Origin of the sequence: Bradyrhizobium stylosanthis, assembly GCF_001641335.1 — a bacterium.
In the GTDB taxonomy this organism is placed as follows: Bacteria; Pseudomonadota; Alphaproteobacteria; order Rhizobiales; family Xanthobacteraceae; genus Bradyrhizobium; species Bradyrhizobium stylosanthis.
On record NZ_LVEM01000005.1, the window covers coordinates 507,093 to 561,859 of the forward strand.

57 protein-coding genes and 1 tRNA gene (2 of these 58 cut by a window edge) are annotated in these 54,767 nt (G+C 65.4%); 30 read left to right on the top strand and 28 right to left on the bottom strand.

The features are described from left to right. The 5 genes from A7X65_RS33665 to A7X65_RS33685 form a co-directional block, all read left to right on the top strand. A protein-coding gene (locus A7X65_RS33665) for a UPF0262 family protein (RefSeq protein WP_063693493.1) crosses the window boundary here: on the top strand, positions 1 to 336 show its 3' portion. 162 nt of this gene lie to the left of the window's left edge; only the last 336 of its 498 coding nucleotides appear in the window; its start codon lies off the left edge, out of view; the stop codon is at positions 334 to 336. A 6-nt stretch (positions 337 to 342) separates the two neighbouring features. Further along, positions 343 to 810: an arsenate-mycothiol transferase ArsC gene (locus tag A7X65_RS33670; protein WP_063693496.1), complete on the top strand. Its 468-nt coding sequence runs from the start codon at positions 343 to 345 to the stop codon at positions 808 to 810. Positions 811 to 965: 155 nt separating this feature from the next. Next, positions 966 to 1,595 carry a Maf-like protein gene (locus A7X65_RS33675; RefSeq protein ID WP_063693500.1) on the top strand — a complete coding sequence of 210 codons (630 nt, stop codon included), beginning with the start codon at positions 966 to 968 and terminating at the stop codon, positions 1,593 to 1,595. 155 nt (positions 1,596 to 1,750) lie between these two features. Further along, positions 1,751 to 1,933, top strand: a complete 183-nt coding sequence (yacG, locus tag A7X65_RS33680; protein ID WP_063693503.1) for a DNA gyrase inhibitor YacG — start codon at positions 1,751 to 1,753, stop codon at positions 1,931 to 1,933. A 186-nt stretch (positions 1,934 to 2,119) separates the two neighbouring features. Further along, positions 2,120 to 2,195, top strand: a tRNA-Phe gene (locus A7X65_RS33685). Positions 2,196 to 2,262: 67 nt separating this feature from the next. Here the strand turns inward: A7X65_RS33685 and A7X65_RS33690 are convergent. Genes A7X65_RS33690 through A7X65_RS33700 form a run of 3 tightly spaced genes read right to left on the bottom strand, consistent with a single transcriptional unit; the run spans position 2,263 to position 5,590 of the window. Then, complete coding sequence (locus A7X65_RS33690) at positions 2,263 to 3,480, bottom strand: SAM-dependent methyltransferase (protein WP_063693506.1); 1,218 nt, start codon at positions 3,478 to 3,480, stop codon at positions 2,263 to 2,265. A 3-nt stretch (positions 3,481 to 3,483) separates the two neighbouring features. Continuing rightward, positions 3,484 to 4,272, bottom strand: coding sequence for a DUF1365 domain-containing protein (locus tag A7X65_RS33695; protein ID WP_063693509.1), 789 nt, complete (start codon positions 4,270 to 4,272; stop codon positions 3,484 to 3,486). Positions 4,273 to 4,276: 4 nt separating this feature from the next. Beyond that, entirely contained in the window at positions 4,277 to 5,590 is a 1,314-nt protein-coding gene (locus A7X65_RS33700; RefSeq protein WP_063693512.1) for an NAD(P)/FAD-dependent oxidoreductase, read from the bottom strand. Between the two features lie 168 nt (positions 5,591 to 5,758). Here A7X65_RS33700 and A7X65_RS33705 point away from each other — a divergent pair, with 168 nt between their 5' ends. Together A7X65_RS33705 and A7X65_RS33710 are read left to right on the top strand one after the other, a co-directional pair. After that, on the top strand, positions 5,759 to 6,565 hold the full coding sequence (locus A7X65_RS33705) for a DUF1295 domain-containing protein (RefSeq protein ID WP_063693515.1): 807 nt from the start codon (positions 5,759 to 5,761) through the stop codon (positions 6,563 to 6,565). Between the two features lie 150 nt (positions 6,566 to 6,715). Next, complete coding sequence (locus A7X65_RS33710) at positions 6,716 to 7,117, top strand: DUF2177 family protein (protein ID WP_063693517.1); 402 nt, start codon at positions 6,716 to 6,718, stop codon at positions 7,115 to 7,117. A 59-nt stretch (positions 7,118 to 7,176) separates the two neighbouring features. Here A7X65_RS33710 and A7X65_RS33715 read toward each other — a convergent pair whose 3' ends face one another. The 4 genes from A7X65_RS33715 to A7X65_RS33730 form a co-directional block, all read right to left on the bottom strand. Then, entirely contained in the window at positions 7,177 to 7,479 is a 303-nt protein-coding gene (locus tag A7X65_RS33715; protein ID WP_063693519.1) for a hypothetical protein, read from the bottom strand. Positions 7,480 to 7,499: 20 nt separating this feature from the next. Next, positions 7,500 to 8,084 (bottom strand): RNA polymerase sigma factor, encoded by a 585-nt coding sequence (locus A7X65_RS33720; RefSeq protein WP_063693521.1) that lies wholly within the window; start codon positions 8,082 to 8,084, stop codon positions 7,500 to 7,502. A 79-nt stretch (positions 8,085 to 8,163) separates the two neighbouring features. Further along, positions 8,164 to 8,805 (bottom strand): ChrR family anti-sigma-E factor, encoded by a 642-nt coding sequence (locus A7X65_RS33725; protein ID WP_063693522.1) that lies wholly within the window; start codon positions 8,803 to 8,805, stop codon positions 8,164 to 8,166. Then, positions 8,802 to 9,347, bottom strand: coding sequence for a sigma-70 family RNA polymerase sigma factor (locus tag A7X65_RS33730; RefSeq protein ID WP_063693870.1), 546 nt, complete (start codon positions 9,345 to 9,347; stop codon positions 8,802 to 8,804). The genes A7X65_RS33725 and A7X65_RS33730 overlap by 4 nt, the downstream gene beginning before the upstream one ends. A gap of 299 nt (positions 9,348 to 9,646) precedes the next feature. Between A7X65_RS33730 and A7X65_RS33735 the strand changes: the two genes are divergently transcribed. Beyond that, complete coding sequence (locus A7X65_RS33735) at positions 9,647 to 9,895, top strand: hypothetical protein (RefSeq protein ID WP_063693523.1); 249 nt, start codon at positions 9,647 to 9,649, stop codon at positions 9,893 to 9,895. A gap of 71 nt (positions 9,896 to 9,966) precedes the next feature. Here the strand turns inward: A7X65_RS33735 and A7X65_RS33740 are convergent, their stop codons facing one another. The 5 genes from A7X65_RS33740 to A7X65_RS33760 form a co-directional block, all read right to left on the bottom strand. Beyond that, a complete protein-coding gene (locus tag A7X65_RS33740; protein ID WP_063693524.1) occupies positions 9,967 to 10,683 on the bottom strand; it encodes a hypothetical protein in 717 nt (238 codons plus the stop codon). A gap of 31 nt (positions 10,684 to 10,714) precedes the next feature. After that, on the bottom strand, positions 10,715 to 12,562 hold the full coding sequence (locus tag A7X65_RS33745) for a TIGR02594 family protein (protein WP_063693525.1): 1,848 nt from the start codon (positions 12,560 to 12,562) through the stop codon (positions 10,715 to 10,717). A 12-nt stretch (positions 12,563 to 12,574) separates the two neighbouring features. Beyond that, positions 12,575 to 13,978, bottom strand: a complete 1,404-nt coding sequence (locus tag A7X65_RS33750; RefSeq protein ID WP_156528352.1) for a hypothetical protein — start codon at positions 13,976 to 13,978, stop codon at positions 12,575 to 12,577. A 13-nt stretch (positions 13,979 to 13,991) separates the two neighbouring features. Continuing rightward, positions 13,992 to 14,246 carry a hypothetical protein gene (locus tag A7X65_RS33755; protein WP_156528353.1) on the bottom strand — a complete coding sequence of 85 codons (255 nt, stop codon included), beginning with the start codon at positions 14,244 to 14,246 and terminating at the stop codon, positions 13,992 to 13,994. 213 nt (positions 14,247 to 14,459) lie between these two features. Next, positions 14,460 to 15,281, bottom strand: coding sequence for an AfsR/SARP family transcriptional regulator (locus A7X65_RS33760; RefSeq protein WP_156528354.1), 822 nt, complete (start codon positions 15,279 to 15,281; stop codon positions 14,460 to 14,462). A 274-nt stretch (positions 15,282 to 15,555) separates the two neighbouring features. Between A7X65_RS33760 and A7X65_RS33765 the strand changes: the two genes are divergently transcribed. Together A7X65_RS33765 and A7X65_RS33770 are read left to right on the top strand one after the other, a co-directional pair. Beyond that, positions 15,556 to 16,062, top strand: a complete 507-nt coding sequence (locus tag A7X65_RS33765) for a hypothetical protein (protein WP_063693871.1) — start codon at positions 15,556 to 15,558, stop codon at positions 16,060 to 16,062. 137 nt (positions 16,063 to 16,199) lie between these two features. Beyond that, the gene (locus A7X65_RS33770) at positions 16,200 to 16,379 is read left to right on the top strand and encodes a hypothetical protein (RefSeq protein WP_063693532.1); all 180 of its coding nucleotides are present in this window, start codon (positions 16,200 to 16,202) and stop codon (positions 16,377 to 16,379) included. Between the two features lie 87 nt (positions 16,380 to 16,466). On the opposite strand, the gene A7X65_RS33775 is transcribed toward A7X65_RS33770, so the two are convergent. Next, positions 16,467 to 18,587 carry a hybrid sensor histidine kinase/response regulator gene (locus A7X65_RS33775; protein WP_063693533.1) on the bottom strand — a complete coding sequence of 707 codons (2,121 nt, stop codon included), beginning with the start codon at positions 18,585 to 18,587 and terminating at the stop codon, positions 16,467 to 16,469. Between the two features lie 136 nt (positions 18,588 to 18,723). On the opposite strand from A7X65_RS33775, the gene A7X65_RS33780 reads away from it, so the two are divergent. Genes A7X65_RS33780 through A7X65_RS33790 form a run of 3 tightly spaced genes read left to right on the top strand, consistent with a single transcriptional unit; the run spans position 18,724 to position 21,399 of the window. Then, positions 18,724 to 19,386, top strand: a complete 663-nt coding sequence (locus A7X65_RS33780; RefSeq protein WP_063693536.1) for an FABP family protein — start codon at positions 18,724 to 18,726, stop codon at positions 19,384 to 19,386. Between the two features lie 20 nt (positions 19,387 to 19,406). Further along, positions 19,407 to 20,117: a RibD family protein gene (locus A7X65_RS33785; RefSeq protein ID WP_063693538.1), complete on the top strand. Its 711-nt coding sequence runs from the start codon at positions 19,407 to 19,409 to the stop codon at positions 20,115 to 20,117. A 10-nt stretch (positions 20,118 to 20,127) separates the two neighbouring features. Further along, positions 20,128 to 21,399, top strand: coding sequence for a flavin monoamine oxidase family protein (locus tag A7X65_RS33790; protein ID WP_063693540.1), 1,272 nt, complete (start codon positions 20,128 to 20,130; stop codon positions 21,397 to 21,399). 78 nt (positions 21,400 to 21,477) lie between these two features. Here A7X65_RS33790 and A7X65_RS33795 read toward each other — a convergent pair whose 3' ends face one another. The 3 genes from A7X65_RS33795 to A7X65_RS33805 all read right to left on the bottom strand — a co-directional run bounded on the left by A7X65_RS33795 (position 21,478) and on the right by A7X65_RS33805 (position 23,125). Next, the gene (locus A7X65_RS33795) at positions 21,478 to 21,792 is read right to left on the bottom strand and encodes a hypothetical protein (RefSeq protein WP_063693542.1); all 315 of its coding nucleotides are present in this window, start codon (positions 21,790 to 21,792) and stop codon (positions 21,478 to 21,480) included. A 162-nt stretch (positions 21,793 to 21,954) separates the two neighbouring features. Next, positions 21,955 to 22,524: a cysteine hydrolase family protein gene (locus A7X65_RS33800; RefSeq protein WP_063693544.1), complete on the bottom strand. Its 570-nt coding sequence runs from the start codon at positions 22,522 to 22,524 to the stop codon at positions 21,955 to 21,957. A gap of 253 nt (positions 22,525 to 22,777) precedes the next feature. After that, positions 22,778 to 23,125: a DUF3088 domain-containing protein gene (locus A7X65_RS33805; RefSeq protein ID WP_063693546.1), complete on the bottom strand. Its 348-nt coding sequence runs from the start codon at positions 23,123 to 23,125 to the stop codon at positions 22,778 to 22,780. Between the two features lie 112 nt (positions 23,126 to 23,237). Between A7X65_RS33805 and A7X65_RS33810 the strand changes: the two genes are divergently transcribed. Both A7X65_RS33810 and A7X65_RS33815 read left to right on the top strand, forming a co-directional pair. Further along, complete coding sequence (locus A7X65_RS33810; RefSeq protein WP_063693548.1) at positions 23,238 to 25,052, top strand: AMP-dependent synthetase/ligase; 1,815 nt, start codon at positions 23,238 to 23,240, stop codon at positions 25,050 to 25,052. A gap of 81 nt (positions 25,053 to 25,133) precedes the next feature. Continuing rightward, positions 25,134 to 26,717 (top strand): oleate hydratase, encoded by a 1,584-nt coding sequence (locus A7X65_RS33815; RefSeq protein ID WP_283806191.1) that lies wholly within the window; start codon positions 25,134 to 25,136, stop codon positions 26,715 to 26,717. 34 nt (positions 26,718 to 26,751) lie between these two features. Here the strand turns inward: A7X65_RS33815 and A7X65_RS33820 are convergent, their stop codons facing one another. The 7 genes from A7X65_RS33820 to A7X65_RS33850 all read right to left on the bottom strand — a co-directional run bounded on the left by A7X65_RS33820 (position 26,752) and on the right by A7X65_RS33850 (position 34,240). Then, entirely contained in the window at positions 26,752 to 28,608 is a 1,857-nt protein-coding gene (locus A7X65_RS33820) for a sensor histidine kinase (RefSeq protein ID WP_063693550.1), read from the bottom strand. A 142-nt stretch (positions 28,609 to 28,750) separates the two neighbouring features. Continuing rightward, the gene (locus A7X65_RS33825; protein WP_063693873.1) at positions 28,751 to 29,353 is read right to left on the bottom strand and encodes a hypothetical protein; all 603 of its coding nucleotides are present in this window, start codon (positions 29,351 to 29,353) and stop codon (positions 28,751 to 28,753) included. Between the two features lie 214 nt (positions 29,354 to 29,567). Next, the gene (locus tag A7X65_RS33830; protein WP_063693552.1) at positions 29,568 to 30,311 is read right to left on the bottom strand and encodes a CoA transferase; all 744 of its coding nucleotides are present in this window, start codon (positions 30,309 to 30,311) and stop codon (positions 29,568 to 29,570) included. A gap of 4 nt (positions 30,312 to 30,315) precedes the next feature. Then, on the bottom strand, positions 30,316 to 31,134 hold the full coding sequence (locus A7X65_RS33835; RefSeq protein WP_063693554.1) for a CoA transferase subunit A: 819 nt from the start codon (positions 31,132 to 31,134) through the stop codon (positions 30,316 to 30,318). Between the two features lie 31 nt (positions 31,135 to 31,165). Beyond that, positions 31,166 to 32,479, bottom strand: coding sequence for a tetratricopeptide repeat protein (locus tag A7X65_RS33840; RefSeq protein ID WP_063693556.1), 1,314 nt, complete (start codon positions 32,477 to 32,479; stop codon positions 31,166 to 31,168). A gap of 15 nt (positions 32,480 to 32,494) precedes the next feature. Further along, positions 32,495 to 33,505 (bottom strand): aldo/keto reductase, encoded by a 1,011-nt coding sequence (locus tag A7X65_RS33845; protein WP_063693558.1) that lies wholly within the window; start codon positions 33,503 to 33,505, stop codon positions 32,495 to 32,497. Positions 33,506 to 33,814: 309 nt separating this feature from the next. After that, positions 33,815 to 34,240: a PaaI family thioesterase gene (locus tag A7X65_RS33850; protein ID WP_063693874.1), complete on the bottom strand. Its 426-nt coding sequence runs from the start codon at positions 34,238 to 34,240 to the stop codon at positions 33,815 to 33,817. Between the two features lie 67 nt (positions 34,241 to 34,307). Between A7X65_RS33850 and A7X65_RS33855 the strand changes: the two genes are divergently transcribed. Both A7X65_RS33855 and A7X65_RS33860 read left to right on the top strand, forming a co-directional pair. Further along, complete coding sequence (locus A7X65_RS33855; protein ID WP_145666845.1) at positions 34,308 to 34,937, top strand: NUDIX hydrolase; 630 nt, start codon at positions 34,308 to 34,310, stop codon at positions 34,935 to 34,937. A gap of 72 nt (positions 34,938 to 35,009) precedes the next feature. Then, positions 35,010 to 36,224, top strand: coding sequence for a hypothetical protein (locus A7X65_RS33860; RefSeq protein WP_063693562.1), 1,215 nt, complete (start codon positions 35,010 to 35,012; stop codon positions 36,222 to 36,224). A gap of 175 nt (positions 36,225 to 36,399) precedes the next feature. Here the strand turns inward: A7X65_RS33860 and A7X65_RS33865 are convergent, their stop codons facing one another. Further along, entirely contained in the window at positions 36,400 to 36,702 is a 303-nt protein-coding gene (locus tag A7X65_RS33865) for a hypothetical protein (protein WP_063693875.1), read from the bottom strand. Between the two features lie 193 nt (positions 36,703 to 36,895). Here A7X65_RS33865 and A7X65_RS33870 point away from each other — a divergent pair, with 193 nt between their 5' ends. The 5 genes from A7X65_RS33870 to A7X65_RS33890 all read left to right on the top strand — a co-directional run bounded on the left by A7X65_RS33870 (position 36,896) and on the right by A7X65_RS33890 (position 42,104). Next, positions 36,896 to 37,375 (top strand): hypothetical protein, encoded by a 480-nt coding sequence (locus tag A7X65_RS33870; RefSeq protein WP_063693563.1) that lies wholly within the window; start codon positions 36,896 to 36,898, stop codon positions 37,373 to 37,375. Positions 37,376 to 37,640: 265 nt separating this feature from the next. Next, positions 37,641 to 38,588 (top strand): TAXI family TRAP transporter solute-binding subunit, encoded by a 948-nt coding sequence (locus A7X65_RS33875; RefSeq protein WP_063693564.1) that lies wholly within the window; start codon positions 37,641 to 37,643, stop codon positions 38,586 to 38,588. 163 nt (positions 38,589 to 38,751) lie between these two features. Beyond that, positions 38,752 to 40,869, top strand: a complete 2,118-nt coding sequence (locus A7X65_RS33880) for a TRAP transporter permease (protein WP_063693565.1) — start codon at positions 38,752 to 38,754, stop codon at positions 40,867 to 40,869. After that, positions 40,866 to 41,243: a DUF1850 domain-containing protein gene (locus tag A7X65_RS33885; RefSeq protein ID WP_245324018.1), complete on the top strand. Its 378-nt coding sequence runs from the start codon at positions 40,866 to 40,868 to the stop codon at positions 41,241 to 41,243. The genes A7X65_RS33880 and A7X65_RS33885 overlap by 4 nt, the downstream gene beginning before the upstream one ends. A gap of 54 nt (positions 41,244 to 41,297) precedes the next feature. Beyond that, entirely contained in the window at positions 41,298 to 42,104 is an 807-nt protein-coding gene (locus tag A7X65_RS33890; protein ID WP_063693568.1) for an SDR family NAD(P)-dependent oxidoreductase, read from the top strand. Positions 42,105 to 42,236: 132 nt separating this feature from the next. On the opposite strand, the gene A7X65_RS33895 is transcribed toward A7X65_RS33890, so the two are convergent. After that, complete coding sequence (locus A7X65_RS33895) at positions 42,237 to 43,007, bottom strand: hypothetical protein (RefSeq protein ID WP_063693570.1); 771 nt, start codon at positions 43,005 to 43,007, stop codon at positions 42,237 to 42,239. Between the two features lie 87 nt (positions 43,008 to 43,094). Further along, complete coding sequence (locus tag A7X65_RS33900; RefSeq protein WP_082885149.1) at positions 43,095 to 44,672, bottom strand: cation:proton antiporter; 1,578 nt, start codon at positions 44,670 to 44,672, stop codon at positions 43,095 to 43,097. Between the two features lie 70 nt (positions 44,673 to 44,742). Between A7X65_RS33900 and A7X65_RS33905 the strand changes: the two genes are divergently transcribed. The 5 genes from A7X65_RS33905 to A7X65_RS33925 all read left to right on the top strand — a co-directional run bounded on the left by A7X65_RS33905 (position 44,743) and on the right by A7X65_RS33925 (position 50,761). Beyond that, positions 44,743 to 45,507: a tetratricopeptide repeat protein gene (locus A7X65_RS33905; protein ID WP_063693574.1), complete on the top strand. Its 765-nt coding sequence runs from the start codon at positions 44,743 to 44,745 to the stop codon at positions 45,505 to 45,507. Positions 45,508 to 45,693: 186 nt separating this feature from the next. After that, positions 45,694 to 47,079: a tetratricopeptide repeat protein gene (locus tag A7X65_RS33910; RefSeq protein ID WP_063693576.1), complete on the top strand. Its 1,386-nt coding sequence runs from the start codon at positions 45,694 to 45,696 to the stop codon at positions 47,077 to 47,079. Positions 47,080 to 47,414: 335 nt separating this feature from the next. Next, positions 47,415 to 49,337 (top strand): propionyl-CoA synthetase, encoded by a 1,923-nt coding sequence (locus A7X65_RS33915; protein WP_063693580.1) that lies wholly within the window; start codon positions 47,415 to 47,417, stop codon positions 49,335 to 49,337. A gap of 216 nt (positions 49,338 to 49,553) precedes the next feature. Beyond that, positions 49,554 to 49,823 (top strand): hypothetical protein, encoded by a 270-nt coding sequence (locus tag A7X65_RS33920; RefSeq protein ID WP_063693583.1) that lies wholly within the window; start codon positions 49,554 to 49,556, stop codon positions 49,821 to 49,823. A gap of 191 nt (positions 49,824 to 50,014) precedes the next feature. After that, positions 50,015 to 50,761, top strand: coding sequence for an OmpW/AlkL family protein (locus A7X65_RS33925; RefSeq protein WP_063693586.1), 747 nt, complete (start codon positions 50,015 to 50,017; stop codon positions 50,759 to 50,761). Positions 50,762 to 51,008: 247 nt separating this feature from the next. Here the strand turns inward: A7X65_RS33925 and A7X65_RS33930 are convergent, their stop codons facing one another. Beyond that, positions 51,009 to 51,704, bottom strand: coding sequence for a DUF1013 domain-containing protein (locus A7X65_RS33930; RefSeq protein ID WP_063693588.1), 696 nt, complete (start codon positions 51,702 to 51,704; stop codon positions 51,009 to 51,011). 254 nt (positions 51,705 to 51,958) lie between these two features. Here A7X65_RS33930 and ispH point away from each other — a divergent pair, with 254 nt between their 5' ends. Genes ispH through rnhA form a run of 3 tightly spaced genes read left to right on the top strand, consistent with a single transcriptional unit; the run spans position 51,959 to position 54,378 of the window. Further along, a complete protein-coding gene (gene ispH, locus A7X65_RS33935) occupies positions 51,959 to 52,927 on the top strand; it encodes a 4-hydroxy-3-methylbut-2-enyl diphosphate reductase (protein WP_063693590.1) in 969 nt (322 codons plus the stop codon). Between the two features lie 6 nt (positions 52,928 to 52,933). Beyond that, positions 52,934 to 53,917: a homoserine kinase gene (locus A7X65_RS33940; RefSeq protein WP_063693592.1), complete on the top strand. Its 984-nt coding sequence runs from the start codon at positions 52,934 to 52,936 to the stop codon at positions 53,915 to 53,917. After that, entirely contained in the window at positions 53,914 to 54,378 is a 465-nt protein-coding gene (rnhA, locus tag A7X65_RS33945; protein WP_063693594.1) for a ribonuclease HI, read from the top strand. The genes A7X65_RS33940 and rnhA overlap by 4 nt, the downstream gene beginning before the upstream one ends. 273 nt (positions 54,379 to 54,651) lie before the next feature. Here rnhA and A7X65_RS33950 read toward each other — a convergent pair whose 3' ends face one another. Continuing rightward, positions 54,652 to 54,767 carry the 3' end of a peroxiredoxin gene (locus A7X65_RS33950; protein ID WP_008543132.1) on the bottom strand. The gene runs 370 nt beyond the window's last position, so the window shows 116 of its 486 coding nt (coding positions 371–486); the start codon falls outside the window, past its right edge — the gene reads right to left on this strand; the stop codon is at positions 54,652 to 54,654.

The following is a 54,767-nucleotide window of genomic DNA, read 5'->3' on the forward strand; positions in this document are numbered from 1 at the left end:
GGGAAGGGGCCGTTCACGCTGCATATCGGCATCACCGGCAGCCGGCTGATGTTCGACATCCGCCGCGAGGACGGCACGCCCGTGGTCGCGCATCTGTTGTCGCTGACGCCGTTCCGGCGGATCGTGAAGGACTATTTCATGATCTGCGACAGCTACTACCAGGCGATCCGCACCGCGACGCCGGACAAGATCGAGGCCATCGACATGGGCCGCCGCGGCATCCATGACGAGGGATCGCGTACGCTCCAGGAGCGGCTGAAGGGCAAGGTGCGGGTCGACTTCGAGACCTCGCGCCGGCTGTTCACGCTCATCACTGTTCTGCATTGGAAAGGCTAATCGCGGATGGCTGCGCCCCCACGCGCAAGCAATCCGCAGTCGGTGCTGTTCGCTTGCGCGATGAACAGCGTGCGCTCGCCGATGGCCGAGAGCCTGCTGCAGCACATGTTTCCGCAGGGTCTCTATGTGAAGTCCGCCGGCGCCAGGAAGGGCGAGCTCGATCCGTTCGCGATCGCCATCATGGCCGAGCTCGGCCAGGACATCTCCACCCACAAGCCGCAGACCTTCGAGGAGCTGGAGGACTGGGAGGGGCTGAACTTCGATCTCATCATCACCCTCTCGCCCGAGGCGCATCACAAGGCGCTGGAGCTGACGCGCACGCTCGCCGCCGACGTCGAATACTGGCCGACACACGATCCCACCACGATCGAGGGCAGCCGCGACCAGAAACTCGCCGCCTATCGCGACGTCTGCGACCAGCTGCTGATGCGGATCCGACGCCGGTTTGCGAAGGTCGGCGCGGCGAGCGGGTAGCATGAGGCGGGCGTAACACCCGCGTCACAGATCGAGGGCACAGCCATGTCGGAAACCTCGAATCAGCAAAGTCCGGGTTCCCGGGTTGTGAAATCAGCCCCCTTCCGATAGGTTCCGCGCGCAATTCACCCCCTGCCTCATCCCCAAATCACCTGATGCTCGGCCGCCCCAAATTCGTACTCGCCTCCGGTTCGCCGCGACGCCTGTCGCTGCTCAACCAGGCCGGCATCGAGCCGGACGCGCTCCGGCCGGCCGACGTCGACGAGACGCCGAAGCGGGGCGAGCTGCCGCGCGCCTGCGCCAACCGCCTCGCGCGGGCCAAGGCCGATGCGGCGCTCAAATCGGTGCAGCTCGACGACGAGCTGCGCGGCTCCTTCATCCTGTCCGCCGACACGGTGGTGGCGGTCGGCCGCCGCATCCTGCCCAAGGCCAACCTCGTGGACGAGGCCGCGCAGTGCCTGCGGCTGCTGTCGGGGCGCAACCATCGCGTCTACACCGCGATCTGCCTGGTCACGCCGCGCGAGGCCTTCCGCCAGCGTCTGGTCGAGACCCGCGTTCGCTTCAAGCGTCTCTCGGAGGACGACATCCAGGCCTATATCGGCTCCGGCGAATGGCGCGGCAAAGCCGGCGGCTACGCGGTGCAGGGCATCGCCGGCTCGTTCGTGGTGAAGATGGTGGGGTCCTACACCAACGTCGTCGGCTTGCCGCTGTACGAGACCACGACGCTGCTCGGCGGCGAGGGCTTTCCGACCCGCTTCGGTTGGCTCAATTCCACCGCGGTGTGAGCGCCGGGCGGCGCCGACAAAAACTTCGAAAACAACCCCATGCACAGTAGAATGGCCCGGCCGGACCCACGCGGCGGCGCATGTGCCGCCGTTGCGGGAACCCCTTCGCCGACAGGCGCTTGAACGTGCTCACCGTGTAAAGCTGCGCGACACTCATGGACGACCAGGTCAACAGGCCCGCCGGGCCGCTCAAAACCTGCCCGATCTGCGGCAAGCCGCAGGCGCAGGCCACCCGCCCGTTCTGCTCCTCGCGCTGCCGCGACGTCGATCTGAACCGCTGGTTGAAGGGCGGCTACGTCATCCCCGGCCGCGACGACGAAGTCGATGATGTGGAATAATTAAATAATATCAATTGCTTGAGCGGGCGATCGACGCACCCCGCGCGAGTCCCGGCCAGCGCGCCCCAGCTTGTACACAGCCGGGGCGCGCCCGGCGAAACCTCTTGGCAAAGCCGGGTGGACAGGCAGCCCCGAGCCCACTATAAACCGCCCGCTCGATGGGCTTTGGCCCCTCTCTTGGAGCACGCCCAGGTAGCTCAGTTGGTAGAGCATGCGACTGAAAATCGCAGTGTCGGTGGTTCGATTCCGCCCCTGGGCACCATCCTCCCAAGCCCAAAACACGCGATAGCCGTTGACCGCCTTGCGGTCAGGGGAGCGGCAAGATCCGGTCAGCCCCGCCGTGCAAACACCAGCTGTCCGACGTCGATCTTTCCGGCTCTGAACCCTGCCTCGCAGTAGCACAGATAATATTCCCACATCCGGCGGAAGGGTTCGTCGAATCCCATCGAGGTCAGGTCGATCCAGGCCCGGCTGAAATTGTCGCGCCAGAGTGAGATCGTCCTGGCGTAGTCCTGCCCGAACACCCGCTCGCGAATGATAGGCATCTCGAAGCGCTCGCCGAGCGATCGCAGAATGCTGGTCGAAGGCAGCATGCCGCCCGGAAAGATGTATCTCTGGATGAAGTCGACCCGTTGCCGATAGCTGCCGAAGAGCTCGTCGCGAACCGTGATGGCCTGGATGCCAGCCAGGCCGCCGGGCTTGAGCCGCTGCGTCAGCTGATTGAAATAGGCAGGCCAGAATTGCTCGCCGACGGCCTCGATCATCTCGATGGAGGCGATGCGGTCGAAGCGGCCGTCCTGGTCGCGATAATCCTGCAATCGGATCTCGACCTTTTCGGCGAGCCCGGCCTCGTGGATCCGGCGACGGGCAAAATCATGCTGCTCCTTGCTGATCGTGAGTGCCAATACGTTGGCGCCGTAAGTCCTGGCGGCGAATTCAGCGAAGCCGCCCCAACCGCATCCGATCTCGAGCACGCTCTGACCGGGCTGCAATTCGATAGCCTTCGCCAGCTGCGCGTATTTGTGTTGTTGCGCGGCGGGGAGGTCGGCTGTCTCGGCCGGGAACAGAGCCGACGAGTAGGTCATGCTGGAATCGAGCCACGCTGCGAAGAACTCGTTTCCGAGATCGTAGTGCTTGTGGATGTTGTGCCTCGAGCCCTCCCTGGTATTGCGGCGGAGGCGATGAATCGCCCGCCGGCAGAGGCGAACCAGCATGTTCCCGGCGAAGGCGCTGTCGACCAGATCCTCGTTGAGACAGAATACGTAGAGAAGCTGGGCGAGATCGGGCGTGGTCCAGTCGCCCCGGATATAGGCCTCGGCCATGCCGATGTCGCCGCCGATAACGAGGCTGCGCGCGAATTTGTAGTTCTTCAGTTCGATCGAGGCCGACGGTCCCGGAAGCTGGCCACGCAACGTGACCATTCTCTGGTCGGGAAGGCGCACATGAAGGGTGCCGCACCGAAGTTGCGATGCAAGGCGCAAGGCAAGGCGGGCGAAGAACGGGACGCCATCAAATTGAACGGCTTGATGGGTGGCTGCCAGATCCATGGTTCAAATCTCGCGTTGCTTCAAACGAGGTACGTAGGGAACGCCCTTGAGCCAGAGCCGCATCGCTTCCCAGTGAATGGCCGCGATCACCTTGAACGTCAGGAGGGGAAGCCTGAAGAGCGCCGTCAAAAGGGTGTAGCTCGTCAGGGCACGACGTCGTCCGCAGAATGCTGCCGCAAACATCGCGCCCTGCGCGCCGATCTGCACGATCCTGACTTTCACATCCTGCCGAGGTGGAGAAACGCTGAAACGGTAATGCGTTTCCATCTCCATGAAGGGTGAAACGTAGAACGTCTTCGAATGGCGTTGGCGGACGACGCAGCTCGCGCCGTCCTCTTGCACCGGCAGGACGTAGGAATGCATCTCACCGAAGGTGTTGCGCACTTCGTAGATCAACAGCGCAAGATTGCCGGACGCGCCATAGCAGAAATAGATCGAGAGCGGGTTGAACACGTACCCCAGGACCTTGGGGTAACAGAGCAGGAGAACGCGGCCCCCGGCAAGGTCGACGCCGCGTTCGGCCGCGAGCTGCCGGGCGTATTGGCCGAGGCCCGCGCCCTTGCCGTCGCCGTGATCCCGCTCGTGAAAGCTGAAAGGCGCCGCTCGATTGATGCCGAACAGCCAGGACTGGCGATCCGCTTCGTTCAGCCGGTCGAGGTCGATCAGCAGGCTCATCACGCGATAGGTGAACCTGTGCTGCACCGGCCGCCATCGCGCGTGCATCACCTTTCCCCAATAGAGCGCGGCGGGCGCTGTCGCATCATCGGCCCTGGCTGGTTTCGCTCCGGCCATCGCCTTACTCCGCGGCTTCGGCCAGCAGCGGATCCGGCTGACGCCATGGAACCTCGGTGCCAAGTGCCTCGGCAACGGAGATGCCGGCCTGCAAGCCATCCTCGTGAAAGCCGTAGCCGGTCCAGGCGCCGCAGAACCAGGTTCGGTGACGCCCTTGAATCGCAACGAGTCGTCGCTGCGCCGCGAACGCAGCAAGGTCGTACTGCGGATGGGCGAAGGTGAATTTTCCAAACGTCAGATGGGCCGCGGGCTCGAACGGCGGGTTGAGGCTGACGAACAATGGTTTGCTGTCATCGATGCCCTGCAGCCGGTTCATCCAATAGGTCACCGCGACGTCGTTCTCGGCAGGCGTTTGCCGCGGCCAGCGCAGGAAGTTCCAGGATGCCCATGCCTGACGCCGCCGGGGCATGAGGCTGGGATCACGGTGAAGAAAGATGGTGTTCGGGGCATATCGGATCGCCCCAAGGATGGAGCGCTCCTGGACGTCGGCGTCCGACATCGCCGCCAAGGCCTGGTCGCTGTGACAAGCCATCACCACGGCGTCGTAAATCTCGACACCGCCGCGACTGTCGCGCACCGTCACGCCGTGTCCTCCCCGGTCGATCGACGTCACCGCGCAGCCTAGCCGAATGCTGTGCTTGAAAGAAGCGGTCAGCTTGTCGACATAGCGCCGGCTGCCACCCTCGACGGTCCGCCAGCGCGGGCGATCGAGGTGCAGGAGCCGGTGATTGTCGAAGAAGGCGACGAAGTTCTCCGCCGGAAACGACAGGATGTCGTCGGACGAGGACGACCAGATGGCCGCTCCCATCGGACCGAGGTAGTCGGAGAACAGGCGCGGCCCGAACGATTGCCGACGCAAATACTCGCCGAGCGTCAGAGCGTGCAGTTGGCCTGCACGCAAATCGGCCACGCTCTGCCTGTTGAAACGCACGACCTCCGCCAGCATCCGAATGTACGACGGCGATGCGAGGTTACGTGGTTGAGCGAACAGGCCGCAGGCCGTTTGCAGGGCGGTCTCGCCGCCACCGCGCCATTCGAACCGACCATGGTCGGCGGACAGGGCGAAGCTCATGGAAGTCTCGACGGTCTTCACGCCCAGATGCGTGAACAGCGACGTCAGTTGCGGGTAATTCGTCTCATTGAACACGATAAAGCCGACGTCGACGTCAATGGGCTCGCCGTCATAGTCGACGCGAACGGTATGGCTGTGCCCGCCCGGCTGCAACTCGCGCTCGTAAACGGTGACTGCGTAACGTTTCGACAGGAGCCACGCGGCGGCATTGCCGGCGATTCCCGTCCCGATCACGGCCAAACGCATGCTCTTTCGCCCCCACTGCGGTACCGTCAGCTACGGCCCTTGAAGCAACCATCAGGAAACGTCCGGCGAGAGGGCCCGGATCACCTGCTCGTTGGCGGGAACGCGCCGCCGAGGGCGAAACCGCCGCCCGCAGGTGACGTATCGACAGAGGTCAATTCTGGTGAGGGCATGATTATTCTGTACGTTCAGGCGATAGGTTGCATCGCGTTGGCCCTCTGCCTTTTGATGGGATTGGCCTGGGTCGTTCAGCAGCGCACGGGCAATTCCGGCTGGGTGGACGCCATCTGGTCCTACGCCACCGGCCTCGTGGGCGCCGCAGCAGCCCTATGGCCGCTTGACGACGGTTTGCCGGCCCGCCGGGTGCTCGTCGCAGTGCTGGTGCTGGTGTGGTCGGTGAGGCTTGGGACGCACATCGCGCGCCGCTCCGCAGCGGGGATCGACGATCCCCGCTATGCGAATTATGCGCGCGAATGGGGAGCCGCGGCGCCGCGCCGGATGTTCTTCTTCCTCCAATCACAGGCGCTGGTCTCGGTGCCGCTGCCATTCGCCGTGTTCCTCGCAGCGCACGCGCCGGCGCCTGGACTGCGGCCGCAGGACTATATCGGGATCGGCATCATTCTGGTTGCCGTCGCCGGCGAGGCAATGGCAGACCGGCAGCTGCGGCGCTTCAAGCTCCGCCCGTCCAACGCCGGCCGCGTTTGCGATATCGGCCTTTGGCGCTGGTCGCGTCATCCGAACTATTTCTTCGAATGGCTGGGATGGCTGGCTTATCCGGTCATCGCGCTATCGCCCGGATACCCTTGGGGGTGGGCCAGCCTGGCGGCGCCCGCGATCATGTACTGGATCCTCGTCCACGTGACCGGAATCCCGCCGCTCGAGCAGCAGATGCTGCAATCGCGCGGCGAGAGGTATCGCCAGTATCAGGCACGCACCAGCGCGTTTTTCCCCTGGCCGCCGCGACAGGCTCAGCGATGAGCCAGTGTGCCGGCGCGAGGCGCTGCGGGCTGTTGGGGGGACCGCAGAGCCCCATGCGTGCGCCGATGTGATCCGCCATGCCTCGCGGATCGTTAACCCGGCGGACAATTCGACAAATCGGCTACGTGCTGCCCGACGGGAAACGCGGACATGAACCTTCTCCTCACCTATCTGGCGGTGGCCGTCACCTTCGTTGCTGTCGACATGGCCTGGCTCACGACCATGGTCGACAGGCTGTATCGGCCGGTGATGGGCGATATGTTGCGGGCTCAGCCCAACCTGCCGGCCGCGGCCGCGTTCTACGTGTTGTATCCTGTCGGCCTGATCTGGTTTGCCGTGCTGCCTGCGCAGCAAGACGGCGGCGCACTGCGCGCTTTCACGTCCGGCCTGCTGCTCGGATGCTTCACATATGCGACCTACGATCTCACCAATCAGGCAACGCTGCGAAACTGGTCGACCGGACTGACCCTTGCGGACGTTTGCTGGGGATCGTTTCTCGCCGGCGTCAGTGCCTGGACCGGATTTCTTGTCGCTCAAAAGCTGTCGCACTGAACCCGTGCGGGCCGCACTGTTGCAACGGAGCCGAGTTGACCGCGCATCAGCATGTCCATTCAGGTTCGCTTCCGGCCTTCGAGCTGCTCGAATGCTTCCCTGGTTTCCACGATCTTGTCCGACAGGGACTTGAACGCACTCCGAGCCTGCAGCTTTGACTCCTCGTCGAACAAGAGGCAGGCGAGATCGAGCAATTGATCGCTCATGCGCTCCATAGTGGCGAGCAGCCGATCGAAGCCGGCTGCAGGATCGTCGGCCACGATACGTTCGACTTCCTGCACAATCGCCTCGAGCCTTGCGGTCGAGGAGACAAGCCGGTTCTCGCGTCCGCGCGCGGGAAATTCGATGATCTTTGCGTCCATACAGGGCGTTCTCGCCGGCTTCAGGCCGCGGCCGATGCCGCAAGGCAATCCTTGCGCACCGCCAAAATGGTTCGGTGCAGCCAGGTCTTGATGGTGCCGACCGGCACGCCGAAGCGCCGAGACAGGCTCGCGCGGCTCTCGCCCTCGAGATAAGCCAGAGCGACCAGCCTGCGGCGATCTTCCGGCAAGCGGGCCAGTACTCCGCGGGCAATCGGTTCGGCGCTGACGTAATCGAAATCCTCGGTTGGTGACGGCCCGGCCGCTGCCGGGACCGCCAGCGCCTCGTCCAGTTCGACATTCGGTTGTCGTCTGGTCCGCAGATGATCAATTGCGGTGTGCCGAACGATTGCGGACATCCAGGCCATGGCGGGTGCGCGTCCGGAATCGAACCGGGCAGCATTGCGCCAGACCTTCAAGAAAGTTTCCTGGAGGATATCGTCGACGTCGTGCGGTGCGGCCCCGACCGCCAGTGCAATTCTCCGCAGCCTGCCGCGTGTCAGCGTATGAAGCTCCGCGAAGGCACGTGTCTCGCCTTCGGAGACGCGTGCCAGCAGTTCGGACAATTTCTCGATCTGCGCCTGACTTGCCAGGCTTGAACAGGCCATGTCCTGTCTCCCTTGCGCTTCCTACGAAACGCTCCGGGCAACGGCCCGGATCACTCGGGGGGAGAAGGACGATGCAGGATCACAGCCGCACGAACGGCCCGATCAGTCGGCCGAGGAAACCGTTGATGCGCAGGTCGCCGGTCATGGCGACCAGGCAGACGCAGGGGCCTTCGTCGCCGACGATGGGACGGTGATCGATCTCGTCATCGCCGTAGTCGAAATCTCCGGGACCGTAGCGCCCGCCCTCGTGGCTGAAGCTGCCCTCGAGCACGAGCGTCAGTTCGGTGCCGGTGTGAGTGTGCTCGAGCATGCGCGAGCCTGGCGCTGACCGAAGCAGGAAGGCGCGCGCCTTGCCCGAACCGGACAGCTCGATCGGTCGCAGGCTGAGACCGGGCGCCACCCGCCGGCGCTTGCCGATGCGATACTTTCGCAGCGCCGGCGGGAGAGTGTGGTCCGTGCCAGATGCGAGGGGAGGCGCGGCTGTCTCCTCCGAAGACTGGTGAATTCGCGACATCGCGCGGTCGAACGCATCCGGTGCGATCGGCACCGGCTCGACATCCTCCAACGCTGCGCCCGCGAGCTGTTCTATGGCCTGCACGAAGCGGGCGCAGCGCGGGCAGTCCGCCACATGGACTCCCACGACCAGCTGATGGGCCTCTTCCAGCTTGCCGGCCGCGAAATCGGCCAGAAGCTCTTCCGGCGGATGATGGCTGATCGTCATGCTTCTTCGTCCAAAATGTCTCGCAGCCGGTTCATCGCCAGCCTGATCCGTGACTTGACCGTCCCAAGCGGAATTCCAAGCGTGGTCGCGATTTCCGGGTGCGGCCTTTCCTCGATGAACGACAGCCTCACCACCATGGATTGCTCTGCCGAGAGCTGCTCGATGGCCGCCGCGATCCGTGCCGCATCCTGCACGCGCGACATCAGGATATCGGCCGTTTCGGCTTGATCCGGCTCATCCGGCAGCTCGGAACAGGTTTGCAGCCGGTCTGCCCGCGCCCTGCGGCGGAACAAATCGATCCGCAGATTGCGTGCGATGGTAAATATCCAGGCGGGCGCGCCCGCTGTCGCAGGATCAAACTGGTGCGCCTTACGCCATATGGCAATCATGGTGTTTTGGGCGATCTCTTCCGCCTCATCGGCGCTGCACCCGGCCTTGAGCATCAGCCCTTTGATGCGGGGCGCAAAATGCTCGAATAGCCGCTTGAAAGCCTCCCGGTCGCTATCGGAGGCGACGCGTCCGATCAAATCAGCCCAGTTCACCGTTGCTTTCGGCCCTTTGCTCGCACCAATCGACAGCCGCGCCGCAACCATCCGGGTTAACCTGGCCTCAGCCCGGATTGGCACCTCAAAAGCCCGGATAGCAGCGATCATAGCGCCTCGACAAGCGACCTCTTGGGATGACAACGACCGGGGCCGGCCGCCGGATCACTTGGGGAGGGCACATTGCTGCTTGTTCCGCGGCGTGATGGGCTCGGTGCCCCGCTTCTGGCACTCCGCTTGCTCAGTCACAGCCAAAGTCGGGCCCCGGCAGGGCGGCCCGTTTCAGGTTGAGGCAAGTGATGCAGGAAGTGTCCCGTTCTGGTGCTGCCGGTGAACCCCGGCTCGATGGTCTGATCGCCGATTTGTGGTGGCGTGTTCGGCTGCTCAACGCCGACATTCTCGAGGAAGAGGCCAAAGCCGGAGTGTTCGACGCGCAGCAGCCGGACTATCCGCTGCTGGCGCTGAACCTTCGCGCGCGGCGTGACAATCTGGTCTCGACGCTCGGCGTGCTCGAGCGGCGTGCGAGATCGGAGTCCGAAGCGGCCTGAGCCTCCGGTCCCTCCACCGGAAAGGTCGGCGACTTCGCCTTCCTGACCGGATCGCTCTGGCGCCGGCACCCCTACTTGATGGCGCTTGCCGCGGTGGCGGCCGTCTGGAGTGCGCTCGCAACGTCCTTGGCGATGGGCGCCAGCGGCGTTGCGATGAGGCCGGTGACCAGGAAGAAGACCAGGTTCTCCTGCGTGATGCCCCAGATCGACATGCCGGCGATTTCGCTCAGCACGACTGACGTCACCATGGCGAGGGACTTCGCGGCATTGCGATATTTCTGGTCGCCGCGCTCGTAGGCCTCGTCGATCACCGCCGTGAGCACGGATTCGAACTGTGCGAGAGCGCTGGTGTCTGCGGCAGCGGCCTCTCCTCCGTCGGCTTTCTTCTGCACCGCGGATTGCAGCGCGTCGGCATCGACCGCCGCGACATTGGCGAGCGCCGCCGCATTGGCCTGCGACAGTGCAAGCTGGATGAGCGATTTGGCCTTGGCCTTCTGGTCGGGCTTTGCCGCGCCGTTGAGCCAGTCGCCTTTCAGCGTCCGCAGGATCGCGTGCTTGCCGAAGGGCGCCGGGTTCGAGGCGATCGCGTTCAGGAACGGGGCGAGCCCGTCTTCGATGTGGCCGAACCCGATATTGGAAGGCCCGCCGCGAAACATCTTTGTCGTGTCGACCAATCCCATGGACGCGCCGCCAAGCGCGCCGATGGCCGTGACGAGATTCGCGAGATTCGACACGCCGCCGGTGAGCAGCGCGTGGATGACGCTCGTCGTGGGTTGGGTGACGTCCATTTCTTCCTCCAGGTCGACGTGTGGTCTGGCATCAGGCCATGAGCGAATTGGCCTTGTGCAGCCGGTCGGCGATTTCCGCGGGTTGATTGGCCGGCCTTTCGACGAATCGCACGAAGGCGGTCACGGCTTGCTCGAGGTCCGTCGCCTTGACGAAGCTGGGGACCTTCTTGCAAACGCCGACGATGATGTCGGTGTTCTTGAGGGCGTCGCGCAGGTCACCCAACGCGTGGCCCACGCCGAGGCCGCTTCTCATGTTGAGCTGAAACAGCCCGATGCTGTCCTCTTTCGACGTGTGGGTTTCCTGGCCGGGATCGAGACTCGACTCCCGCCACGCATTGGCGACCGCCGTGATCTGATGGAGCCGGCCGAAGCCGGCGTCGGCAAAGGCCTTGATGATGATCTTGGCCGCATCCTGTTGCTGGGCATTGAAGTGGCTGAGATTGATGTTGCCGACCGCAGCAGGTCCGGCGGCGGGCCCTGCCACGTCGAGCCAGCGGATCGCCGCGACGCGCGAGCGCGCATAGGTGCTCTCCTTCACCGCGTCCGACTGGTTGCCGCCCAGCAGCGTGATCGTGTTGGCGTCGCCCCTGACGTAGAGGGCGACGTGACCGGAGACATCGTGATTCTCAGTCGGCGCCAGCACCACGACCGCACCCGGCGGCGTGTTGGTGCCGTTGATCGGCAGCGCATCGCCCCAGTTCTTCCACGATGCCGCCAGTGCCGGATTCGTTTTCGGCACGCTGGCGGCCACGACCGGATCGCCGCAGGTCTTCATGCAGAACGAGACGAAGGCCGCGCACCAGGGTGTCTGCGACGTATTGGTCGGGAAATTGATCGACTGGAAATATTTGAGGATCTCGGCGTCGCTGTTTCCGACGCCTTCCTTGATGTGCTTGCCTTCCTCCTGCCGGGCAATGTCGAACCACGGCGCCTTACCCGAGCCGACGACTGCGGCAATGGTTTCCGGCGCGTGCTTGTTGATGAGATCGAAGGCGTCCTTCAGCCCCTGGGCGAACCTGGCGCTGACGCCGTTGACGAAATCCGCAACCGTCTTCGCGTTGGCGTCGTTGGTGCCCGTCAGGCCGGGGCGCGCCTTGAACAGGGCGGCGATCTGGTCGTCGGCGAGGCCGGCCTTGGTCTTGAGAAAATCATTGAGCTTGCTGGCACCGTCGGTGCCGGCCGCCGGTGCCGCAGCCGCCGCATCCTGGCCTTTGTCCGCCGGCGTCGCAGCCGCCGCGGCGAGTGCGATCGCGACTTTCGGGCTGCCGGTCAGATAGGCGAGGAAGATTTCCAGATAGCTCGGCAGCGCAGGCTCGGCGTCGCTGCCCTCGCCCGCGGCCCGTTTCGCCTGCGTGATCGCCTTGGCATCCGTGAACATCGTGAACGCTGCGCCCCAGGCCTGGGCGAGATAGTCGTCCACGCTCCCCGTCCCGAAGCCGGCCGCGAGGTCGCCGCCATTGTCGAGGAACCTCTTCCATTCGGCGGTGCTGATCTGGCACGGACCGACGCCATCCGATCCCGGAATCTTGGGGTCGGCATTCACCATCTTGTGGCCGGTATCCTGGGTCTCGAAGATCGCGCGCGCGATCACGTAATCGGCCGAGACGAACCATGGCGTCGTCTGTGGCAGCATATTCACGGCGCGTTCCGCGATGAGGCATTCGCGAACGAAGGCCACCTCACTCATGAGGTCGCGGCCCTTCACGGCGAGGCTTTCCTTCGCCACCCATCCGGTCTGATCATCGACCTTGACCTCGATGAAGTCGCCCGAAACGTTTCCGGTGCCGACAACGATCATGTTTCCGGTCAAGCCGTCGATGGCCGTGCCGCCGGGCTTATCGAGCAGGTCGGGAAAACCCTTAACCAGATAAGTTGTCATGGTGGACCTTCATCACTGTTTCGGAGTTGCAGCCGGAGCCGCATTCGGAGTTGCACCTGGAGCTGGATTTGCAGCCCCATTTGTTGGAGCGGCGGGTGCGGCCGGTTTGGGTTTCAGCTTTCTCAGGCTGGCGATCAGGGCCGGGGTGGCTTGGGTGGGAGCATTGGGCACCAGGTCAAGTTGCCCCTGCTCGGTGCGAACCGCCCTGATCTTGTCGCGCAGCGTCTGCGAACCAAGCTTGGTCGTGTTTGGAATAGCGGCGCTGGGACCTGAGAGATTCAGGAGGTCTATGAAAGCGGCCAGGTTGGCGGCGTTGAGGGTGTTGCCGTCGGCATCCTGCAGCGTCGTATTGGCAAAAGTGAATTTCTCGAAGAAATTCAGCGCGTCGCCGCAGTCGGGCTGCGTGATGATGGAAAGCCGCTCGGTCTTGCTGATGACGTGGTCGGCCGTCGGCTTCGGCGTGCTCCGCGTCGCCTCATAGATGTCGACGAGCATCAGGGCCAGGGTTTTCCTGGGGAGTGCGCTCGTGACGGTGTTCTTGTCGAAGCACAGCGCGTTCAAGGCAAATTGTGCGTCCTCCTTGCTCAGGACCTTCTCGTCAAAGAACTGACTGAATTCCTCCGGAACCGGCGTGACCGGAGCGCGCGGCGGCTTCTGCACCAGGCTCGCCGGCGTGAACGGCACGCCCGCGCTCCTGGGTGAAATCAGCGAGCCCTTCTCCAGCCCGTCGGCGCCGTTGCGCTCGAACGTGGCGATGGTGTTGTTGATCTCGGTCTCGATCGTCATCGGCATGCACAGGCGCAGATAGGAGCGCAGCGCATAGAGCGCGGCCGGCCTGCTGACGATGGCGACCGGCTTGGTCGTGGCCGTGCCGATCAGCCGATCCCGATACTCCTTCTGCCGGCTCAGCACGACGGCCTGAATCGTCGAGTGCGGCATGGTGAGGATCAGGCGCGACTGGACGTTGGTGAACGTTCCGGCCGCGAGCCCGAAGGCGGCACCGGCGATGGTGATCGGATTGGCGCCCACCCCGGTGGACCGCATGATCGTCTGCGCCGTCGCGCTGGCCAGCGCCAGTTCGTTGAGCACCGGCTCGCGCGAGCGCTGCGCATCGTCGAGCCAGGCCAGATAGGCGTCGCAGCGCTGGTCGATGTCGTTCATGCCAGCCTGGACGAACAGCCACCACGTCGCCGCATCGTAGGGATTGGGGCCGCAGCTGGTGACGCCGTCGAAAGCCGTCGGCTGAATTCCGGCCTGCTGGCAGATCTCGCCGACATAGGCGTTCTGCAAGTCGGTCTGCGCCGCGACATCGGCGGGATAGAGCCTGGTGCCGACGCCCTGCGTGGAGCTCAGGTCGCAGCCGGCGGAAAACAGCGCCATCGCGAGACACGCCGCCCACCTCACAACATAGCGCATGCACGCCCCCGTCTCAGCAAAGTGACTTGTCGTCGAAATCATCGCCTGGTGTTCCGGTCCTCGGCTCCTCGGAGTGCTCGTGCTCCCCCTCGGCAGCGTTCAAATTGGCCGTGACGATCGTGAAGGCGTCCTGGACGTCATCGACGACGTCGCGGCGGCCCGTGTTGATGTTGCGGATCTGCACCCGCCAGCGAGCCTTGCCGCTGCCGTCGAGCGCCTCCCGCCAGAATCGCAGGATGAAAACCGGGTCAAGCAGTGGTCTTTGCAAGCTCATGCCGCGACGTTGGCATGGTCCGAACTCGGAACGATCCGGCGGTGATCTCGGGATTGACGGTGTCCAATCCCGGTCGGCCTGCGGACGGCTCGCGGAGAGATCGTCCGCCGATCACGGTGCCATCACGGCACGACCGCGCGGTCGCGCGGGCGCACGGCCGGCGTCGACCGCATTGGTTCTACGATGTCGCTGATAGTGAAGAAGTGCTCAGCTCAGGGAGCGCTGCCGGCCATCGGTGCCGAACAACCGCGCGCGCAAATGCTGCAGGGTTTCGACATCGTGCAGGTTTCTGATCTCTTCGATGGTCGCTCGCGTGGCCGGAAGCGGCGAGATGCCAAGCTCCTTCCGGATCAGGCCGATCCAATGATCGTAATATCGAATGGCGTCGTTGCGCCGCTCGTCGAGCGCGAGCACGATCAGGAGGTAGCGCACCAGCTCCTCCCTGTAGGGATCGAAGCGGAGTGCATGACGGGCGAGCTGGATGGCTTCGTGATGACGGCCCTGCTGTCCAAGATGCCGGACGACGGTGAGGGCGGTCTGGACGAAGACGGAATGGAGCCGCTCACGCTCCTCCAGCACCCAATCGGCTTCTTCTCCGTCCAGGAACGGTCCCTCGTACCGGTACAGGACCGACAGGATGTCCTTGATTTTGCACGGCTCGAGCTCGGCCACGGAGCTCAGCGTCGTCTGCGCGGTCTGCAGCAGGGCCCAGGTGTCGACGTCGAGCCAGGCGGACTTTTCCAGGATGGTCTCGGGGCCCACGGTCCTGAGATGGTTGTCCTTCGTGCATTCGGGTGACGACGCTAGCAGTTTCCGCAGGCGCCAGACCGCCGAGTTCATTGCCCGGCGCCCTCTCTCGGCGTCCATATCCGGCCAGAACAGGTCGATCAGTCTTTCGCGGCGATGCGGACGATCCGGGAAAGTGAAGAGAAAACCGGCCATCCGCCGCCCGGCTGGTCCGAGTTCTGCCCAAATATGTTCGTGGTTACTCGCAACTCGGCTGGACCCGAGCAGGCTGATCGTCAACACGGCCGCCCCCAACGCACACTTAAAATGGTCTTTTAGAAATTCACCCTAAAATTGTAGCCTGACGAAACTCTGCCGAGAGTCAAGCTCCCGATTGCAGATATATCTATGATTGTGTCTGCCGTGCATCGTGGGTCCGCCGGGAATACTCTTTTGGCCAAGGCAAGTTTGCCGGCGTTGCGAGGTTGTGCGAGGCCGTGATGCAACTCGCTGCCCGGCGTGATATCCTTGCCTCGGGACGGGATCGACCGTCCTCGCATCTGGAAAGGACATGGTCATGACGTTGTCGTCACGCTTCGTTGCACGTCTTTCTGTCACGCTGCCGTCGGTCGCGCTCGTGCTGCTTTGCCAGGGCGGCGTGGCCATGTCGCAACCGACGCCCACGGACACCCAGATTCCGGGCATCGCGGTCGAGGCGCCGAAACAGACGACGAAGCCGCACAAGCCGGCACATCGCGCCACGAGCCGCAGCACCAGGTCCGTCGCAACCTCGCCGGTCTCGGCAACGGTCCCGGCTGCACCGACGTCGGATGCCGCGAAGCTCGCCAAACTCGCCGCCGCGACCGGCAGCTGTGTCGGTGGTTGCCAGTCGAGCTTCAAGACCGCCACTCAGCCCTGGGTCGGCTGTAACGCGACGGGCGGCGTGTACTCGGCCACGTGCCGCAACGTCGGCAACTACAAGAGCTACGACGAGTGCAAGGAAGCCGGGCGCATCACCGGCTGGCGGTCGGGCGAGACCTCGGCCTATTGCAGCAGCGTGGCGCTGGCGGCGGGCTGGCGTTGACGCGGGCTCAGGGGCGCACACGATTCACCCGCGCATCGATCGTCACCGCGTGATCGTCGGCACATATCATTCCCGCCGATCGATCTAGCCTGATGTCAGGTGGCTCGCAGTGATCCACCGGGCAAAGGACCAGACTCATGCGCAATACCATTCTCGTGGCTCTCGCGGCGATCACCGTGGCAGGCGTGGTGACGCCGTCGAGCGCGCGCACCATCGTCCGCGACCATCGCGATCCGCCTGTTGTGCGCGACCACCGCGATCAGCCGATCGTGCGGGACCATCGCAAGCAGCCCGAGATCCGTGATCACCGCCACTAAACGCACCCCGGAGGCGGAGCCGAACCAGGCCGGTTCGGCTCCGCCTTGCGTTCATGCTCTCGAAGGGTGAGAGTTTCGCTGCGCGGCCTAGCGCGCCACCTTGGTGAGGTTGGCCAGGCTCGCCGCCAGCTCGTCGCTCCGGAATGGTTTCGTCAGCCGCGACAGATCCGGCGTGATGCCTTCGTTGTTGGCGTAGCCCGAGACGACGAGGATCTGGAGCTCGGGATATTGCTTGCGCAGGGCGAGGCCGAGATCCGTGCCGCTCATGCCCGGCATGAGATGGTCGGTGACGAGCAGGTGCGGCCGAAGGCCCTGCCTGACATATTGAAGGGCGTCCTCTGCCGAGCCCGCCTCGACGACCCTGTAGCCGAGCTCGCTCAGCATCTCGGCGGTGCTCATGCGCACCAGCGGTTCGTCGTCCACGAGGAGTGCCGTGCCGGCGGCAAGCGGCTGCAGGCTCGGCTCGGGGATGGCATCGACCGTGCCTGGGGTCGCGTGGCTCACCGGCAGCCACAATTCCACCGTCGTCCCCGATGCCACGGCACTGGTGATCGTGAGTGCGCCGCCAAGCTGCGACGCAAGGCCGTGGACCATCGAGAGGCCGAGACCCGTGCCTTGTCCGACGCCCTTGGTCGAGAAGAACGGCTCGACCGCGTGAGCCAGCGTGTCCTCGTCCATGCCGATGCCGGTATCGACGACCGCGATGCAGACATAGGTGCCCGGCATCAGTCCCGATTCGTGCGGGCGTTCGACCCTGCGCGCCTTGGCCGAGATGCGCAGCTTGCCGCCGTCGGGCATGGCATCCCTCGCATTCACGCTGAGGTTCAGGATCGCCATCTCGACCTGGTTGGGATCGGCCATCGCCTCGGGAAGGCCTTCCGGCGCGTCCACCGTCACCTGGATCTGCGGTCCGGTCGTGCTCGAGATCAGATCGCCCATGTCGGCGACGAGCCGGCTGATATCGACCGGCACGGCCTGGAGCGGTTGCCTGCGGGCGAAGGCGAGAAGCCGCTGCACCAGCGTCTTGGCGCGCTCGGCCGCCTGCGCCGCGCCGGCGATCAGGCGGTGCTCGCGCTCGCCGCCGATGCCCCTGCGCTGGAACATGTCGAGCAGGCCGACGATCGGCGTCAGAAGATTGTTGAAGTCGTGCGCGACGCCGCCGGTGAGCTGGCCCATGGCCTCCATCTTCTGGGCCTGGCGCAGCGCCTCCTCGGCCTGTGCGAGCCGCGCCTGTTCCTCGAGGCGATCGGTCACGTCCTTGCCGGTCAGGAACGCGCCGGTCCGCGTGCCGTCGGGCGCGCGCAGCGCCTCGAACTTCATCTCGAAGACGCGGCGGTCGAAGCGGGCGTCGCCGAATTCCTCGATCGTGGTGAAGGCTTCGCCGCCGAGCGCGCGGCTCCAGATCGCCGTGGCCGCAGCGAGGTGCTCGGGCCGGTCGGCGAGGAATTCATGCAGGCGTTCGCCGACCCTCGGCCGCTTGCCGTAGATGCGCTCATAGGCATCGGCGCAGGAGGCGTTGATGGCGAGCCAGCGGTAGTCGAGATCGAGGGCCTGGATCTGCCCGTCGGTGGTTTCCACGATCGTGGCGAGCAGGTGCCGCTCGGCGGTGCGCTCGGCCACGCGCTGCTCGAGCGTGGCGTTGAGCTCCCTGTAGCGCGCCTCGCTGGCCCGCAGCTGGGTCTCGCCGAGAACGCGCTCGGTCGTCTCCGAGACGATGCAGAGCACGCCGCCGACCGAGCCGTCGTCGTCAGGTATGGCCGAGTAGGAGACGTCCCAGTAACTCGTTTCGCCGTAACCATGGCGCTCGACGTAGAAGGGGCGGTCCTTTGCGGCGAATGTTGTCCGCGTGTGGCGGACGCCGGCCAGCAGCGGTTCGAGATCGTCCCACAGCTCGCCCCAATTCTCGATCGCGGGGCGGCCGAGGGCGCGGGGATGATTGGCGCCGATGCCCGGCGCATAGGCGTCATTGTAGAGCGCGACGAAATCGGGCCCCCAGAACAGGACGATCTGGGCCTGCGCCGCCAGCAGCATGCCAACCGTCGTCTTGAGGGCCTGGGACCAATGATCGGGGGAACCGAGCGGCGAGCGCGACCAGTCGAGGGCGCGCATCATCGCGCCCAGCTCGCCACCGTCGGCGAGGAAGCTCACGTCAGTTGACTGCCGAGCGGCTTTCTCAGACAGCACCGGACTCCCCGCGACGCTAGACATGGGCGGCCTTGCCCACACTGAGCCCGTATTTCGAGGACTCGACGGCCGACAACGCCCGGCACGGCTTCCAGTTCCATTCCGGTAGTTTTGCGCCGGCCTTGTGCTATTGCTGCCCCCGCAACGATGCGAGGTCCCCATGCTCCCCATTCCCGCCGACATCTTCACAGAGCCCGAGGACGTCTCGCCCGACGCCCTTGCCAATCTCGGCCCGCTTCGCCGCCTCGCCGGAACGTGGCAGGCGAACAAGGGGATCGACATCAATCCGAAGGCGGAGGGGCCGGAGCGGCGGACCTTCATCGAGCACATCCGGATGGACCCGATCGACCCCCAGGCCAACGGGCCGCAGCTGTTCTATGGCCTACGCTATCACATCCACATCAACACGCCGGAAGAGGACATCACCTTCCACGATCAGGTCGGCTACTGGCTGTGGGAGCCAGCGACCGGGCTGATCATGCAGACGCTGGCGATCCCGCGCGGGCAGGTGCTGCTGGCCTCCGGCAAGGCCGGACCGGACGACAGGAAGATCGCGGTCACCGCCAAGCGCGGCGACACTGCTTACGGCATCTGCTCGACCGACTTCCTGGAACAGGCCTTCCGCACCGACTCCTATCGCTGCGACATCACCTTCAACGACGACGGCAGCTGGACCTACCTGATCCAGACCGAGTTGTTCGTCCGCGGCGCGCCGTTCAACCATCATGACACCAACACGCTTCAGCTCATCGCGCCGCCGAAGCTCAACCCGCTCGCCGTGATCGTGAACGATCGCGCCAAGAGTGGTGGGTCCGCGAGCTGAGACGCTGTCCGGAGATTTGCATGAAGCCGTATGTCATCTGCCTGATGCACTCGAGCCTCGATGGCCGCACCCATCCGAGCCGCTGGCGCCCCAAGGGCGCCGGCACGGACTGGTTCGAGAAGATCCATGAGGAGCTCGGCGGCGATGCCTGGGTGATCGGCCGCGTCACCGGGTCGGAATTCGCCAAGGGCAAGCCCTATCCCGAAGCCTCGGGCGAAAAGCTTCCGCGCGAAAACTGGTTCGCGCGGCGCGATGCCAAGACCTATGGCGTCGTGCTCGATGCGCAGGGCAAGATCGGCTGGGGCCGTTCCGACATCGGCGGCGACCCGATCGTGGCAGTGCTGACCGAGAGCGTGCCGGATTCGCATCTCGCAGGGCTGCGCGGCGAGGGCGTGTCCTACATCTTCGCGGGCAAGTCCGAGATCGATCTGACGCTGGCGCTCGATATCCTCAACCGCGAGCTGGGGGTGAAGCGGTTGCTGGTCGAGGGCGGCGGCGTTGCCAATGGCGCCTTCCTGCGTGCCGGCCTCATCGACGAGTTCAACCTCATCCTCAGCCCCGCCATCGACGGCGCCAGCGGCGCGCCGTTCGTGTTCGACTCGACGGCTGCGGACGGCGGCAAGCGCGCGCCGCTCACCGCGATGACGCTGGAGAGCGTGCGGGAGCTCGGCGGCGGCGTCCTGCTGCTGCGCTATCTGATCAAGAACGATCCGCACGATTTGGCCGGGTGAAGCGCCGGTCATGTCTGACATCTCAGAGCACATCGTCATTGTCGGTGCGGGGGCGGCCGGCCTGGTCGCGGCGCGCGAGCTTGCGCGCCGCGGCAAGAAGGTGACCATCCTCGAAGCACGCGAGCGCTGCGGCGGGCGCATCCATCCGCTGCCGGCGGAGCAGTTCGGCTACCCCGCCGATGGCGGCGCCGAATTCATCCATGGCGAGGCGCCGGTCACGCGCGCTCTGCTGCGCGAGGCGGGGCTGTCGTGCCAGGAGATCGAAGGCACGCAATGGAGCTTTGACGGCACGGGGCTCTCGCACGAGGAACGCCACGATCCGCATGAAGCGGAGCTGCACGCCGTGCTCAGGGAGCTGAAGGACGATCTCACTGTCGCCGATTTCCTGCGCCGGCATTTTGCCGGGCCCGAATATGGCCGGCTGCGCTATTCCATCGAGCGCATGGTCGAAGGCTACGATGCGGCCGATCCCGAGCGCGCCTCGATCCTGGCGTTGCGCGAGGAATGGATGGACGGCGGGCATCATTCGCAGGCGCGGATCGTCGGCGGCTATGGCGCGCTGATCGAATTTCTGGTGGAGGAGTGCCGTAGGCACGGCGCCACGATCCGCCTGGGCTGCGCGGTGTCGGCGCTCGCGGAGGAGCGCGGCGTGCTCGCGGTCCGCTGCACCAATGGCGAAGCGCACGGCTGCGATCGCGCGATCGTCACCGTTCCGCTGCCGTTGTTGCGGGACATCGCTCTGCCGGCATCTGCGCGGACCAAGGCCGCTGCCGCCGGCGACATCGGCTTCGGCTGCGTGATCAAGATCCTGCTGCGCTTCGCGCGGCCATGGTGGCGGGAGCAGAGGCAGGATCTTGCAGACATGACCTTCCTGCTGTCGGAGCAGGCCATCCCGGTGTGGTGGACGCGCTATCCGGACCAGCATCCCGTGCTCACCGGCTGGTTCGGCGGGCCCCGGACGGCGGGGCTGTCGCATCTAGATGAGCGGGGGCTGGTCGAGGCGGGGCTCTCTTCGCTTGCCGCGATCTTCGGCCTGCCTCACGACGACGTTGCGCGCGAGCTTGTGACCGGGACGGCGACCAATTGGGGACACGATCCCTTCGCGCGCGGCGCCTATTCCTGGGCAACGCCGAAGACGCGCGCGGCGCAGACGATCCTCGCCGGCGCCGACGGCCCTGTGCTCTTTTCCGGCGAAGCGCTCTATCGCGGCCGCGACATGGGGACGGTCGAGGCGGCGCTGGCGAGCGGACTGCAGACGGCGGGGATGATTTTACGCGGGTAGGTCTCTCGCCACGGCCGGGACAAGCCGGCCGTGGCGGGCCGGCAAATGAAAGGCCCGCATCGCTGCGGGCCGTTCAGGTCACCAGCGGCCGCCGCCGAAGCCGAAGCTCACGCTCGGACCGCCGCCGTAATATCCGTAAGGTCCACCGCCGTAATAGCCGTGGTGCCGCGGGTAATAGCCGTAGCTGCGGTAATGCGGGCGATGGTAGCCGTGGTGGTGCTGGCGCCAGTGATGTTGATGGCGGTGGCCATGATGATGGTGCCTGTGCTGCGCGCTGATGTCGGTCGGCGCCCGCGCGTTTTGCTTCGCGCTTGTGTTGTTGGCCGCGTTTGCCGCCGATCCGCCGGCAAGCGCCGCAGCACCGATAGCGATCGCGGCAATGAGATACTTCATGTCGTCACTCCAGTTGATGTCGTGTGACAACAGATGGGTGTTCGATGCGTTCCGGCGAGTGCGGGCGTCGAAACGACGCAGCGTGCGCGGCTTGCGCGATGCGAATGAACGCGCGTTGTGGGATTTATTGTCGCATCGCCTGGATTGACCGCGCCGTTGCCATCACTTCGCCGCGAACGATGCGATCACGTCGGCGGTCGTGACGATGCGCGCGAATTCGCCGTTGAGATTCGACAGCGTCATCGCATGGATCGCTTCGGCGGAATGCGCATCGCCGTCGGGACCGATCCGGTCGAACGTCCAGGTCGCATCGCGCACGAGGCGCGCATCGAAGCCGAGATTGCCGGCCATCCGCGTCGTCGTCTCCACGCAATGATTGGTGGTGGCGCCGCAGATGACGAGCGTTGTGATGCCGGCCTCGCGCAGGCGCGCCTCGAGGTCGGTGCCGATGAAGGCGCTGTTGACGCGCTTGACGATGACGGGCTCGCCGCCCTGTTCGCGTGCCTCGTCCTTGACGGCATAGCCGGAGCGCGATGGCAGGAACGAGGAGTTCGGCCTGGTGCCTTCGTGGCGGATGTGGAAGATCGGCGCGCGGCTGGTCCGGAACGCCGCGAGCAGATCGACGATGCGCGCGACCGCGTCGGGATTGTTGCGCCGCTTGCCCGCCGCCTCCCATTCATCGAATGCGCGCTGGACGTCGACGACGATGAGGGCGGGGAGGGGCGTGGGCATGGTGGGAGGCTTTCGGGCTTGCTTGGCGTACGCACTATGCGAGGCGATCGTCACGAGGCAATGCCGATTTTCCCTCGTTTCGCGACGGCTCACGTGCCCCGGACGCAGTGCAGCGTCTCTCGACGATGCACTGCAGAGCCGGGGCCCACGTTTCGAAGCGCGCCGTCGTGGCATGGGTCCCAGCTCTGCGGAGCAGCGCTGCGCGCTGCACCGCGTCCGGGACACCAGAGTGGAAGGGCTACGAACCTCCTCCTCACGGATGCGGATCGGGAAAGTCGTGGCGTTCGGAGAGCGCGGCTAGGATCGCATCCTTGTCGGCGATGAAGGCACGGCCCTGATGGCTGCCGGTCTGGTGCGGCGAAGTCGTCCCGTCTGCCAGGACAAGCAGGGGCAGCGACTGATTTTCCGCGCTGACCAGCGCGATCACCGCCTGTCTCGGTTTGGGCCAGGCAATGCGCTCGACGTCGAGGCTTTCGGCAAGGGTCGGAAACGAGGCGAGCACGCCCTCGATCAGCGCGCAATGCCAGCAATAGAAGAGTTGCCCCGGATAGGCCGGGTCCTCGAAGCCGGGTCGCAGCAGGAACAGGCGGTCGCGAATCATGGATCGCTCCGGGGCATGGCCGCCTTGCTGAGGATCAAGGCAGGAGGGACTGGCCGGCCTAGTGTCGAAGTCCCAGATTGAGGTGGAATCAATCGGGCCAGGAAAGGACGCCATGCCGGGGCCGGTCAGTCAACCGCAGACGCTCGCAGACGTCAGGACACTGCCGGAGCTGCTGCGCTGGCGCATCAAGGCGACGCCCGCGGCGGAAGCCTATCGCCATTTCGACACCAGGGCCGTCCGCTGGGTCAGCCAGTCCTGGCACGAGATCGACGCGGAATTCGAGACCTGGCGGCGGGCGCTTGCGGCCGAGGGCCTCGCGCCGGGTGAGCGCGTCGCCATCCTGATGCCGAACGGCATTCCGCACATTGCGATGGACCAGGCGGCGCTGTCGCGTGGGCTCGTCCCGGTGCCGATGCATGCGGTCGACAACCCCGATAGCATCGCCTACATCCTCGCCGATTCCGGCGCGCTGCTGCTGTTCGTGGATACGCTTGAGCGCTGGCAGGCGATTGTCGCCACCGGCCAGCCGCTCGATCATCTCAAGCGCGTCGTCTGCGCCGATGCAGGCGGACTCATCACGCCTGATGCGCGCATCGTCGGGCTCGACCACTGGCTGGCACAAGCACCGGTCGCAACCGCGCCGCTGACCGATGTCGCAGTGGGGCCGAACGATCTTGCCGCCATCGTCTATACCTCCGGCACGACCGGGCGGCCGAAGGGCGTGATGCTGTCCCACGACAACGTGATCGCCAATGTGCAGGCGATCGCGCGGCGGATCGCCGCCGAACCGCACGATGTCTTCCTGTCCTTCCTGCCGCTGTCGCACACCTTCGAACGTACCGGCGGCTATTACTATCCGATCGCCGCGGGGGCCTGCGTCGCCTATGCGCGCTCTGTGCCGCTGTTGTCGGAAGATCTGCGGCACGTGCGGCCGACGGTGCTGATCTCGGTGCCGCGGATCTATGAGCGCATCTACGCGCTGATCATGCAGCGTCGCGCATCGGGTCGAGCCATCGAGCGGGTGCTGCTCGACCTCACGATCGCCGTCGGCGGCCGGCGCTTCGATGCGCAGCAGCGGCGCGGCCCGCCGCCGCTGCTGGATCGGCTGCTCTGGCCGCTGCTGAAGCGGCTCGTCGCCGACAAGGTGCTGGCGCAGCTCGGCGGCAGGCTGCGCGTTGCGGTCTCCGGCGGCGCGCCGATCGCCGAGCCGGTCATTCGCCTGTTCCTCGCGCTGGGCCTCGACGTCCTCCAGGGCTACGGCATGACTGAAACCTCGCCGGTGGTTTCCGTCAACACGCCCGAGGACAACGATCCGCATTCGGTCGGCCATGTGCTCGACGGTGTCGAGGTCAGGCTGGGCGAGAATGACGAGCTGCTGGTCCGCGGCCGCAGCGTGATGCTCGGCTACTGGCGCAAGCCCGACGAGACCCGCCGCGTCAAGCAAGCCGACGGTTGGCTGCATACCGGCGATCAGGCGCGCATCGAGAACGGCCGCATCACCATCACCGGCCGCATCAAGGACATTCTCGTTACATCCACCGGTGAGAAGATCGCGCCGGTGGATCTGGAGACCGCGATCCTCGCCGATCCCCTTTTCGAGCAGGCGCTGGTGGTCGGCGAGCAGCGCCCCTTCCTCACCGCGCTGGTCGTACTCAACGCCAAGGCCTGGGCGCAGGAGAAGGAAACCTTGGCTGCGAGCGGCAAGCAAGGCGGCGCGGCGGAGCGGGCCGCGCTGCTGGCGCGGATCGCGGCGGCTGTGAAAGCCTATCCGTCCTATGCGACGCCGCGCGCGGTGTGGTGGACGCTGGAGCCCTGGACCATCGCCAGCGGTCTGCTGACGCCGACGCTGAAGAACAAGCGCCCCGCGCTCGAGCGCCGCTTCGCGAGCGAGATCGATCAGATCTACGCGAAGAAGCCGCGACAATAACGTCGACGTGATTTTCGCCTCTCGTCTCGCTTGATCCAGCGCAACTTTGCCTGCACCCCGCCATGCAATGTCGCTTCGAACGTGGAATTGCAATCGAGGCAGGTCATGAAGGCGTATTTCATCGGTGGTGGCATCGGATCGCTCGCGGGCGCGGCGTTCCTGGTTCGCGACGCCCAGCTGCCGGGGCGCGATATCGTGATCTACGAGGCGCAGCCGCTGGTTGGCGGCAGCCTCGACGGTGCGCTGCTCGCAAGCGGTGCCTATTCGCTGCGCGGCGGGCGCATGCTCACCACCGATCACTACGAATGCACCTGGGACCTGCTGTCGAGCATTCCCTCGCTCGAACATCCCGGCCTCAGCGTGCGCGACGAGACCATCGCGTTCAACCTGGAGAATCCGGCGCATTCGCAAGCGCGGCTGGTCGACCGCAACCGCTTCAAGATCGACGTCACCCATATGGGCTTTTCGGCGCGCGACCGGCTCGAGCTGCTGCGGCTCACCGAGGCCTCGGAGGAGACGCTCGGCAACAGCCGCATCACCGACTGGTTGTCGCCGAAATTCTTCGAGTCGAATTTCTGGTACATGTGGCAGACCACCTTCGCCTTCCAGCCTTGGCACAGCGCGGTCGAGCTGAAGCGCTATCTGCACCGCTTCATGAACGAGTTTCCGCGCATCGAGACCCTCGCGGGCGTCAAGCGCACGGTCTACAATCAATATGACGCGATCGTGCGGCCGCTCGCCGATTGGCTGAAGCGGCAGGGCGTGCAGTTCGTGCGCGGTACCCGCGTCACCGACATGACGCTCGAGGACGAGGGCGGGCGCGTCCGTGTCCGCCAGCTCATGCTCGACCGCGATGGCCGTAGCGCCAATGTCCGTCTCGAGGACGGCGACCTCGTGTTCTTCCAGAACGGCTCGATGACGGATGCCTCGAGCCTGGGCACCATGACCGAGCCGCCGCCACACCTGACCAAAAAAGACAGCCAGGGCTGGGCGCTGTGGGAGAGTATCGCGCAAGGACATCCCGAATTCGGCGACCCGTCCGCGTTCAACACCTCGATTCCCGAATCCTACTGGCTGTCCTTCACGGTCACCTGCCGCGACTCGGGCTTCTTCGACAAGATGGAGGCGTTCTCCGGCAACAGGGCCGGCACCGGCGGGCTGGTCACGTTCAGGGATTCCAACTGGCTGATGTCGGTGGTGCTGTATCACCAGCCGCATTTCGCGGGCCAACCGAAGGACGTGCAGGTGTTCTGGGGTTACGCGCTGCATCCCGATCGCGTCGGCAATTTCGTCGGAAAGCCGATGTCCGATTGCGGCGGCGCCGACATCCTGCACGAGCTGTGCGGGCACCTGAATTTCGATCGTGCATTGTTCGAGACTGCGACCTGCATTCCCTGCCGCATGCCCTACATCACCAGCATGTTCATGCCGCGCAATCTGACCGACCGGCCGCTGCCGGTGCCCAAAAATTCGGTCAACCTTGCCTTCGTCAGCCAGTTCGTCGAGATACCCGACGACGTCGTCTTCACCGTCGAATATTCGGTGCGCGCGGCGCAGATGGCCGTCTATCAGCTGATGAAGCTCGACCGGCCGGTGCCGCCGGTGACCCGTCACGACAAGTCGCTCGCGGTGATCTTCGCGACGCTGGAGAAAGCGTTCGCATGAACCGGGACGGCGTCGCCGGCACATACGGCAGTTGCTAGCGCGCCGCTGCCAGCGGCAGGCTGACGTGAAAGACGGCGCCGCCTCCCGGCGCGTTTTCGGCCCAGATGCGGCCGCCATGCGCCTCGATGATCGTATGCGCGATCGAGAGGCCGATGCCCATTCCTTGCGCCTTGGTCGTGAAGAACGGCTTGAAGATCTCGGTGACCTTGTCAGCGAGGATGCCGTCGCCCGTGTCGGCGATCGAGACGACGGCCAGATTGCCGTCGGCGAGACTGGTGCGGCCGACGACGCGGCGCCGATCGTCGGGAAGATGGGCCACGGCGTCCATGCCGTTCACGACGAGATTCAGGATCGCCTGCTGGAGCTGAACCTTGTCGCCTTTCACGCGGATCTCCGCGGACGACGGCTGCGTCACGAGCTCGACATCATGGGTCAGGGCCTGCACGGAGAGAAAGCGGAAGACCTCGCCGACCGTCGCATTGAGGTCGAGCTCGCGCCGTTCGGTCGGGTCCCGCTTCAGGAATGAGCGCAGCCGGCCGATGACTTCGGCCGCCCGCTGATCGTCGCGGCGGATGTGGTCCAGTATGTCCTTGATCTCCCGGAGGTCGGGCGTTGGATGCTTCAAGATCTGCTGGGCCGTTTCGGCATTGATGAGGATGGCGGCGAGCGGCTGGTTTAGCTCGTGGGCGAGCGAGACGGACATTTCTCCCGCAGTCGCGCGGCGGTTCATGTGGGCGAGCTCGGACATGCGCTGGCGTGCCTCGACCTCGGCGACGAAGCGCAAGCGGCGCTCGCGCAGCAGGACGGTGATCATCAGCGCCTGCACCAGCATCACGCTCGCAACGATCAGGGAGTGCCAGTAGTACTGCGCCCAGAAGCTCGGTTCGCGGAAACGAATCTCGCTGCCGGGCGGCAGATTGGTTTCGTCCACGTTCCAGCGTTTCAGCTCTCGCGAATCGAAGACCGGCTTCACGTTATTCCCGCCGAACGGTGCGATGCTCTGGGGCGATTCGCCATCGAGGATCCGCATCGCCAGTTCGCCGGCTTCCCGGCCGATGATTTCGGGCAGCAGCAGGAAGCCGCCCACGCCCGCCCGTCCGAGGAACGTGTCCGACGTGATGATGATCGGGCGGTTCGCATTCTCGGCGACGCGCGCAAGCGCCGCCGCAGGGGAGTAATAGGTGCCTTCGCCGTCGGAATACATCGCCGAGGTCAGGATCGCCGAGCGGTCGGGCAGGGCAGCGACCTGCTTGCGGACGTCGCGCAGCACCGCTCCGGAGAGGTCGGTGACTTCGAGATCGGGCATTGCCGCCGCGAAGTCCTGCTTCCAGTGCCCGTATGTCAGCGGATTCTTCCAGGCCTCGCCCACCAGGACGACGCGGGTCAGGTCGGGAACGACGGCGCGCGCGGCCGTCAGGAGCTGTGCCGGTCTCACCCTTGCGAAGACGGCGGTGGAGTTGGGCAGAAACAGCGCGCGCGTCTCCGGCAGATCGGGCACGAAGCCGTAGACGACCGGTGCGGCCGGCCAGATCTCCTGCTTCCGCCGCTGCAGGAATTTCGCCGACGAGACGCCGATCGAGACGATGACGTCGATTGGCCGCTGCGCGTATTTGGTCTTGAGGTGACCGATCAGGCTCTCTTCGTAATCCTGTCCCGGGAAGCGGGCGAGATCGAGGCTCTCGCCGAAGATCACCGTGTGGGCATTTCCGTTCTGCTTCGCGGCGGCGCGGATGCCGGCAAAGATCTCAAGATAGAAGGGTGAGCGGAAATCGGCTTCTTCCAGCACCAGGATCGAACGCTGTCTCGAGCCGTCGGCTGCGATGCATTCACGCGACAGGCTAGCGAGCAGGCAGACGATCAGTATGCGCACGAGCCCGGCGATCACTCGCATTGTTGCACTCTCGGCCCCGCCTCCGGTTGCAATCGCACCTCCTCGATGAGGACGCGCGCGAGAGCATACAAGCCTGACCTGGAGTTTCAACGGAGCGATGCGCAGCCGACAGTGCTATCACGCAATGCGGGGCGAAGTGCCGCTACTTGAACGGGTCCTGGATCGACGGCGACGATTGCCGGATACGGCGCACGCTCACCGGCGTACCGTCGGAGACGAACAGCAGTTCATATCGGCGGCCTTCATTGTCGGTCGCCGTGCAGGTGACGTCGTTCACCTTCTTCGCAGCGAAGTTGCCGGTCTGGCGGCAAATGCCGGTGGAGGCCTGTTCGGCCGGTACCGGCAGACCGTCGACCTTGGGCCGGTCCTTGGAGTTGAGCAGCATGCGGTCGATCGGCAGTTCATAGGAATTGTCGTCGGCACGCTTGCCGTTCTCGCCGGAGAACGACACGACGTGGTTCTCGTCGTTCGGATCGTCCACGGCGACTGCGAAATTGACCCGGCCCTTGTCGGCATGGGCGTAGGCCACGGCCTTGCAGGCGAAGGTGCGGCCCGCGACCGTCAGCGTCTTGCAGTGGCCGGACATCAGCGCCAGCAGGTCGATCAAGGCGGTCTGCTGTGCCGGCGGATTGTTGACCGCAATGGGCTTGGAATCTTCGGCGAAACAAGGACTTGTCCAAGCACTTGCCGAAGCCACGGCGAACGCTGTGAGGGTTGCTGCGAGGACCGGTCGGCAGAGGCGCATCGTCAGGCTCGTATGCCAGTGGACCACGGATAACGGGATCGCGGCGAAGGTCCGCTTCATAACCATCGGATCGCAGATTGGTTGCGATCCGGTTCGCGCTGCCGTCTGGAATACCACCGCACCATCCCCTGGCGATTCGTCCAAATCGCCCCATCGTCCCGGCGGGCACTTGCCGCCAGGCCGGTGTTTTTTTCGTGGCGAAGGCGGATGGCGGTTACGCCGCCTGCTTCATGGTCCGGGCGAAAGCGGGATAAGTCTCGGCGAGCTCGTCGAGAATTTTTCCGTGCAGCAGCTCCAGGGTGGCGGCGTCGGGCCGCGGTGTCTCGCGCACGACCTCCGGCTCGGCATAGTCGAAGCCGGTATTCTCCCGGATGTCGGCCGGCGTGAACGGCGCATGCACGGAGCGCAAGGCGAACCCGCCTGCGTCGCGATCGAAATCGAACAGCGCCATGTTGGTCAGAAGCGCGTAGGGACCACCGCGGCGGGATACCTCAGGGGTAACCGCCCTGGCGCTGACGAAGTCGACCTTCGGCACGAACACGCGCGGTGAATGCTCCTCGCGAAACAGGATCACGCGCGGGATCAGGTGATAGAGATAGGCCGAGCCGAACGAGCCGGGCCAGCGCACGTCGGTCTTCGGGTAGTCACCGGTACCGACGAGGTTGATGTTGCCCGCGCCGTCGATCTGGCCGCCGCCGAGGAAGAACGCGTCGACCCGGCCCTGCGCGGCGCAGTCGAACAGCTCGACGCCGCCATTGGTGAAGAAGTTGTGCCGCTGCGATCCCAGGATCGAGATACGCACCGGCGGCTTGCCGTCGCGTTCGTTGCGCGCGCGCAGCAGCATGGCGCCGGCCGCCGGTATCGGCGACGACGCGCCGACCGCGACGTGGCGGATGCCGTCGAGCAGATCGGCGATGGTGGCGATGAGGATTTCGCGGCGTTCGTGTTCGGAAGCCATGGTGTCAGGCCACCTGCTTGCGATGGGACAGGAACGTCGAGAGATAGGCGCGGAAGCCGTCCTCGCTGCGCGCCATCGCCGTGTAGCGCGCGATCTCGGCCTCGTCGGCGGGATATTCGTCCCAGAGCGCCAGCGGCCATGCGCCGCTCTCCGCCACCGCGATGGCGTCGACATAGATCGAGGGCAGCACGCCGGCAGCGGACTCTTCGGTCTCGAACAGATCGTGGTCGACGATGCGCTCGACGGTGACCAGCGTACGCCTGGCGGCATAGGCCATGGTGGCGAGCTCGCGGAAGCGGCCGATCCTGACATTGCCGGCACGGTCGGCCTCCGGCGCATGAAACAGCGCGACGTCGGGCTTGATCGCCGGCACTACCACCACCTTGCGCGGTTCGCCGACCGGACTGTCGATCACCTTCCAGTCGGGCCGCACCTCGAGCAGATCGCTGCCGATGATGCCGGCGATCGGCATGAAGGGCACGCCATGCTGCGCCGCGATCAGGCCGGCGTGAATCGCGGGGCAGGTGGCATCGCGGAGCGTCACGGTGCCGGCTCGCACCGCAGCGCCGAAACGCGGCGCGCCGCCGGCTTCGCCGAGCGAGATGGCGCTGGTCTCGAGCGTCTTGACCGCGCCGGCACCGATCAGGAGATCGGCCTGCATGCCGCTGATGGGGACGCAGACCAGATGAAGATCGTCGATGCCGGCCGAGATGATCGCCGCGGTCGCGGCCATCGCGACGCCGGAACGGTCCACGGGAACGGCGAGCGTTTGCCCTGATGCCACGCGCGCGGCCAGCGCTTCCAGCGCAACGATCTCGGTCATGGGCGTCCTCCGGTGTTTTTTTGATCCTGCCTCAAGCCATCGCCGCCTGCCAGCGCGTATCGCGCATGGAGGGACGGCGGTGCAGGCGGGCGTCGAGCAGGGTGCGCGCGCGCGAGAGGTCGCCGCTGCGCATCAGCGCGACGATGAAGGTGTCCTCGATCAGCTCGCGCTGGGCATGGCTGCCGCCGATGCGGACGACTTCGCCAAGGACGGGCGCGAGCGCTTGCACGCAGGCCGCATGATCCTCATCCGCGAAGGCTGCGAGCGCCCGGCAGATCGCCGGCACCACGGGGCCGGCCGGCAGCTTGCCCTCGGCGAGGCGCTGCTCGATGACAGCAAGCCGGGCGGCAAGCGCCTCGCGATTCTGCGTTGCGGCGGCGAACAACGCCATGTGGACGTCGGCGAACGGCAGGCTCGATTTCGGGAACAGTTTTTGTGCGGCGCTGTCTGCTTCCGCCCACAGCGCCCGCGGCACGGAATGACCGTAGGCCGCAAGGCGCCAGAGCAGCGAGGCGCTGTCGGTGACGATGTTGAGCGGCGGGGCCTGCGTCGCCGAAGGCTGCAGCACGTCGGCGTAGATCCTGAGCGCCTTCGCCGCATCGCCGTGCTCAAGCGCGCCGAGCGCCTGGTGCCAGAGGATGTGGCCGTGCAGGATGCCGGCGCGGCCGTAAGTGGGGATCCAGTCATCGACGAGGCGGTCCGCCTCGTCGATAGAGCCGTCCTCGAACATCGCGTGCAGCACCGCGTGCGCGGCGTGGGCGTTGGCGCGGCGCAGGTTGAAGCCACGCTCGGTGACGGCGCGGCCGCGCGCGACGTCGCCGTTCTCGGTCATCGCCCAGCCGGACATGGTGAGGAACCACCAGTCCTCGTCGTAGTGCCGCGCGACGCGCTCGCACAGCTCGTGCCTTGCGCGGTCGTGGTCGGGCATGCCCGAGAAGGCGAACAGGCCGAAGGCGCCGAGCGGCAGCGACAGCACCACGGCATCGCGCGGCCATGCCTCGACATGCCGGGACATCGCGGCGATGGCGTCGGGCAGCCGGCCCTCGATCGCGAGCGCCAGCGTCTCGACATGCGAGCGCTCGCGCTCGGTGCCGCGCGTGGCGACGATCTCTCTCGCTCGCGCGGCCTTCTGCCGCGCGAGGTCGCCCTGCTGGTAGAAGGCATGCACGCGGGCGCGGGCGATCTGGGCGAGCGCGAAATCCGGATCCGCCGCAATCGCACGTTCCAGCGTTTCCGCCGTACCGGTCCAGCCCGCGAGCATGAGGTCGACGCCCTCGCGATAGGCGGATGCCGCCTCGTCGGATGCGGTGGAAAGCGGCAGTCCGTAGCGATCCTCATGCGCCATCGTGGTCTCCCGATGTTACGTCGTCCGCGCGCGGCGGCCCTCGATCGGATAGGCCGGGTCGTTGTAGCCCGGCGTTGACGGATGGCCCGGAACGACCAGCCGGTCGACAAGCGCTTCGTCATCGGCGGTGAAGCGATAGTCGAGCGCGCTGATGTAGCCGTCCCATTGTTCCTCGGTGCGCGGCCCCGCGACGATCGAGGAGACGAAAGCGGAGTTCAGCACCCAGCCGACCGCGAACTGGCCGGCGGTGATGCCCTTCCTCTCGGCGTGAGCCTTGATCTCCTGCGCGAGCTGGAGCGATTCCGGCCGCCATTCCGTCTGCATCATGCGGGTGTCGTTGCGGCCCGCGCGCGTCTCCTTGTCGGGGGCTGCGTCGGGCCTGTACTTGCCGGTGAGCACGCCGCGCGCGAGCGGGCTGTAGGGCACGATGCCGAGACCGTAATAGGAGCAGGCCGGAAAGTGCTCGACCTCGGGCATGCGGTTCATCGCGTTGTAATAGGGCTGGCTCACCGCGGGACGGTCGATGCCGAGCCGGTCGCAGATGTTGCAGATCTCGGCGACACGCCAGGCGCGGTAGTTCGAGACGCCGAAATAGCGCACCTTGCCTGCACGGATCAGATCACCCATCGCGCGCACCGTCTCCTCCAGCGGCGTCGCGTGGTCTTCCTTGTGCAGATAGTAGACGTCGATGTGCTCGGTGCCGAGCCGCTTCAGGCTTTCGTCGGCGGCCTGCAGCACCCAGCGCCGCGACAGCCCGACGCGGTTGGGATCGTCGCCCATGGGATTGGCAAGCTTCGTCGCGAGCACCCAGGATTGGCGATTGCCGGCGATGGCGCGGCCGACGACTTCCTCGGACGCGCCCTTCGAATAGGCGTCGGCGGTGTCGATGAAATTGATGCCGGCCCCGCGCGCCTTGTCGATGATCCTTTTCGATGCGGCCTCATCGGTCGGCCCGCCGAACATCATGGTGCCCAGGCAGATCGGCGAGACCTTCAGGCCGGTGCGGCCGAGCTGGCGGTATTGCATGGGCTATTTCCTCGATACTTCGATGGAGGGCACCATAGCCGCCCAGTCCCGTCATTGCGAGCGCAGCGAAGCAATCCAGAGATGCGTCCGCGGAAAGATGCTGGATTGCTTCGCTGCGCTCGCAATGACGGTGTGGATGGAGTCGCGCCCAAACCTCTACCGTCGTCCCGGCGAAGGCCGGGACCCATAGCCACCGAATTTGGTTTGGCGAAGACGCGTGGTGACCAGCGCGCGCAACATTCCCTCCTGGGGGTATGGGTCCCGGCCTTCGCCGGGACGACACGGAGTGTGTGGCGCAGAGCGGGTGGCCTACCCCGGCCCCTTCAAGATCTTGAACACGCCATTCGCCATCACGATGCAGCGATCATCCACCATCACCTCGGTGCTCATGAAGATCAGGCTGCGGGTCGAGCGCACCACGCGGGGGCGGGAGATCAGGATGTCGCCGATCTGGCCAGCTTCGACGAAATGGGTGTCGAGCTGCACCGTCGCCATGTATTCCTTGCCGGAGCTGTAGCGGGCGGCCATGCCGCAGGTGCGGTCGGCGAAGGTCATCATCACGCCGCCCTGGACCATGCCGCGGCGATTGTGGTGCTTGTCCTCGGTGGCGAGTGCGAATTCGTAATGGCCGTCGACCTTGCGCTCCCACAACGGGCCGATCAGGTGCATGAAGCCGGTGGTCTCCAGGATGCTCCAGCCCTCTGATTTGAGCCTTGCGGCGACCTTGCTCGTCATCTCTCCGTCCATCCCTGCAACGCTGTCTCTCCTCGTTTCATCAGATGCGGTCCTGGTGTAGTCAAGCATCATGAGAGCTTTCGACGATGCCACCAGACGGAATATCGCAGAGGCCTGCGCCGCATTCGCGCGGCTGCCCGAGATGGCCGAGCCATCGGCGCTGAAGCGCGCCGCGGTGGTGCTGGCGCTGACCGAATCCAGCGACCGCGACGACACCGCCTTCCTGCTCACCAAGCGCGCATCGAGTCTTCGTTCGCATCGCGGTCAATGGGCGCTGCCGGGCGGTCGCTGCGATGCCGGCGAGACGCCGGTGGAGGCGGCGCTGCGCGAGCTTGATGAAGAGCTCGCGCTCAAGCTTTCAGCCGCCGACGTGCTCGGCACGCTCGACGACTATCCGACACGCTCGGGCTATCTGATCACGCCGGTCGTGGTCTGGGCCGCCGACAGTGCTGCAATCAGGCCGAACCCGGACGAGGTGGCCTCGGTCCATCGCATCGCGCTCGATACGATCGAGCGCGACGAGGCCTTCGATTTCACCGCCATCCCCGAAAGCGCCCGCCGCGTCATCCGCTTCCATCACCAGATGAGCCTGATCCATGCGCCGACGGCCGCCTTGATCTACCAGTTCCGCGAGGTGCTGGCGGGACGGCACACCCGCGTCACCGACCTGGAACAGCCGGTTTTCGCTTGGAAGTGAGGCAAAGGACGAAAAAATAAGGTAAACGGCACGTTAACGTGACGGTTACCGGATGCCTGCTAAGAGGGCGGCATGCATCATTCGATTCGAAACTCGCTGACGCTGGTTCCGCTCGCGTTTCTGCTGCTCGCGCCTGCCGCGCGCGGCGGCGAGGCCGACGCGCTGCCGCCGTTCGTCCGCAATGCCAATGCCCAGCTGCTGTCGCAGTTCTTTGCGCAGGGCGGGGCCTCGCCCGCAGTGCTGGAATATCGCCGCAAGCTGCAGGAGTATCAGGCGGCGCGCGCGGCCTTCGACGAGGAGGCCGGCGCCTATTGGAGCCAGATCTCCGAGAAGCGGAGAGGCCGCAACGCCAAGCGGCGTAGCGGTCAGCAGGTCACGCTCGATGACTATGTGCTGGAGCATCCGCCGCTCTATACCGGGCCGAAGCGGCCGGTGAATCCGGAGCCGGAGGAGACGCCGGAGCGCCCGACCAGAAAGCCGATCCCCGTCGTTTCCGATCTGCTGCGCGCGGCGCAGGAGCTCTACCAGTTCACGCCGCAGCGGCCGTCCAGCGAGGTCGAGTTCAAGCGCGCCTATGCGCGCTACGCGCTGGCATCGGGACTGACGCGCGAGCAGGCGGTGCGGGTCTATTCGTTCGAGACCGGCGGCACCGGCAGCTACGACGTGCAGGCGGGCATCGAGCACGGCGGCAAGCGCGCGATCTCGACGGCGATGGGGTACAACCAGCTGCTCACCACCAACAGCGTCGAGCTGCTGGCCGAGCAGGGCCATGAGTTCATCCGCGCGCTGTCGGATAAGGTGGCGCGGACCTCGGGCCCGGCGCGCCAGGGGCTCGAGCACAAGCTCGCGGTGCTGAAGAAAATGGTGGCGCACGCGAAATCGGTGCCCGACACTTGGTCGGAGCACGAGAAGATCGGCAACACTGCGCAGGGCTGGGCCATGCATGCGATGGTGCTCGATATCGACATCGGGCCGATGCTGCAGACCCACAAGCTGCTGACGTCGGTGCTGTTCGCCCGCGCCAAGGGTTACAGCCGTCCGCTCAGCGCGGCCGAGCTGGAGATGATGAACCTCACTGGCGACGGCACCGGCCTCGACATGGTGACGATGCCGCAGGCGATGCGGGAGCAGGTGCCGACCTCGAACTTCTTCCAGCGCGGCGGCTACGAGCGCAACCCGGTCGCGATCCGTCACAACACGGTGGCCAAGCTGCTGGCGGTGACCGACGATCGGATGGACTCGAACAGCAGCAAACCCGGTGCAAGGGAGCTGGCAGGGGCGTTCTAGGACGGTGCTGCTTGCTTCACCTCTCCCCGCTTGCGGGGAGAGGTCGGATTGCATCGAAGATGCAATCCGGGTGAGGGGTACAGGTCCCTCGACCATCTCATGCGTGGAGAGAGGCCCCTCACCCCAACCCTCTCCCCGTAAGAACGGGGCGAGGGAGCGCACCGTGACCTTGCCCCTATTGATCCGACCCGAACTTGAACTTGCCGTCGCCTTCGAGATACGGGCCGCTGCGCATGTAGAGCTGGCCGTTGTGGCCGATGAAGAACAGCGTGCCTTTCGGCACCTTCTTGGCGCCCTTCAGCAGCTCGCCGGCATTGCTGGTGCCCATCTTGTAGGAATAGGTCTTGCCGTCCTTGTCATAGGCATAGCCGGTGTCGGGCTTGAGCTCCCAGGGCGTTGCCGCGGTTTGCGCCAACGCGGGTGCTGCGAATGCCGCGAGCGCGGCTGCGATTGCAAATGTCTTCGTTGAAAATGCCATGTTTTCCATCCTCCCCATCCTTGGGGCCCGTCTTGAACAAATCACGAACGGCATTTTCGGGTCAATTCGCAAAACGCCGCAGCGCATCACGTCTTGCCCAGCAGTTTGTGATTTTCCCTTCGTCCCCTCGCGACTATGTTCCGCTTTCCGTCTAGAACGCAATTCGACAAAAATATTGGTGGGGATGATTCGGATGCGCCATGTGATCAAACTTTGCTGGGCTGCTGCATTGTCGCTGACGGCGCTGGCGCCGGCTGCCCGGGCCGACGACTACCAGCTCAGCCATAACCAGCGGATTTCCTGCAGCCGCGGCCTTGCCCCGGGCAAGCTGAACACGGCTACCTGCAAGTCCTACACCTATCTCTTCAACACCAGGACCTCGGAATATTTCCGCTGCCAGGTCTCGCTGGCGCTGACCCGCGACAACAAGGAGGTCATCAACGTCCAGACCGACGGCGGCTGCACCAAGAAGCCGCGCATCTTCGAGACCGACGGCCATTACGATTTCGACGCCACCGAGACCGAGCCGCCGAACACCAACTCGTTCTTCGGCCCCGGCGGCTACTCGATCTGGGCTGCCGACATGAACGCGCAGAAGATCCGCGGCTGCATCACCATCTCCTCCGGCCTCGGCTCGGACATCTCCAAGTGCCTGGATATGACCTTCCAGTGAGGGTGTTCTCCCTTCCCCGCTTGCGGGGGAGGGCCGTCGCCTATGAGCCCGGCCGGGTCTGAGCCAGCGCCTCCTGAGGGCCCGCCGCAGGCGGGCGTCTCGAAGGATGTGCCGCGGACGGCTGCGCCACCTCGCCGCACCCGCCGGGTTCCCAAAAGCCGAGCCGGAACGGCCATTTACCGCAGTCCTGTTTTGCCTTTTGGATGGGTTGACCCGCCTGCCTCATCCGGCCAATTTCGCCGCCGGTTTGGGGAGTACAACAACCATGAAACGTTCGATTTTCGGCGTGGCCGCGGCTTTTGCTCTGGCGGCGTCGGCACCTTGCGCGCATGCGCAATCCTTCATCAACGTGCTGACCGGCGGCACCTCCGGCGTCTACTATCCGCTCGGCGTCGCGATCGGGAAGATCTACGGCGACAAGATCCCGAACGTGAAGACGCAGGTGCAGGCGACCAAGGCGTCGGTCGAGAACCTGATCCTGCTGCAGCAGGGCCGCGGCGAGCTGGCGTTCACGCTCGGTGACTCGCTGAAGGCCGCCTGGGAGGGCGAGGAAGAAGCCGGCTTCAAGACCAAGCTGGACAAGCTGCGCACCATCGGCGCGATCTATCCGAACTACATCCAGATCGTCGCCACCGCCGAAAGCGGCATCAAGACGCTCGCGGACCTCAAGGGCAAGAGCCTGTCGGTCGGCGCGCCGAAGTCGGGCACCGAGCTGAACTCGCGCGCGATCCTCGGTGCCGCCGGCATGAGCTACAAGGACCTCGGCAAGGTCGAGTACCTGCCGTTCGCCGAATCCGTCGATCTCATGAAGAACCGCCAGCTCGGGGCGACCCTTCAGTCGGCCGGCCTTGGCGTGGCCTCGCTGAAGGACCTCTCGACCTCGGCCTCGATCACTGTCGTGTCGGTGCCGAAAGAGACCGTCGACAAGATCGGCCCGCCCTTCATCTCGGCGACCATTCCCGCCAACACCTATACCGGCCAGGACAAGGACGTGCCGACCGCGGCCGTGGTCAATTATCTCGTGACCTCTTCGGCCGTCTCCGACGACCTCGCCTACCAGATGACGAAGCTGGTGTTCGAGTCGCTGCCGGAATTGCAGAATGCACATGCGGCGGGCAAGGAGATCAAGCTCGAGACCGCCGCCACCGGCAGCCCGGTTCCGCTGCACCCCGGCGCGATCCGCTATTACAAGGAAAAGGGGCTGATCAAGTAAGGTCGGCTACCGCAGCGGGGCGTCATGGCCGGGCTCGTCCCGGCCATCCACGTTCTAAGGCGAGGCAAGAAAGATCGTGGATGCCCGGGACAAGCCCGGGCATGACGGTGCGGATGGACCGTGCCAATGTCATAAGACGTGATGCTGGGCTGAGGACGATTTGATGCTGGAAAAGGCAGAGGGCGCCGCTGCGCCCGACAAGGTCAAGGTCGAGTTCGACAATTTCGAGCACGGCTTCCCCGAAGGCTTTGGCCCGGGCTGGTGGGGCACGCTCGCCTACTGGATCGGCATCGCGTTTGCGACCTTCCAGCTCTATGTCGCCGCCTTCAACTATCTGCCGAGCCAGGTGGTGCGCGGCGTCCATGTCGGCTTCCTCGTACTGCTCACCTTCGGCCTGATCGCCAACTTCACCGCCAAGAGCAATGCCGGCCGTGCGCTCGGCTGGGTGATCGGCGGTGCCGGCTTCTTCTGCGGGCTCTATCAGTGGATCTTCTATGCCGATCTGATCGCGCGCGACGGCGATCCGACCCGGCTCGACCTCGTGGTCGGCACGGTGCTCGCGGTGCTGATCTTCGAGGGCACGCGGCGGCTGATGGGCGCGGCGCTGCCGCTGATGTGCGGCGCCTGCTTGCTCTACTGGTTCTTCGGGCAATACCTGCCGTCGCCGCTCAACCATCGCGGCTATGACTTCGACCAGATCGTCACGCATCTGTCGTTCGGCACCGAAGGCTTCTACGGCGTGCCGATCTACGTCTCGGCGACCTACATCTTCCTGTTCATCCTGTTCGGCTCGTTCCTGGAGCGCGCCGGCATGATCCAGCTCTTCACCGACGTCTCTCTCGGCCTGTTCGGCCGCACCCGCGGCGGTCCCGCCAAGGTCGCGGTGTTCGCCTCGGGCATGATGGGCACGATTTCCGGCTCGGGTGTCGCCAACGTCGTCACCGTCGGTCAGTTCACGATTCCCCTGATGATCAGGTTCGGCTACCGCCGCGCCTTCGCGGCGGGCGTCGAAGCCACGGCCTCGATGGGCGGCCAGATCATGCCGCCGGTGATGGGCGCGGTCGCCTTCATTATGGCGGAGACGCTCGGCGTCCAGTACTCGGAGATCGTCAAGGCGGCGGCGATCCCGGCGATCCTCTATTTCGCGTCGGCGTTCTGGATGGTGCATCTCGAAGCCGGCAAGCACGGCCTCGTCGGCATGAAGCGTTCGGAGATCCCGAGCGCGTGGAGGGCGCTGGTAACGCGCTGGTACCTGGTGCTGCCGCTCGCCGCCCTCGTCTACATGCTGTTCGAGGGCTTTACCCCCCTCTATGCCGGCAGCATGGGTCTCGCGCTCACCGTGACGCTGATCCTCGGCACCGCCATCACGATGGGCGCGTCCTCGATGGTGATCCGCATCATCTTCTGGGTCGGGCTTGCGCTCGTCGTCGCCGCGCTGTCGCGCGACGGTCTCCAGATCGTGCCCGTTGCGAGCGTCGTGGTCGGGCTGATCGTGATCACCGCGTTCGTCCGTGGCGGATTCAAGGCCCTGCGCGAGTGCCGCGACGCACTGGCCGAGAGCGCGAAATCCGCCATCACCGTCGGCATGGCCTGCGCCATCGTCGGCGTCATCATCGGCATGATGTCGCAGACCGGCGTCGGCACCATCTTCGGCAGCTGGGTGATCGGGCTCGGCGAGAAGAGCCTGTTCCTGGCGCTGATCATGACCATGCTGCTGTCGATCCTGCTCGGCACCGGCATTCCGACCATCCCGACCTACATCATCACCGCCGCGCTTGCAGCGCCGGCGCTGGCCAAGCTCGGCGTGCCCCTGATCGCGAGCCACATGTTCGCGTTCTACTACGGCATCATGGCCGATCTCTCGCCGCCGGTGGCGCTTGCCGCGCTCGCCGCAGCGCCGATCGCCAAGGAGAACCCGGACAAGATCGGCTGGGAGGCGATGCGTATCGCGCTCGCCGGCTATGTCATCCCCTTCATCTTCGTCTATTCGCCGGCGCTGATGTTGCAGACGGGCGATCCCATGGCGGCCAAGCTCGGCTTCTACGGCGCGGTGGCGCTGGCGACCGTGAAGGCGCTGGTGGCGATCGCGCTGTTCGGCATGGTCGCGATCGGCTTCCTGTTCACGCGGCTGACGCTGGTCGAGCGCCTTGTCGCGCTCGGCGCCGCGTTCTGCCTGCTCGGCGACTTCGCCTTCAGCGACACCGCGGGCTTCGTGCTCTCCGCGGCCCTCGTGCTGTGGCAGTGGCGTCAGCGGCCGCCGGCGCCGGTCGAGGCGGTGTGAGCCTCTGCCTCGCAACAGCCGGGGCCACGAAGGCGTTGGCGCTGTCGGCGTTCACACTTGTCTGGACGCATTCGATCGCGAAGGTGGACTGGCAGGAAGACTGGCGCGTCACGCCTGCCGGCCTCGAGCTGGTGCAAGCCCGCGTCAAGGGCACCGGCCCCGGCATGGAGCCGCCGCCCGAGGCGCGGCTGGTCGACGGCTGGTTTCAATGGAAGCCGCAGCGCGCACCGATGCCGGAGGTGGTGCTCGGCAATTCCGGCGCGGCGGGCGAATGGCGGCTGTGCCATGAGGGAAGCTGCCAGACGCTTTCGGAGATTGTCGGCCATCCCGTCGGTGCTAACGTCACGACCATGAAAGTTTGCAGCGATCCGTAGCCCGGATATCGCTGCGCTCATCCGGGCTACAACGAAGAATAAGAGGAGACCACGATGGATCGGCTCAAGGGCAAGGTTGCGATGGTGGTGGGGGCCGGCTCGATCGGACCCGGCTGGGGCAATGGCAAGGCGACCGCGGTGACCTTCGCACGCGAAGGTGCGCAGGTGTTTTGCGTCGATCGCAACGGTGCGGCCGCCGAGGAGACTGCGAAGATCATCACCGGCGAGGGCGGCAAGGCGACGGCGTTCACCGCCGATGTTTCGCGGGCGAGTGAGATCGAGGCGATGGTGGCGGGGTGCCTGAAGGCCTATGGCCGCATCGACGTGCTCGACAACAATGTCGGCATCGCCGAGATGGGCAGCGTCGTCGACGTCGCGGAGGAGAGCTGGGATCGCGTCTTCACCGTCAACCTCAAGAGCTCCTATCTCGCCATGAAGCACGTCATCCCCGTGATGGTGAAGCAGGGCGGCGGCTCGATCATCAACATCTCCTCGATCGCCTCGATCCGCCATGTCGGGATTTCCTACGTCAGCTACAACGCCAGCAAGGCGGCGATGAACCAGCTGACGCGCTCCACCGCGATCGAGTTCGCGAAGAACCATGTGCGGGTGAATGCGATCCTGCCCGGCTTGATGAAGACGCCGATGGTGGAGCACTCCGCAGGTCTTGCCAACAGCTACGCCAAGGGCGACGTCGAGGCGATGTGGCGCGCCCGCGATGCGCAGGTGCCGATGGGCCACATGGGCGAAGCCTGGGACGTCGCGAATGCCGCGCTGTTCCTGGCATCGGACGAGTCGAAATATGTGACGGGTATCGAGCTGGTGGTGGACGGCGGCATCACCTGCAAGGCGGGGGCGTAGCTTCTCGTCGCCCTGGCGAAAGCCAGGGCCCAGAACCACCGAGCTTGGTTTGGCGAAGATTCGTGGTTGTCGGTCCGCTCCGACAACCAGCATTCGGGGTAATGGGTCCTGGCTTTCGCCAGGATGACATCATCACTGGGCCAGCGCCAAAATACCGCCGGCGAACGAATGCCACGCGGCCGTCTCGCTGATCGGCCAGTTCAAGACCTTCACCGCCAGCATCGCGAGCGTGCCGTAGATGTAGACCGGATGCACGCGGCCCTCGGTGCGCCAGTCGCGCACCATGGCGACGACGAGCAGGAGCGAGGCGACCACGGCCGGCGCGATGGTGACGGGCACCGGGGGTGGGCCGGGCGGTCCGGGAGGCGCGAGGAAGGTCAGGAACCAGCGCGCGATCGCGGCGTCGAGGATCGAGACCGCGGCGAGCAGCATCAGGCGCTTGTGAACTTCGGGCCTGCGCGTGTTCATGATTCCGAGCACGAAGACGATTGCGAAGAACGCGATGCCGGTCATCGGTACGATGGAGAAGACGATGCCGGCATCTTTCTGCCCGAGCGCAGCGGAGTGCTGCATCACGTGCACCGAGGCGAGGAAGCCGAAGATCGTCATCGCGGTCGCGAGCGAGACGCCGGCAATGCCGAGGGAGCGGTGATTGACCACGCGGCCCGAGGCCGCGAGCCAGGTCTGGATCACGAAGTAGAGAGACCATGTGAAGAACAACAGGCCGTGAAAATGAATCACGGGGCTTGCAGAGAACGTCCGGTGAGCGAGCGGCACCCAATAGGTCGGCGCGAAACCGAGGAAAGCCGTGGCCGCGCAAGCCAGGGCCATGTGGAAATAAAAATATCGTGCAGGCGACGCATCACGCGCGCGTACACGACGGTCGTCGATCAGGGTTGTCATCAAGGATGAGTCTGGAGGGCTGGGGTTTGGTTCAAATCCGATGTCGTCCCCGGCTTAGCGCGCAATTGCGCGGCGAGATTGTCGGATTCAGCCTCCTGCGCTCAATTCCGCGCGATCCAGCTCCGCCTCGAGCCGATGGAAGGCGTCGTCGCCGATCACCTCGGTGGCGCGGAGGTCGAACAGGGATTGGCGCGCGGCCACGATGGCGCGGCGGCGCAGCGGATCGGCGGGCAGCTCGCCGCTGGCGATGCCGCCGTTCGGATCGGTCTCGGCCTGCATCAGGAGGGCGCGGTATTCGAGCCGCAGGATTTCCGCCTCTTCCGACGGATCGCTTTCGATCGCATCGAGCGCCGCGCGATAGGCCACCGCACGGCCGCTCGCAACTTCGACGCCGACGGGATCGTCGTCCTTCAAATTGAAGGCGAGGATCAGCGGCCGCAGCGTCAGGCCCTGGATGATGAGCGACCCCAGCACCACGGCAAAGGCGATGAAGACGATGAAGTCGCGATAGGGGAAGTTCTCCGGCAGCGCGAAGGCGGTGGCCAGCGTGACGAGGCCGCGCATGCCGCACCAGGAGATGATGAGGCCGCCTTTCGGCGAAGCGACCTGCTTCGGGTCCTTGGGATGATAGAGGTTGTGCGCGATCAGCACACGCAATGTCGTGCGATAGAACGTCACCCAGGACAGGCGCACCAGGACGACGGTGAGCAGGATCCAGGCCGCCGCCACGCAATATTCCCAGCGCACGTCGGTATCCAGCCGCGTCCAGATCGGCCGCATCTGCATGCCGATCAGCATGAAGGCGAGCACGTTGAGCACGAATACCGTCGTCTCCCACACGGCATAGGACGGCACCCGCAGCCGCGCCGGCATGCGCTCGCCTGCGGTGCGCGCCAGGGCGATGGCATAGACGACGATGGTGAGGATGCCGGAGAGGCCGAGATGCTCGGCGGCGATCCAGATCAGGAAGGTGGTGGCGAACTGGACGATGATCGCGCTCGGCGCCTCCGTCACCCGTTCCATGATGGGCGGAATGATGCGGGCCGCGACGAGGCCGGCGATGACGCTGCCGACCAGCGCCAGCGCCATGGTCGGCGCGACCTGGCTCCAGCTCAGATGCTCGGTGACGACCGCACCGACGGCGATGCGATAGATCAGCAGCGCGCTGGCGTCGTTGAGCAGGCTTTCGCCCTCCAGCACCTTCACCATGCGATGGGGCAGCTTGACCTGGCTGAGGATCGCGACCGCGGCCGCGGCATCCGGCGGCGCCACGATGGCGCCCAGCGCAATGGCGGCAGCCCAGGGCATGTCGGGCATCAGCCGGTGCGCGACGAAGGCAACGCCCGCTGTGGTCAGGCCGACTGCGGCGACCACCAGGGTCGAGACCGGAACCCAGTTGTTGCGGAGATCCCGCAGCGAGGTGTCGAACGCGGCATCGAGCAGGACCGGTGCGACAAAAAGCGCCAAGGCGAGGTCAGGCTCCAGCGTCCAGGTCGGGCTGTGCGGGACGAAAGCGATCAGCGCGCCGCCGATGGCGAGAAAGGTCGGGTAGGGGACCTTGATCCGCCGCGCCAGCGCCGATAATGCAACGGCGCCGAGCAGCAGCGCGATGATCCATTCGAATGTCGACACAATCGTCCCCGAAACCGCTTTGGTTGGCGCCACAAGCTAGCACCAATCCGGCCGTATGATGGATAGTGCGTCCTCAAAGCAAGACATTCCCACCGCAACAAGCATGCGTTTTCAAAAACTCATCCAATGGTCGGTGGCCGCGATGCTCTCGGCCCTTTCGGCCGGCGCGGCCCTCGGTGCGACCGGCGGCGAGCCCGCGGCCGTCGCGCAGGTCGATATCGCGCCGTGCCTGGCGGCCACGGCCGCCGACGACATGGACAAGGCGAATGCCGCCTGCGCGGCCGTGATCGACAACGAGAAGACGGCGAAGGCGGACCTGGTCAAGGCGCTGGTCGCGCGCGGTGCGCTGCTGGCGCGGCACGACCAGATCGATCGTGCCATTGCCGACGACAGCCGCGCCCTCCAGCTCGACCCCACGCTCGCCGACGTCTTCAACGCGCGCGGCGAGCTCTGGTTGAAGAAGGGCGACAAGCCGAAGGCCGTGCAGGATTTCGGCGCCGCGCTCAAGATCGATCCCAACCACGAGAAGGCCAAGGCCAATCACAAGGCGATGGCGCGCGAGCTGGAGCGGATCGGCGCGCAGATGGCGGTCGCCGGCAAGCCCAGCTTCAATTGCGTCCGCGCCTCCCGCGCCGTGGAGAAGGCGATCTGCAGGGATCGCGAGCTCGCAGATCTCGACCGCGAGATCTTCGGGTCGAACGCGCGCGCGGTCCGGGAGGCGCGCAATCCCGCGGAGGCCAAGGCGCTGCAGCGCGAGCAGGACGAGTTCATCGCCCGCCGCAATGCGGGATATGGCCGGCCGGGCTACGACCTGAAGAAGGCGATGCAGGAGCGCCTGCAGCGGATCAACGGCGTGGACGGGTATTGAGTTTCTCCGCCTCGTAGGAGGTCGTCATCCCCGGGCTTGTCCCGCGCATCCAGTTTTCCGGGGCTGCGGCCAAGGCGTGGATGGCCGGGACATGCCCGGCCATGACGGCGTGGACCCGCCCCGAAATTGAACCCATGCCTTCCCCGCGGCGACAACGATGAAACCTGTTGTCACGGAGCCTTCCCGATGTGCGGCACGCATCCTTCCGCGCAAGCGTTCCCGTTTGCCAAATCCTCGCTGCGCACCTTTCTCTTCAGCGCGGCCATGAGCCTCGTTCTCGCAGGCCCGGCCTCAGCTGCCGTCGACTGCGTCGCGGGCAGCAAGGCCGCCCCGGCCGAGCTGATTGCGTCCTGCACGGCCGTCATCGACCAGACCGCAAATCCGGCCTCGGATCGCGCCGCCGCGCTGCTGGTGCGCGCCGACGCCAATGCGCGGACCTCGGGCGGCCTGACCCAGGCGCTGCGCGATATCGACCGCGCCATCGCGCTCGACGGCAAGAATGCAAAAGCCTGGCGCCTGCGCGGCGATCTCCTGCGCGAGGCCGGCGGAGACCTCAACCGCGCCGCTTCCGATCTCAGCAAGGCGATCGAGCTCGATCCGCAGGATGCGGAGGCCTTTGAGCTGCGCGGCGTGGTCTACACCACTCAGCGCCGGCTCGACCGCGCGCTCGCCGATTACGACCAGGCGATCAAGCTGAAACCGGACAATGCGCAGGCCTGGTCCGACCGCGGCGTGACCTATTATCTCGGCGGCGACAACGACAAGGCGATCCGCGATCTCAGCGAGGCGCTGCGGCTCGATCCGAACCGGCCGCGCAGCTACACCAATCGCGGCGCGGCCTACAAGAAGCTTGGTCAGCTCGACAAGGCGGTCGCGGACGACGGCGAGGCGATCAGGCTTGATCCGAAGGTCCCCGAATATTACGACAATCGCGGCCTGACGCTGGCCGCGATGGCCCAGTACGACAAGGCGATCGCCGATTACGACCAGGCGTTGCGACTGGCGCCGAAGCCGAACTTCTTCACCAATCGCGGCGATTCCTATCAGATGAAGGGCGAGCTCGGAGCGGCGCTGAGCGACTACGAATCCGCGCTGAAGGTCGATCCGAATTTCGCGCAGACCTATAACAACCGCGCCGTGCTCTACAAGAAGATGGGCGAGCGCAGGAAGGCGCTGGCCGACTACGAGGCCGCGCTGAGGCTCGATCCCGGCAACGATAACGCCGCCAACGGCCGCCGCATCATGATCGCGGAGATCGCGAAATTCGGCGACGCCCCGCAGCGGCCGCTCGCGGCGAATTCGGGCAATGGTCCGTCGTTCGAATGCGCGACCGCCAGGCGCGAGGTCGAGAAGGTGATCTGCGCCGATCCGCAACTCGGCGTGCTCGACCGCCAGATCGCCGAGACTTACGAGCGCGTGCTGAAATCCGCGAACAAGAGCTCGGCGAGCTACCTGCGCAAGACCCAGCGCGACTTCCTCTCCACCCGCAACGCCAGCTTCGGCCGCCCGGGCTACGATCTCCGGAAGATCATGCAGGAACGGTTGCAGAAGCTGAACGCGATGGAGAGCTAGGCGGGCTCTTCGCCTCTCGCCGCCTGTCGTGGGAAATCGTAAATTTGCATCGGTACGAGATCGTCATGCCTGGGCTTGTCCCGGGCATCCACGTTCTTCGCGCCCGCACCAAGACGTGGATGGCCGGGACAAGCCCGGCCATGACGCCGTGAAAGCTTCCGAGTCCCGCAAGAACGGGAAGAGGGAGAACGTCCCCTGTTCTTTTCGGCTTGAACCGCGGCCCGTTCCCGGGAAAATAGCTCTCAAACAAGGCCGGCATTTGATCCGGGTCATGGCGGGACACCTGTCCTGCCACATGGTCAGGGCCAGGCAATAAAGGGAACGGGAGCGCGGGAATGAACGTCCGAGGGAACGCCCAGGGGAAGAGTCTCTATCACGAGGTCCATGCGCGCTCGCTGGCCGATCCCCAGGGTTTCTGGGCCGAGGCAGCCACGGAGATCGACTGGATCGAGACGCCGAAGACGATCTTCGACGCCTCCCAGGGCGTCTACGGCCGCTGGTTCACCGGGGGCGTCGTCAACACCTGCTACAACGCGCTCGACCGCCACGTCGAGCGCGGCCGCGCCGATCAGGTCGCGCTGATCCACGATTCGCCGCTCACGGGTTCGATCACCAAGCTGACCTATGCCGAGCTCCTGGGCGAGGTGCAGGCGCTCGGCGCCATCATGCAGGATTTCGGCGTCGCCAAGGGCGACCGCGTCATTCTCTACATGCCGATGGTGCCGGAAGCGGTGGTCGCGATGCTCGCCTGCGCGCGGATCGGCGCGGTGCATTCGGTGGTGTTCGGTGGCTTTGCCGCAAAGGAGCTTGCCACGCGCATCGACGATGCGCAGCCGAAACTCATTCTCTCGGCGAGCTGCGGCATCGAGCCCGGCCGTATCGTGCAGTACAAGCCGCTGCTCGACGAAGCCATCAGGCTGGCCGGCAGCAAGCCGAAGGCCTGCATCGTGCTGCAGCGTCCGCAGCTCACCTGCGACCTGACGCCGGGCCGCGACTATGATTGGGCGAGCCTGCGCCGCAAGGCGATGAACGACGGCAAGAAGGCGGGTTGCGTGCCCGTCGCCGCCACCGATCCGCTCTACATCCTCTACACCTCGGGCACGACGGGCATCCCCAAGGGCGTCGTGCGCGACAATGGCGGCCATTTGGTCGCGGTGAAATGGTCGATGTTCAACCTCTATGGCGTCAAGCCGGGCGAGGTCTGGTGGTGCGGCTCCGACATCGGCTGGGTGGTCGGCCACAGCTACATCATCTACGGCCCGCTGCTGCATGGCGCGACCTCGATCATGTACGAGGGCAAGCCGGTCGGCACGCCCGATGCGGGCGCGTTCTGGCGCGTCATCAGCGAGCACAAGGCGGTCGCCTTGTTCACTGCGCCGACCGCGTTCCGCGCGATCCGGAAAGAGGATCCGGAAGGCAAATTCATCCGGCAATACGATCTGTCGAAATTCCGCACGCTGTTCCTCGCCGGCGAGCGCGCCGATCCGCCGACGGTCGAATGGGCGGAGCAGCAGCTGAAGGTGCCGGTCATCGACCATTGGTGGCAGACCGAAACCGGCTGGTGCATCGCCGGCAATCCGGTCGGACTCGGCATGCTGCCGGTGAAGCACGGCTCGCCGACGGTGCCGATGCCGGGCTACCAGGTCGACGTGGTCGATGAGGCGGCAAAGCCGGTGCCAGCGAACACCATGGGCTCGATAGTGATAAAACTGCCGATGCCGCCGGGATGCCTGCCGACGCTGTGGAATCAGGACGCGCGCTTCAAGGAGGCGTACCTCAGCGAATTCCCCGGCTATTACAAAACCTCGGACGCCGGTTACAAGGACGAGGACGGCTATGTCTTCGTGATGGGCCGCACCGACGACATCATCAACGTCGCAGGCCATCGCCTCTCCACCGGCGGCATGGAAGAGATCCTGGCCTCGCACCCCGATGTTGCCGAATGCGCCGTGCTCGGCGTCAAGGATGCGATCAAGGGCGAGGTGCCCTGCGGCTTCCTGGTGCTCAAGGCCGGCGTGAAGCGCGCGCCTGCCGAGATCGAGAAGGAGATCGTCGCGCTGGTGCGCGACCGGCTCGGCCCGGTCGCCGCCTTCAAGCTCGCCATCACCGTCGGCCGCCTGCCCAAGACGCGCTCGGGCAAGATCCTGCGCGGCACCATCAAGAAGATCGCCGATGGCGAGACCTGGACCATGCCGGCGACGATCGAGGATCCCAAGGTGCTGGACGAGATCGGCGAGGCGCTGAAGCGGCGGGTGTGACGCCGTCGCCGCTCTCTCATCGAGATTCCGGTGTCGTCGCCCGGCTTGACCGGGCGACCCAGTACGCCGCGGCCGCCATCGTGTGACCCAGTGTCTGCCGCCGAGTGCTGGATTCCCCGCCTTCGCGGGGCATGACTGCGCGTGGGGGAACAGCATGCAGGGACTTACAATCTCCGCATTCCGCGCTAAACAGGGGCGGACAACAAGGGACCCTCGATGCCACTCGCCATCGCGCCACGCCTGCTCGCAGCCGTCACTCTCGCCGTCGCGCTCTCCGCCTGCTCGGCGCGCTATCAGACGCCGGTGGCGGTGGGCGGCGACGATGACGACGCGGTCTGCCAGAGCCGCGGCTATGCGCAGGGCTCGCCGGAATACGTGGCCTGCCGCAAGGACCGCGACGTCCAGCGCAATGCCGCAACCGCGCGCGCCGATCGCCGCCAGCGCGATCTCGGCGAGTACATGCTGAACCATCCCGATCGGCCGTAAGCACGGGCGCGGAATTATCATGCCGCGCCATTCCGCCCGCAATCGCGCATCACGTGACACATCTGCAACGCGACGGCCAAATCGTGTCGCGTTTGTCCTGATTTGATCGGCGTCAAATCCTTCACCATTGCCTTTCTGCTCTGACGCTCACGTCGCGCAACGACGCGCGGCTATGGCTGAAGGGGAATGCAATGGACGGAACGATAAGAAACTGGGCGCGGCTCGCGACACTCGGCGCGATGCTCGCGGGGACCTTTGCCTCGGCGCGGGCTGCCGATTTGCCCGTTTACAAGAAGGCGCCGCCGCCTGTGGAGGCATTGAATCCCTGGATGGTGCGCCTGCGCGTGCTCGGCGTGTTGCCGGATGCGGGCGGCTCCACCGTCAATGTCGCGGGCGTGCCGTCGCTGTCGTCGCCGAACTCCGGCCTCTCGATCAGCGATCAGGTCGTGCCCGAGCTCGACATCAGCTATTTCTTCACGAAGAACATCGCGGCGGAATTGATCCTCGGCGTGACCCGGCACTCGATCAGCGGCACCGGCTCACTCGCGAGCCTGCCGATCGGCAAGACCACGCTGCTGCCGCCGACGCTGACGCTGCAATATCACTTCGACAATTTCGGCGCGTTCAAGCCGTATATCGGCGCAGGCGTGAACTACACTGTGTTCTTCAACAATTCCGCGGCGAATGCGCCGGCCGCCATCGCCGGCCCGCCCGCGATCGTCGCCACCACCACGAACCTGCACGTCAGCAACGCGTGGGGCGGCGCGGTGCAGTTCGGCTTCGACTACATGCTCGACCGGCACTGGGGTCTCAACGTCGACGTCAAGAAGCTCTGGCTGCGGCCGGATTATTCAGCGACCGTCAGCGGCCTGCCGGTGACCGGCACCGCGCATATCGATCCGTGGCTGGTCGGCGCCGGTGTGACGTACAAGTTCTGAGGGACGGCGGAGTTAGGGACGCACACTGCTTCCCCAACGTCGTCCTGGCGAAAGCCAGGACCCATACCGCGTGATCCATCGGTTACGTACAGTCGAAGTACCGGACGACGAGCCTTCGCCAAACGCCTCCCTGGGGTAATGGGTCCTGGCTTTCGCCAGGACGACGGCGGAGAGAGTTCGCGCAAAAACAAAAAACGCGGCGGGTTTTCCCGCCGCGTTTGCATGCGATGACCAGGGAGAGGGGAGACTACTCTTCCTCGTCCTCCTGCTTCTTGCCGCCGAGCGTCTTCAGCTTGGCGAACACGGCGTCGACGTTGAGGTCGTCGCTGGATTTCTCCGCCGGCTCGAACTCGTCCTTCTTGGTGGTCTCGGAGGCCGGCAGCAGGGTGGCGCCGCCATAGGCTGCGTCGATCGGCTTTTCCTTGGCCGCGCGCGCCACTTCGAAATCGAGCTCGATCTGCGAGCAGAGGCCGAGGGTGACCGGGTCGATCGGGGTCAGCTGGGAGGTGTTCCAGTGGGTGCGGTCGCGGACGCTGGCGATCGTGCTCTTGGTGGTGCCGACCAGGCGCATGACCTGGGCGTCCTTGAGCTCGGGATGGCTGCGCAGCAGCCAGAGGATGGCGCTGGGGCGCTCGTGGCGGCGCGAGACCGGGGTGTAGCGCGGGCCCTTGCGCTTGGGCTGCGGCGGCAGCACCACCTTGCTCTCCTGCAGGCGGAGCCGGTAATCCGGGTTATTCTCGCCCTTCTCGATCTCCTCGCGGGTCAGCTGGCCGTTGGAGAGGGGGTCCATGCCCTTGATGCCCTGGGCGGCGTCGCCGTCGGCAATGGCGCGTACCTCGAGGGGATGCATTTTGGTGAAATCGGCGACCTGGTCGAAGGTCAGCGCGGTGTTGTCGAGCAGCCAGACGGCGGTCGCCTTGGGCATCAGAGGTGCGTTGCTCATGGCAAATCTCCTTTGTGCTTCGCCCACCCCTCTGGAGGCGAAACCGGTGGTCATCAGCGATGACAGGGAATTCGCGCTATATAAGCCCGGAGGGGGTAGCCACGCAATGGTTCTGCTATAGATAGTGCCTTGACAGCGCCCGAAAGGGGGCCCAATTCCCTCTCTAGTCCCGTAAGCCCGTACCTAAGCCCTATTCATCCATCCGACCGCTTTCCCGCCCATTTGGCGAGGTGATTCGGTCCCGAGATCGCTCAATGTCAGCCAAACCAGACCTCAAGATCGTGCTTTGTTCTCCCCGCGGCTTCTGTGCCGGGGTGGTCCGGGCGATCGACACCGTGGAACGGGCGCTCGATAAGTACGGCGCCCCCGTCTATGTTCGCCATGAGATTGTGCACAACAAATACGTCGTCGACGGGTTGAAAAAGAAGGGTGCCATCTTCGTCGAGGAGCTGGCGGAAATCCCGGAAAACACGACCGCGCCGGTGGTGTTCTCGGCCCATGGCGTGCCGAAATCGGTTCCGGCCGACGCCCAGTCCCGCAATCTGTTCTCGCTGGACGCGACCTGCCCGCTGGTGACCAAGGTGCACCGCGAGGCCGCGATCCACTTCAAGCGCGGCCGCGAGATCTTCCTGATCGGCCATTCGCATCACCCCGAGGTGGTCGGCACGCTCGGCCAGCTCCCGGTCGGCGCCGTGACCCTGATCGAGACCGCCGAGGACGCCAAGACCATCAATCCGAAGGACCCGAACAACCTGGCCTTCGTGACCCAGACCACGCTGTCGATCGACGACACCGCGGAGATCGTGGCGCTGCTCAAGGAGCGCTTCCCGAACATCAACGGGCCGCACAAGGAAGACATCTGCTACGCCACCACCAACCGCCAGCTCGCGGTGAAGAAGGTGGCGCCGGTGGTCGATGCGCTGATCGTTGTCGGCGCGCCGAACTCGTCGAACTCGCAGCGCCTGCGCGAGGTCGCCGAGCGCGAGGGCTGCAGGATCGCGGTGCTGGCGCAGCGCGCCACCGACATCGACTGGACCAAGTTCGGCAACATCGCGAGCCTCGGCATCACCGCGGGCGCGTCCGCGCCGGAAGTGATCGTCGAGGAGATCATGGACGCCTTCGCCGAGCGCTACACGCTGCATGTGGAGACGGTCTCGGCCGCGGAAGAGAACGAGTTCTTCCCGCTGCCGCGTCAGGTGCGCCCCGAAGCCGCCGCCGAGTAAGCTTTTATGGCGGTCTACACCGACGTTGCCGCCGACGAGCTTGCGGATTTTTTGAATCAATACGATCTCGGCGAATTGCTCTCCTACAAGGGCATCGCCGAGGGCGTCGAGAACTCCAACTTCCTGCTGCACACGACCAAAGGCTCGTTCATCCTCACGCTCTATGAAAAGCGCGTGGCGAAGAACGACCTGCCGTACTTCCTCGGGTTGATGACGCATCTCGCCGAGCATGGCGTCAGTTGCCCGCTTCCCGTGAGGGCGAAGGACGGCGAGGCGCTGCGCGAGCTGTCGGGCCGTCCGGCTGCGATCATCACCTTTCTCGAAGGCGTCTGGCCGCGCAAACCGAATGCGACGCATTGCGCCGGCGTCGGCGAAGGGCTGGCCAGGATGCATCTGGCCGGCGCGAACTTTGCGGTCCGGCGCGCCAATGCGCTCTCGGTTGCGGGCTGGCGGCCGCTGTTCGATGCAGCCGCAAGCCGCGCCGACGAGGTGCAGCCGGGCCTGCGTGCATTCCTCGCCGCCGAGCTCGACTATCTCTCGGGCGGCGTCTGGCCGGATAATCTGCCGGAGGGCGTGATCCACGCCGACCTCTTCAACGACAACGTCTTCTTCCTCGGTGACAAGCTCTCGGGCATCATCGACTTCACCTTCGCCTGCAACGACATGCTGGCCTATGACGTCGCGATCTGCCTCAACGCCTGGTGCTTCGAGCCGGATCACTCCTTCAACGTCACCAAGGCGCGTGCCTTCCTCAACGCCTATGGCCGCGTGCGCAAGCTGAGCGAAGCCGAAGAGGCCGCACTGCCGCTGCTGGCGCGCGGCGCCGCCATCCGCTTCCTGCTGACGCGGCTGGTGGACTGGCTCAACGTGCCGCCCGGTGCGCTGGTCAAGCCGAAGGATCCGCTGGAATATGTCCGCAAGCTGCGCTTCCACCAGAGCGTCACGAGCGTGCGCGATTACGGGCTGATGCCGTCGGGGCTGGTCGCGTGAGCGAGCTTCCCAATGTCACGATCTATACCGACGGTGCCTGCTCGGGAAATCCCGGGCCCGGCGGCTGGGGCGCGATCCTGAAGTTCGGCGACAAGGAAAAAGAGCTGAACGGCGGCGAGCGTCATACCACCAACAACCAGATGGAGTTGATGGCGGCGATCTCCGCGCTCGAAGCGCTGAAGAAGCCGTGCACCGTCGATCTCTACACCGACAGCCAATATGTCCGGCAGGGCATCACCGGCTGGATCCACGGCTGGAAGCGCAACGGCTGGCGCACCGCCGACAAGAAGCCGGTCAAGAACGTCGAGCTATGGCAGCGCCTGGATGCGGCGCTGAAGGCGCACGAGGTCCGCTGGCACTGGGTCAAGGGCCACGCCGGCCACCCCGAGAACGAGCGCGCCGATCAATTGGCGCGGGACGGGATCGTGAAGGCAAGGACGCAGACCCGGATCAGCGAGTAGCGAGGGGGCTCGCTCTCTCCATCCGTCATGGCAACGCTTCGCGCAAAGTCCCGTAGGGTGGGCAATGCGAAGCGTGCCCACGGCTTCTTCTCAATCAAGGACAGATCGTGGGCACGGCGCTGACGCGCCTTTGCTCACCCTACGGCGCTGTCTCTCCTCCGTCATGGCCGGGCTTGACCCGGCGATCCACGCCTTGCCGCGCGGAGCCAAGAACGTGGATGCCCAGGACAAGCCCGGGCATGACGTCGTCCTTGGATAGAGAGGGGCTAAAGCTCAGAGCTGACCGAGCAGCGTATCGCCGCCGGAGACCTCGACCTTGCCGGGCATCGCCTCGAGGTTCAGCTTCTTGACCACGCCGTCCTCGACCAGCATCGAATAGCGCTTGGAGC

Excerpts from the sequence above, each read along its gene's own strand:
- A7X65_RS33670 (WP_063693496.1), top strand. The coding sequence starts at position 343 with ATGGCTGCGCCCCCACGCGCAAGCAATCCGCAGTCGGTGCTGTTCGCT.
- A7X65_RS33675 (WP_063693500.1), top strand. The coding sequence starts at position 966 with ATGCTCGGCCGCCCCAAATTCGTACTCGCCTCCGGTTCGCCGCGACGC.
- yacG (WP_063693503.1), top strand. The coding sequence starts at position 1,751 with ATGGACGACCAGGTCAACAGGCCCGCCGGGCCGCTCAAAACCTGCCCG.
- A7X65_RS33690 (WP_063693506.1), bottom strand. The coding sequence starts at position 3,480 with ATGGATCTGGCAGCCACCCATCAAGCCGTTCAATTTGATGGCGTCCCG.
- A7X65_RS33695 (WP_063693509.1), bottom strand. The coding sequence starts at position 4,272 with ATGGCCGGAGCGAAACCAGCCAGGGCCGATGATGCGACAGCGCCCGCC.
- A7X65_RS33700 (WP_063693512.1), bottom strand. The coding sequence starts at position 5,590 with ATGCGTTTGGCCGTGATCGGGACGGGAATCGCCGGCAATGCCGCCGCG.
- A7X65_RS33705 (WP_063693515.1), top strand. The coding sequence starts at position 5,759 with ATGATTATTCTGTACGTTCAGGCGATAGGTTGCATCGCGTTGGCCCTC.
- A7X65_RS33710 (WP_063693517.1), top strand. The coding sequence starts at position 6,716 with ATGAACCTTCTCCTCACCTATCTGGCGGTGGCCGTCACCTTCGTTGCT.
- A7X65_RS33715 (WP_063693519.1), bottom strand. The coding sequence starts at position 7,479 with ATGGACGCAAAGATCATCGAATTTCCCGCGCGCGGACGCGAGAACCGG.
- A7X65_RS33720 (WP_063693521.1), bottom strand. The coding sequence starts at position 8,084 with ATGGCCTGTTCAAGCCTGGCAAGTCAGGCGCAGATCGAGAAATTGTCC.
- A7X65_RS33725 (WP_063693522.1), bottom strand. The coding sequence starts at position 8,805 with ATGACGATCAGCCATCATCCGCCGGAAGAGCTTCTGGCCGATTTCGCG.
- A7X65_RS33735 (WP_063693523.1), top strand. The coding sequence starts at position 9,647 with ATGCAGGAAGTGTCCCGTTCTGGTGCTGCCGGTGAACCCCGGCTCGAT.
- A7X65_RS33740 (WP_063693524.1), bottom strand. The coding sequence starts at position 10,683 with ATGGACGTCACCCAACCCACGACGAGCGTCATCCACGCGCTGCTCACC.
- A7X65_RS33745 (WP_063693525.1), bottom strand. The coding sequence starts at position 12,562 with ATGACAACTTATCTGGTTAAGGGTTTTCCCGACCTGCTCGATAAGCCC.
- A7X65_RS33750 (WP_156528352.1), bottom strand. The coding sequence starts at position 13,978 with ATGCGCTATGTTGTGAGGTGGGCGGCGTGTCTCGCGATGGCGCTGTTT.
- A7X65_RS33765 (WP_063693871.1), top strand. The coding sequence starts at position 15,556 with ATGACGTTGTCGTCACGCTTCGTTGCACGTCTTTCTGTCACGCTGCCG.
- A7X65_RS33770 (WP_063693532.1), top strand. The coding sequence starts at position 16,200 with ATGCGCAATACCATTCTCGTGGCTCTCGCGGCGATCACCGTGGCAGGC.
- A7X65_RS33775 (WP_063693533.1), bottom strand. The coding sequence starts at position 18,587 with ATGTCTAGCGTCGCGGGGAGTCCGGTGCTGTCTGAGAAAGCCGCTCGG.
- A7X65_RS33780 (WP_063693536.1), top strand. The coding sequence starts at position 18,724 with ATGCTCCCCATTCCCGCCGACATCTTCACAGAGCCCGAGGACGTCTCG.
- A7X65_RS33785 (WP_063693538.1), top strand. The coding sequence starts at position 19,407 with ATGAAGCCGTATGTCATCTGCCTGATGCACTCGAGCCTCGATGGCCGC.
- A7X65_RS33790 (WP_063693540.1), top strand. The coding sequence starts at position 20,128 with ATGTCTGACATCTCAGAGCACATCGTCATTGTCGGTGCGGGGGCGGCC.
- A7X65_RS33795 (WP_063693542.1), bottom strand. The coding sequence starts at position 21,792 with ATGAAGTATCTCATTGCCGCGATCGCTATCGGTGCTGCGGCGCTTGCC.
- A7X65_RS33800 (WP_063693544.1), bottom strand. The coding sequence starts at position 22,524 with ATGCCCACGCCCCTCCCCGCCCTCATCGTCGTCGACGTCCAGCGCGCA.
- A7X65_RS33805 (WP_063693546.1), bottom strand. The coding sequence starts at position 23,125 with ATGATTCGCGACCGCCTGTTCCTGCTGCGACCCGGCTTCGAGGACCCG.
- A7X65_RS33810 (WP_063693548.1), top strand. The coding sequence starts at position 23,238 with ATGCCGGGGCCGGTCAGTCAACCGCAGACGCTCGCAGACGTCAGGACA.
- A7X65_RS33820 (WP_063693550.1), bottom strand. The coding sequence starts at position 28,608 with ATGCGAGTGATCGCCGGGCTCGTGCGCATACTGATCGTCTGCCTGCTC.
- A7X65_RS33825 (WP_063693873.1), bottom strand. The coding sequence starts at position 29,353 with ATGCGCCTCTGCCGACCGGTCCTCGCAGCAACCCTCACAGCGTTCGCC.
- A7X65_RS33830 (WP_063693552.1), bottom strand. The coding sequence starts at position 30,311 with ATGGCTTCCGAACACGAACGCCGCGAAATCCTCATCGCCACCATCGCC.
- A7X65_RS33835 (WP_063693554.1), bottom strand. The coding sequence starts at position 31,134 with ATGACCGAGATCGTTGCGCTGGAAGCGCTGGCCGCGCGCGTGGCATCA.
- A7X65_RS33840 (WP_063693556.1), bottom strand. The coding sequence starts at position 32,479 with ATGGCGCATGAGGATCGCTACGGACTGCCGCTTTCCACCGCATCCGAC.
- A7X65_RS33845 (WP_063693558.1), bottom strand. The coding sequence starts at position 33,505 with ATGCAATACCGCCAGCTCGGCCGCACCGGCCTGAAGGTCTCGCCGATC.
- A7X65_RS33850 (WP_063693874.1), bottom strand. The coding sequence starts at position 34,240 with ATGACGAGCAAGGTCGCCGCAAGGCTCAAATCAGAGGGCTGGAGCATC.
- A7X65_RS33860 (WP_063693562.1), top strand. The coding sequence starts at position 35,010 with ATGCATCATTCGATTCGAAACTCGCTGACGCTGGTTCCGCTCGCGTTT.
- A7X65_RS33865 (WP_063693875.1), bottom strand. The coding sequence starts at position 36,702 with ATGGCATTTTCAACGAAGACATTTGCAATCGCAGCCGCGCTCGCGGCA.
- A7X65_RS33870 (WP_063693563.1), top strand. The coding sequence starts at position 36,896 with ATGCGCCATGTGATCAAACTTTGCTGGGCTGCTGCATTGTCGCTGACG.
- A7X65_RS33875 (WP_063693564.1), top strand. The coding sequence starts at position 37,641 with ATGAAACGTTCGATTTTCGGCGTGGCCGCGGCTTTTGCTCTGGCGGCG.
- A7X65_RS33880 (WP_063693565.1), top strand. The coding sequence starts at position 38,752 with ATGCTGGAAAAGGCAGAGGGCGCCGCTGCGCCCGACAAGGTCAAGGTC.
- A7X65_RS33890 (WP_063693568.1), top strand. The coding sequence starts at position 41,298 with ATGGATCGGCTCAAGGGCAAGGTTGCGATGGTGGTGGGGGCCGGCTCG.
- A7X65_RS33895 (WP_063693570.1), bottom strand. The coding sequence starts at position 43,007 with ATGACAACCCTGATCGACGACCGTCGTGTACGCGCGCGTGATGCGTCG.
- A7X65_RS33905 (WP_063693574.1), top strand. The coding sequence starts at position 44,743 with ATGCGTTTTCAAAAACTCATCCAATGGTCGGTGGCCGCGATGCTCTCG.
- A7X65_RS33910 (WP_063693576.1), top strand. The coding sequence starts at position 45,694 with ATGTGCGGCACGCATCCTTCCGCGCAAGCGTTCCCGTTTGCCAAATCC.
- A7X65_RS33915 (WP_063693580.1), top strand. The coding sequence starts at position 47,415 with ATGAACGTCCGAGGGAACGCCCAGGGGAAGAGTCTCTATCACGAGGTC.
- A7X65_RS33920 (WP_063693583.1), top strand. The coding sequence starts at position 49,554 with ATGCCACTCGCCATCGCGCCACGCCTGCTCGCAGCCGTCACTCTCGCC.
- A7X65_RS33925 (WP_063693586.1), top strand. The coding sequence starts at position 50,015 with ATGGACGGAACGATAAGAAACTGGGCGCGGCTCGCGACACTCGGCGCG.
- A7X65_RS33930 (WP_063693588.1), bottom strand. The coding sequence starts at position 51,704 with ATGAGCAACGCACCTCTGATGCCCAAGGCGACCGCCGTCTGGCTGCTC.
- ispH (WP_063693590.1), top strand. The coding sequence starts at position 51,959 with ATGTCAGCCAAACCAGACCTCAAGATCGTGCTTTGTTCTCCCCGCGGC.
- A7X65_RS33940 (WP_063693592.1), top strand. The coding sequence starts at position 52,934 with ATGGCGGTCTACACCGACGTTGCCGCCGACGAGCTTGCGGATTTTTTG.